We start from the raw sequence: 57,671 nt of genomic DNA, 5'->3' as shown, positions 1-57,671 counted from the left end.
AGCGCCGCCCGCAGCGGCTGCATCCAGAGCCCGTCGTAGATCAGCTCCGCGTAACGCTGATCGGCGAGCGCCTTGAAACGCAACTCGTCGCGCGTCAGCACGAGCCGCTCGAGCGCGCGGTGCGCTGCAATAAGGACGATTGCCGCCGGGCATTCGTAGATCTCGCGCGACTTCAGGCCGACGACCCGGTCTTCGATCAGATCGATCCGGCCGATGCCGTGCGCGCCGGCTACGCGATTGAGCTCGGCGGTCATCGCCGCGCCGCGAGCGCCGGCGATGCTCGGTTCGCCCGAATCGAACGCGACGACGATCTCCTGGGGAACCGGCGGCGCGGCTTCGGGCGAACGCGTCCAAGCATACGCGTCTTCGGGCGGTGCGTTCGCCGGATCCTCGAGCACCCCGGCCTCGATCGACCGCCCCCACAGATTCGCGTCGATCGAATAGGGCTTCTCGACCGTGTGCGCGATCGGTATGCCGTGCTCGGCAGCGTAAGCGATCGCGTCGGGGCGCGAGAGCGGCGATTCCCGCAGCGGCGCACGGCAGACCAGCGTTGGATCGAGCGCGCGCACACCGAGCTCGATGCGCACTTGGTCGTTGCCTTTGCCGGTACAGCCGTGCGCCACCGTCGTCGCGCCGTACTCGTGGGCAGTCTGCACGAGCAGTTCGGCGATCAGCGGGCGAGAAAGCGCCGCAGAGAGCGGATAGACGTCTTGGTAGAGCGCGTTGGCGCGCAGCGCCGCAAACGCATAATCGGAGATGAAGCGCTCGCGCGCGTCGACGAGCACCGCAGCTGACGCGCCAAGGCTCAAGGCTTTGGCGCGCACCGCTTCCAATGCAGCGCGGGCGCCGCTCCCCGCGACCGCGTCGCTCTCTCCGAGGTCGACCGTCATGGCGATGACGTCGCTCCCTTCGAGGATCAGCTTCTTGAGCAGAACCGACGTGTCGAGTCCGCCCGAGTAGGCCAGGACGATACGGCTCATGCCGCCTCCGCTTGGCCGCGAAGGTCGGCGAACCGCTGCCGCACGAACGGCGTCTCTTCCGCAGAACGCACGACGATCAAAATCGTGTCGTCACCGCCGATCGTCCCGAGAACTTCCGGCCACGCGGCTTCGTCGACGGCCGAAGCCAGCATCATCGCGCTCCCCGGCGCGGTGTGGATCACGATCAGATTTCCGCTCGCTTCGATCGTTGTCGTCAGCTCCGCCATCGCGCGGTGCAGCCGGCTGACGTAGTTCGCGGCCGCGCTCGGCACGACGTATTTGAAGGCGCCGCCCTCCTCCGACGTAATTGGCACCTTCGTCAGCCGCAGCTCTTTGATATCGCGCGAGACGGTCGCCTGCGTCACCTCGAAGCCCTGCCGGCGCAGCAGCGCGACGAGCTCTTCTTGCGAGCGGACCGGACGCGTTGCCACGAGGGTGAGGATAGCACGTTGCCGGCGATCTTTCATATCGGAAATCCTTTGCTGTCGGTCAAGAGTGCGAGGAGCAGCGCTTTTTGCGCGTGCATGCGGTTCTCGGCTTGATCGAAGACGGCGCTCTGCGGTCCGTCGATCACCTCCGCGGTGACCTCCTCGCCGCGGTGGGCCGGCAGACAGTGTAAGAAGGCGGCGTGCGGCGCGGCGTAGGCCATTAGTTCGCCGGTAACGCCGTAGGGGCGCAGCATCGCGTCGTTGCGCTCGCGAAACCGCTCCTCGCCCATCGAGGTCCAGACGTCGGTGTAGATCGCATCCGCGCCCCGCACCGCGCGCACCGGATTGGCGAACGCGCGCGCGCAGCCGCCCGAGGCCTTTCCCAAACGCGCCAGCTGCGCGAGAAAGGTTTCTGAGGGGCGATGCGTCGGCGGCGATCCGAAGTGCATCGTCGCGCCCATCATCACGGCCGCGCGTGCCAGCGACGCCGCAACGTTGTTGCGCCCGTCGCCGACGTACGCGATGCGCAATCCGGCGACTTCGCCGAAGCGTTCGCGCAGCGTCTGCAGATCGGCCAAGGCCTGGCACGGATGCGCGTCCGCGGAGAGCGCGTTGATCACCGGTACGCTCGCTGCCGCGGCAAAGCGCTGCAGGCCGGCGTGATCGTGCGTTCGGATGACCACCGCGTCGACGTACCGCGAGAGCACGCGTGCGGCGTCTTCGGGCGTCTCGCGCGAGCCGATCGCGAACTCCGACCTCTGGGCGAAGAGCGGCGTCGCTCCCAGTTGGGTGAGCGCGACCTCGAAGGAGACCCGCGTCCGCAGGCTCGGCTTTTCGAAAAGCAGCGCGACGGTCCGCCCCTTGAGCAGCGCGCTTGCGGCGCGCACCGGCCGTTCCTTCAAGAACCCCGCAAGCCGCAGCAGCGCGCTCAGCTCGCCGTGCGAAAGATCGTCGACTTCCAGAAAATGGCGCCCGGCCAAGCCGGAAAGGGGCGAAGGGGCTGGCGCTACCACATACACGTCGTGTATATTTATGCACATGGCGCATGATTATGCAACCACCCTGGTCGTGAAATACGGCGGCAACGCGATGGCCGGGCCGCCCACAGGGCCCGACCCGCTGCTGGCCGAGGTCGCCGCCCGCTGGCGCGCCGGGCAGGCGGTGGTGCTCGTGCACGGCGGCGGCCCCGAGATCGATACCGCGCTCGCGCAGCGGGGCGTCGAGAGCGAACGCATCGACGGCCAGCGCGTCACCGACGCCGCGACCCTCGACGTAACTGAAGCCGTGCTCTGCGGCCGCTTAAACAAGCGCCTCGTGCGCGCGTGCACGATCCTCGGGCTTCCCACGGCCGGCATCTCGGGTCAGGACGGCGGAACGCTGATCGGCCGCCGCGCGCAGGGAATCAACGGCGAGGATCTCGGCTATGTCGGCGAGATCGCGCGCGTCGAGCCGAAGCTCATCCAAACGCTGCTCGCTGCGGGATTTCTGCCGGTGGTCGCGCCGCTTGCAATCGCGCAAGACGCCAGCCACGCCTACAACGTCAACGCCGATCTCGCCGCCGGCGCGATCGCGGCCGCACTTGCGGCCGACGCGTTCCTGCTGGTCACGAATGTTCCGCGCGTGCTGCGCGACGTCGACGACCCCACCTCGGGCATCGACCGGCTCACCGCCGATCAAGCATCGACCTTCGCGCACACGAGCGCATGCCGCAACAGCATGAAGCCCAAACTCCTCGCGGCTGCGGCTGCCGCCCGCAACGGTGCAACCGCCGCCTACATCTGCGCGATCACCGCCAACCCAATTTCGTCCGCCCTCTCCGGCGACTGCACGATCGTCGCCGCATGACGTTAAGGATGGGAACCATTCTCGGCCGATGATCGTTCCTTAGACGAGCCTTCTCAGGCGACGTGCGCGACGGTATGGGGTAGCAATCGTCGCACGAGCACGGACCTCTGTGCGGGCTTCTTAACGAGAGACTCGGGTCTGACAAAAGTGGGGACCTACTTCCTGAGCCTCTCGTTTTATTCCCGAGATCGCCCCCGAGCAGATTGCGGTACGCGTTCCCCGCATGCGTCAGCGATGCCGTCCGCGCTTGTAGGCCCAGCGCATCGAGGGACTAATGGGCCTTCACTCCGGCTCCACGAAGTGACACCATGTACCCGGAATGGGCCTCGACTCCTCAGGGACGTCGCGAGCGTGCGTTTTACATGGGAGACGGCATGAATAATCTCAACAAGATCGCCGGCGCCGGCCTCTGTGCGGCGCTCTTAGCGGCGTGCGGGGCGGCCGTCAATCCCGTCGTCCCCGCAGCAAAGACGCTGCTCGCGCCGCTCAAAACCACCTCCGCCGAAAGCGTGCTCTACCGGTTTAAGGGGTACACTCACCGGGACGGTCAAGATCCCGCGGCGGGTCTCGTCGCCCTCAACGGCGTGTTTTACGGAACGACGGCCGCCGGCGGCGGCGCGAAAGGCTGCAAATATCCTGACAAATGCGGGACCGTCTATCGCATCACCCCCACGGGCGAAGAACACGTGCTCTACCGGTTCAAGGGCGCTCCCGATGGTTGGTTTCCCTTAGCGAACCTGCTCGCGATGGACGGCTCGCTTTATGGCACGACGGCAGACGGGGGGTCAAAACAACGCGGGGACCGTCTTTGCGTTCGATCCGAGCAGCGGCACGGAAAGCGTTATCTACAGTTTCAAAGGGCAGCCCGCCGGTGATGGTGCTTTTCCCAAAGCCGGTCTCATTGCCGTCAACGGCGTGCTCTACGGTACCACCAGTCAGGGCGGCAGCAAGAAGTGCAACAGCCAAAATACCCACGGGTGTGGGATCGTCTTCAGCGTCACAACGTCGGGTACGGAACGGGTACTTCACCGATTCACAGGCGGCGGCACAAACCAGAAGCGCGACGGCGGCTACCCATATGCCGGCCTGACGGCGATGAACGGATTCCTTTACGGTACCACCAACGGCGGCGGTCGTAACTTGCAGTCGTGTTATTTGGGGTGCGGGACCGTTTTTGCGATCGGACCTTCAGGCAATCAATATAAAGTGCTGTACCGGTTCAAAAGCGGCGAGGACGGTGTGGCTCCAAATGCAAGTCTCGTCACCGTGAACGGTAAGCTTTACGGTACCACCGGCGGCGGCGGTGGGCACGTATGCGTCGCCACTGGCTTTGGCTGCGGGATCGTTTTCGAGGTGAGCGCATCGGGCCGCGAACGTGTTCTACATCGTTTCGCGCACGGATCGGACGGAGCGGGTCCGAACAGTTTGATTGCCGTCGGCGACACACTTTATGGCACGACGGGCGCCGGCGCTAAGGGCGATTGTGAGGGCTACGGGTGTGGAAGCGTCTTTCGGCTCAGCACGTCCGGTCGCGGCTATGCCATCCTACGCGGATTTCTGGGCGGCCATGACGGCGCCGAGCCCACGGGAAACCTGCTAGACGTAAACGGAACGCTCTTCGGCGTCACCGCCTCCGGAGGCCACTGTCACGGCGGATGCTTTCTCGGCGCTCGCGGCTTTGGAACCGTCTTCGAATTGACGCCCTGATCGCGAACGCTCGTTAAGCGTTACTGATCGATCCTTTTGCACAAGATTGGATCGTTGGGCGGGCAGTTCACATGTCCGGGAGCCACTCCCGTACGGTTCGCTGCACCAAATTGGAAGTTGAGCAGCAGAAAGAATATCGCACTTATCGCGACGACGATGCCGGCGCCTTGCCAACGGCCTTTCTTTATGCGAACGGCCTCCAGCTTTCGGTTGTAGAGCAGCACGCTTTCGGTAAGCTCGAGCGTGACCGGTGCCTTGAGTTCCTTCACCTCACACGTCTCTGCCGAGTTGTAAACTTCGACCACAGGCGGACGGCACCGCTGCGGCATCAGCGCGACTGCGCTGACGACGCTCGAAACGAAGAGCAGAAACAGGCCAAATCCGAAAAATCCCGTCGGTTGCGCCGTTGCGTCGGCCTTAAATGCGCACAACGGCAGCAAGACCACGGCAGCAGCCGCCAAACCGACCTGCGCGAGTGCCCTCGCTTCGTACCGCCGAGTTCCCTCAGCGGTCGTCGCCGTCAAGGCGCTTGCTTGACCGAATAAAAATGCGGCGACAATGTCGTCGGTTAGACCGGGATATTCGGATTTTAGGCGCCCGGCTCGCTCGGCGCGCTCTTGGGGTGACGGCAGCTCGCCTACGGGAACCGCTAAGCGGTCGAGGAGATTGCGCCAAAGGCCAAGGAGCTTCTGACCGAGGCTGTTGGGATTGCCCGGCGCGTCGAGAACGAAATAGACGATAATCCCAACAAGTAAAAGACCGAGCCACGCTTGCCAGCCGACGTCGAGCATCAGCGGCAGTACGTTGGCAGCACGGGCGCGTCAACCTTGCACGAGGCACAGGGAACGCCGCTCAGCAGGGGATAGCCAGCTTGGCTGGTAGGGCAATCCAAGCTCGACCGAACAGGTAACGGCGCGGGAGCCCTGGAGATTTTATCGGCCCCCAGGGCTTCCGTCTTCCTCTTTCCCGTTTAGGGCGGCGGCGATGCCAGCGGAATCGATTGGCAGAGCGCCGCGCCCGACATGACCGCCGTGGCCGCCTGGTTCTCCTGAGCCTGCGTTTGGTCGATCGTCCAGTGCAGGGCGTCGACGAGTCGCGTCACCGGGTTATAGCCCAGCGTCAAGCCGGGAACGTTGGCTAGATCGATCGTGTATGGATTGGGCGGCAGGCCCGCGTAGTCGGGGTTCGTCGTCAGCGGATTCGGCGACGGCTGCGTCGGCACGCCCTTGGTCGTGTCCGGCTGATTCATCGACGAGATATAACCTTGGCCCGCATGCTGGAGATCGGCCATCTGCTGCGTGTCGACGAAGCCGCTGATGATGTCGAGCGATGCACTCTGCGTGGCGAGCGCCTTGAGCAGCCTCGCGCGAATCTCTTGCAGCCGTTTGTCGTCCTCGGGCAGGCCGCTTCCGTGCATCAGTTCGGGGCTGTCGAGGGCGGTCTGGATGGCGATGATGTTGTTGGCGATCGGCCGCACCAGGTTCTCGAGGCCGAGCAGCGCCATGTTCTGCGGGCCGTTCGAACCCGGGTCGGCGCCGGGCTCGTTTTGTCCGCCGCCGCCGGCGCTGGGATCGTTTCCGTAGAGCGCCGCCCTGTTGTACGCCTTGAAGAGATCCGGACTCTTTTTGATGTTCGAGTCGTTTTGCATCATCATGCCGATCGCCGGCTTGATCCGCTGGCTTAGTTCGCTGCACAGCGGGCGAGTAATGACGTGGTAAATCTGAGGCGGCGGCGAGGGGCTCGCCGCAGTCGTCACGGCCGCAATTACGAACGCAACCTGCAGCATCTTAGAGCCTCTCTTTACGTGCGGCCCTTACGTCCCCTTCTGCGCGCCCGCGTAGAAAATAACCTTAAAAATCGCTTGGGGAACGGTCGTCAGCGTGTTGGGGTTGCCGTATGCCATGTAGAGCTCGCTACTGCGCAAGCGCAGATGGTACGCAACCGAGACGTTCGAACAGCGTCCCATACAGTTACCGCCGCCGTTGGGAATTGGAGGATCGCCGATTACCTGGCGCAGGCCGATCGCGAGCGAAGAATTGTAGCCGATCTGGTACGCGTAGCTGAGGCTCTCGAACCACTGTATGTTGTTTTGCAGCGGCGCCGGCTGCCACTGCGCGGTGTCGTCGAGCGCTAGGGTCAGCGCGCCGCGGTTGCCGACGCGAATCGTCGTACTGCGAAACCACGTGTCGAGCCGACCTTCGCCGTACCGGCCGGTGTTGTAGCTGAGCGTCGTCGGATTCGATGAGGTGCCGTGATACGGAAACTGTCCCGGATTGTTCGTCTGCAAGCCGCTGTCGTAGGTGAACGAAAAACCGCCGTTCTGCGTGATCGGCGTCAGGATGTCCCCGAAACGCCAATAATTCGACCCCGTAAAGAGCTGCAGATCGAACGCGCGCTTCGTCAAGATATCGACGAGGAACTGATTGTCGCTCTGCGCGCTGCCCATCGTCGGCCCCTGATAGCGATCCACGAATCCCGACGCGCCGATCGAGACCAGCTTGCTGTCGCCGGTGAAGTCGAAGATCTTGGCGGCGTAGAGCGCGTACCCCGCGATGCCCGGGTGCGAGATAAATCCGTCGACGGGATCGTAGTACTGGCCGATCTTGCGCGTCGCCGCGAAGAAACCGAAGGTCTGATTCGACCAGCCGCCGCCGAAGTCGTAATACTGAGCCTGATTACCCTCCAGCACGTTGGTCCCGCTGTCGTCGCCATAGTTGAAGTAACTGCTGATGTGCTTGAGATCCGAGTAATACATGCCGGTCTCGGTTACGTCGTCGTTGAGCCCCGTGAGGTTCGCGGCTACCCGCTCGATGCTCGCGCCCCAACGCGTATCGGGCGACGTATAGTCGACCGCGCTTGCGAGGTCGTTGCGGCCGTCGCCGATCGAGTCGAAGGTCGCAAAGCCGATCGGCCCCGCCTTCCCCTCGACGGCGTACCCTTCTCGCGGCGTTGGTATCGCGGGCGTGTAGAGCGCTTGCACGTTCGGACACGCATCGCAGTTGAACTGATTGTAAAAGTTTGCCGCCTGGGTAAAGAAGGGGCGCACCTCGCTGTAGTAGCGCTGATAGACCGTCGGCGAGATCGACTGCTGATCGAGCTCCACGTTGGAATAGTCCGGATGAAAGGTCGAGTAAAACGAGGCCGTCGGCGTGATCGGAATCGAAAGATCGGCGCCGACGCGCGAGGTGGATCCGCCGATCGTCTTGCTGGCCGCTTCGCCCAGCGCGTACAGCGCGGCGCGCGGCTTTGGACGCGAAAAGGCGATGCCGGTGAGCTTCGGAACCTCGATCGAACCGGCGTGCGCGTAGTCGGCGTTCCCGTAAGAATCCGGCGTCATCTGCACCTTATCGTACGACCACACCTGCTGCTCGCCCGTCGAGCGCACGTACCGCACGAACTGTGCGTGCCAGTCGCCGCCGTGCGCGTTGCGCAGCACCTCAAACGGAATCCGCATCGTCACGGTGTACCCGCGGGCGGTCGTCGTGCCGGCCGATTCCCAGTTCGGCGAATACGCCGTATTCTCCGAGGAGAACTCGTAATGCGTGCCGTTGGGCGTCGCGTAGAACTGGTAGAAATAACCGCTTAGGCCGTTGGGCCACAGGTCGATCCAGACTTCGTCGTCGTTCCCCTGGCCGACGTCGTTGGTGTGCTGCTCCGCGGCGATCGGCTCGTGCTGGATCGCATCGAAGCGAACGTAGAGCGCCTTGCCGTCGGTCGTCACGTACGCCGTCGTCGGCTCGCTGGCGGGCTTCGATTTGACCGGATTCCATGGCAGCGTCAAGCTCGTCGCCTGCGACCACGTGCCGGCGGGCGCCGTGGGGTCGAGCGGCGGATCCGTCGCCTGCGCGACCGTAAGGTGCGGATAGGCAAGCGCGCGAGCCGTTACGGCCGCGGCCAGCGCGAGGCCGAACCCCAGCGCCCGCAAGCCGCGTCTCACTGCAAGATCGCCCCGCTCAGCTCGGAACGCGACCCGGCGCGCAGCGTCGCCGCGTCGACCGGCCGGCAGGTGCGCGACGAATGGCTTTCGCAATAGAGCGCGCCGCGAAAGTCCGCGCCCGCAACGTCGGCTCCGCGTAGGTCGACGCAGTGCACCCGTCCGTTGCGCGGGTCGCTGCCCGATCCGTCGTCATCGCGCGTACAGATTTTTGCGTTGCGAAAATCGGCGCCCCGAAGATCGGCGTTCGCCAGATCGACGCCCTCGAGCTCGGCCCCGGTGAAACGCGCTCGCGCGGCGTGCGCACCGCTCAGATCAGCGCCGACGACCGCGATGCCGGAGAGGTCAAATCCCGCGATGTCGGCGCCCTGCGCGTTGCAGCCGGTGCACTTCTGCAGCAGGCCGCGCGCGTCGGCGCTGCCCAGCCCGGTGAGCACGCCGCGTAGATTGATGCCGGTCAGAACAGCGCCGGTAAAGATCGCGCCGCTCAGCTGCGCGCCGTCCAAATCGACGCCGGTCAGCCGGCTGTCTTGAAGGTTTGCCCCGCGCAGATCGGCGTGCGAGAAGTCGACGCCGACGAGCTTTGCGCCGCGCAGGTTTGCATTGCGCAGATTCGCTCCCGAGAGATCGACGCCGACGTAGGCGACGTTGCGCAGATCGGCGCCGCGCAGATCGCGTCCGCCGAAGTCGCATCCCGTGCAGTTGGCGGGCAGTCCGCCGGCCGCAACGGCAGCTCCGGTGCCGATCGAGAGCAGTGAGAGTATCGCAGCCAACAAGTAGTTCACGATGGTTTGCTCCTTATAAAGCCGGCCGAAAGGCACAGGAAACCAGGCCTCGGCCGCGAGGCAATTTCGTTAGGGAAGGGTTACGAGGTCGCTTAGGTTATCGCGGCGTGTTTTGTTTTGAGAGGTCCATTCCAACGAGCTTGGCTCGTGAGAAGTCGACGTGCGAGAGGTCTACGCCCGAGAGATCGCAAGCATTGAGCGTTGCGCCGTTGAAGTTCGCGCCGTCCAGCCGTGCGCGGCTAAAGTCCGCACCGACCAGTTCGGCGCCGGAGAAATTAGCGTTTCGCAGATCGGCGCGCGAGAAATCGTCGCCGCTCAGCCGGACGCCGCTGAGGTCCGCGCCCGAGAGATTGGCGCGGGTGAAATCGCAGCCTTTGCAGCTGTTGACGATGCTGCGCAACGTTGCCGAGGGAAGCGAGGCGTTCTTGAACTGGCACCCCGTCATCGTTGCGCCCGTAAAGTCCGCGCCCGTGAGATTGGCGTACGCGAAGTCGCAGCCGGAAAGGCGCGCGTGCCGGAAGGAGACACCGCTGAGGTTCGCACGCGAGAAATCGACGCCGCTGAGGTCGCTGTTGGAGAGATCCGCGCCGCGCAGGTTCGCGCTGCTGAAATCGGTGCCGGTGTAGTGCGCACCGCGCAGGTCGCGTCCGGCCCAGTTGACCCCGCGGAAATCGCAGCCGACGCACGACTTTCCGCTGCTGCTCTGCGCGAGGTCGTGCGTCGCACCGGTGCCGCTTAAGCTCTTCGCGATCGCGCTATCGACCGACGCATTGATGCCGTTTGCCATCTTCGTGCTGTCGGCGATGCTCTTACTCGCGATATCCATACCCCTGTCGATCGCTTTGGCGGTGCCGCCGGCGATCGCGCCGTTCGGCAGCGGTTTGCCGGCCGGCGCAAGCGGCGCCGGCGGCACGGATCTGCTCTCGCGCGCTTGGCGCTGCACGTGAGCGGACGCCGCCGGAAGACTCCGCGCGAGGCTCGGGGTCGCCGGTTGGCGCACGATCTCGGTCTTCGCAACGATCTGCGTTTTGCTCGACGCGGCGGCGTTGGCAACGGCCGGGTGTGCGGCGGCCGCCGGCGGTTTAACCGGCTGCACCACCTGGTATGCCGGCGCCGCAACCGACGGCGCGACGAAGGCGATCAGCAGCGCGAGCGCGCCGACTGAGGCGATCGCGGCGGCCGCCGGACCGATCGCGAGATTCGTGGCGATGTCGCGGCCGGTACCGAGGAGCCGTTCGATGCGCAGCGAGATCTGCTTGCGCGTGGTGAAGACGCCCGGCGCCGGCATCGGATGATGCGGCCAGGCCGCTGTCTCAGCCATCTTCGTCAGGCAGAGTGCGTACGGGCGCACGGCGTGTACCGAGGAGAGCACCCAGTCGTCGCAGGCAACTTCGCGTTCGAGCTCCAGCTGTTGCGCGACGAAGAGCGCCGCCGGATTCCAGCCGAGCGCGGCGACGATCAACCGCTGCAGGCAGTTGCTCCAGTCGTCGGCGCGGCGCAGATGAGCGAGTTCGTGCAGGCTGATCTGCTCGACTTCCTGGGGCGAGAGCCGATCGAGCAGCGCCTGCGGAATCAAAATCATGGCGTCGAAGAGGCCGACCGCCACCGGCACGTCGATCGCTTCGCTAACGCACAGGCGTACCGGGCGGCGCCCCTTGTTGGCCTCGATCCACTGCGGCATCGAATCGCGGTACTCGATCGGCAGCGGCAGCGCGTCGCGCTTGAGCTGCTCGAGGCGCAGCAGGCCGATCAGCAGTCCGATCAGCGCGTATGCCGCCAGCAGTACCCACGCCGCGAAGACCGCGATCCCCACGGGCAGCGGCAGTGTGACGTGCAGGCGCGCCGGCAGCGCCGGCAGCACGCGCGTCAAGCTCGGCCCCTGCGGCGCGCGCATCGCCCAGTGCTGGATTGGGCGCCGTGGGGTCACCGCGACGCGTTCGTGCGCGGCGTTGACGCTCGCGGCCTGTCCCTGGGCGCCGGCGGCCGTCGCGACCGGTTGCGCCGGCGTGAAGAACGCGAGCGTCGTCGCGACCGGCACGACGAGTGCCGCCATCAGGGTAGCGCTCCAGACAACGTAACGCGTCGCCGCATTGATGCTCGGCCACGCGCGCAGAAGCAGCCAGACGCAGAGCACGAGCAACGCGTCCTGCCAAAGTGCGTTGAGTACCGTCGCGGCGACGACGATCATGAGCCGTTCTCCTCATACTGTTCGATGAGTGTCTTGAGCCGGCTCAGTTCGTCGTTCGACGGCCGTTCGTTGGCGATGAGCTGTAGCGCGAGCGAACCCGCGCTATTATCGAAGAAGCGTGAAAGCAGGTGTCCGACGGCGTTCGTTGCCGCGTCTTCGCGCGCGACGAGCGGACGGTACATGAAGGCACGGCCGGCCTCGTCGTGATCGACGTAGCCTTTCCGTTCGAGAATGCGCATCGTCGTGAGCACGCTGTTGTAGGCGAGCGGCGGGGGCGGCAATGCGGCCGTCATTTCGGCGACTGTGGCCCGGCCACGCTCCCAAAGGACCTCCATCAGCCGCAACTCGGCCTCCGTCAGGGTGTTCGAACGTCGTCGTGCCATGCGTACTTTCTCTATGGGTGGGGGGTTGGGATTGTTTCTACTAAATCCTTAGTTGAATATTACCGCGCCGCCCGGGACCTGTCAACTAAGAAATTAGTATTAGAAGCAGGGGAGCCTCTCCACCTGGGAGGCGCCCATTGGGGGAAAGCGGATATGCTCTGCCAATAAGGGAGGGCTATGCCAACGGCCCGCGTCCTCTTCACCTTTTTAGCGGTCGGGTTTCTCGCTGCGTGCGGCAAGGGTACCCCCGTCACAAGCGGCACCCCGACCCCGCCGCCGACCCCGCCCCCGACCATCAGCGCCCAGTACCCGATTCCAACGGCCTCGAGCCAGCCGATGGGCATCGCGCTGGGCAGCGACGGCAACATCTGGTTCACCGAATTTTCGAAGGCCAAGGTCGCGCAGCTGGTCTCCGACGGTTCAATCGCCGAAAACGTCACCCCGACGCGCAAGTCCGAACCGTACGGAATGGCCTCGGGCCCCGGCCCGAACGTCAACATCTGGTTCGCCGAGAGCGCGGTGGGCAAGGTCGGTCAGATCACGACCGGCGGCCCACCGTACACCGAGTACGCCTTTCCAGTTCCCAATACGAGGCCGACCAACATCACGCTCGGGGCCGACGGCAACATGTGGGTGACCGATCCCGGCACGAACTCGATCTGGCGCATCGAGCAGCTGAAGAGAAAGCCCTTCGTGAAGTTCACTCAGTTTCAGTTGACGGGCGCCGCAAAACCGATGGCGATCACCAACGGCCCCGATAGCGCGATTTGGTTTACCGAACCGGGAACCAATAAGATCGGCCGCCTCCCGACAAGCGGTTCGCCTTTGACCGAATATCCGATTCCGACAAAATTTTCCGATCCGACCGGCATCTGTGCCGGAAGCGACAACTCGATTTGGTTCGTCGAAATGAAGGGCCACAACATCGCGCGCGTGCAGCTCAACGGCTCGGTTACCGAATATCCGCTGACCGGCTCGAACACGCCGAACCAAGTGCTGCAGGGCGTCGACGGTAACTTCTACTTCACCGACACGGCCGCAAACCGGATCGGCCAATTCTTCACGCGCTCGCATCACCTGGCCTATTTTTCGATTCCAACCAAGCACTCCGAGCCGACGGCGATGACGCTCGGCCTCGACAACCAGATCTATCTCGTCGAGACTGCCGGGAACAAGATCGCCCAGTTTAGGTACTTCGCGGTATAGTTTCCAGCTCGCCGGGCTCCAGCTCGGCGAGCTTGCTCAACCCGCCGCTCCCGAGCAGCAGGTGGCGCTTCCCGACGCGGATCATGTGGATCGCAGCGTTCGGCGCGAGCATCGTGCTCTCGAGCACCACGATGTGGCGTTGCGCCGCGCGCCAAAAGAATGCGTTGCCGCGCAGCAGCCGCGCGAGCGCGTAGATCGCCCCCAGCACCGCCGCGAGAACCGCCAGCTTGATCGTATAGGCTGCCCAGAAGCTCGCCGGCACGCGCTAGCGGCCGTAGATCTTTTGCTTGAACTCCACGACCTTCGCTTCGATCTCGTGCAGCCGCTCGCGGACGACGACGGCATTTCCGGTCGTCAGAGTAATCACGCTCTTTCCGTTCTCCTCGACCGTCTCGATCAGGTCGCAGTTCAGCAGCACCGGCTGCCCATTCTCTCTAGTGAGCGTAATCATCTCATCACGTCATCCCGAGCTTGTCGAAGGGCGTGCAAACGAGAATTCGCTTCGTCGATCTCCATTTCGTCCCGCCTCGCCTGCTCCGCCCGAAACTCTCGCAAGCGCCGCTCGAGAAGCTTTTCGACGACCAAACGCTCGCGATGCGCCGATGTCAACTCCGCCATCGCCGCCGAAGCGTCGCTGCCCCAGCGCTGGACGCGCTCGCCGTGCCCTTCGATCGCCTCAGCGAGAAAGCGCAGCCGCACATCGTAAAATGCAACGCCCGCGCCGGCGAACTCACCCGAGAGCGCGCATGCGTACAACGCCACCCCCGCCTGGCGCAGCGAACCGTTCAACCGCTCCATCTCACGCACGCCTTCGTCGCACGCTCGTTTCGCCCGAGCGAATGCCCGGCGATTGCACTCTTCACGACGCCGCCGCTCTTCGAGCAGCGGCTGTAACGAAAATATAAACTTCGCCGCCATCTGCCCAAAGAGAGTTCCCGCGGCATCCCGCTAGCGAGCCAGCTGCGAGCGTTCCCGCCCGACCGAAACCAGCTCGATCGGAACGGCGAGCACATCGCCCAGCCGCGTGACGTAGGCGCGAGCGGCCTCGGGAAGCTCCGCGATCCGCCGGCACGCGCCGATCGGCTCGCTCCAGCCCGACATCTCCTCGACGTCGACCTGCAGATCGGTCCGATTGGCGGCACCGAATCCAACGCTCTTGCCGCCGGCACGATAGCCGGTGACGATGCCGACGCGATCGAGCCCCGACAGCACGTCGAGTTTCGTGACGATCGCGCCGTCGAGTCCGTTGAGCCCGACGGCATAGCGGGCCGCTACCGCGTCGAACCAGCCGCAGCGCCGCGGCCGGCCGGTCACCGTCCCGAATTCGTTGCCTTGGCGCCGCAAAAGCTCGCCGCGCTCGCCGGTAAGTTCCGACGGCATCGGCCCCGCACCGACGCGCGTGCAGTATGCCTTGAAAACGCCGCTCACGCGCCCAATCTCGCCGGGCCCGATGCCCAAGCCGGTGCAGGCGCCGCCCGCGATCGTGTTCGAGCTCGTGACGTATGGATACGTCCCGTAGGTAACGTCGAGCAGTGAGCCCTGGGCGCCCTCCAGCAGCACGCGCTTGTTCGAACGCAAACGCTCCTGCAGATACTCGACGCCGTCGACGACGTGCTCGCTCAGCCGCCGTGCGGCCTCGATTCCCTCGGCGTCGCCCGCGCCGCGCGCGTGCGCGCCGCGGATGACGTCGGCAAAGCGAATGCCGCTGCGCGCCACCCGATCGACGTACGCCGGCCCGATGCCGCGCCCCGTAGTGCCGATCGCGCCGGTTCCGCGCTCGCGCTCGGCGGCCGCGTCGCGCTCGACGTGCGAGGGTAAGACGACGTGCGCGCGATCCGAAATCTTGATGCGCGACGTATCGACCCCGATCGACGCTAGGCTCTCGAGCTCGCCCAGCAGCGTGGTAGGATTGACGACCGTCCCGCCCCCGATGAACAGCTCGACGTGCTCGTGCAGCACGCCCGACGGCACGATGCGCAGTGCCAGTTCTTGCTCGCCGGCGACGATCGAGTGCCCGGCGTTATCGCCGCCGCCGAATCGCGCGACGACGTCGTAATCGGCCGCGTAAAGGTCGACGATGCGGCCCTTGCCCTCGTCCCCCCACTGACATCCGAGGAGGATGTCGGCTTTGGAGGCCACCCTATTCGGTGCGGAACTCGAGATCCGCGGTATCGCCCATCGGAATCGCGGGCACGCCCTGAAGCTGCGTCATCACGAACTCGGAAAAGAGCGCGTTGGGCCACCCGAAGTTGCGCCGGGTGTACTGCTGCGGGTTGTCGGGATTGAAAGACTCGTGCAGCAGGTGATCGCCGGGATCGCTCGCGAGCAGCTGCGTGAGGACGTCCTGCTTTTCGGTGCCCGAGGTCGTCGTCATCCCCTGAATGATCAGCGCGAGAGGCCAGATCCAGTGGTCCGGCGTGTGGTAGCTGCCGATGCCGCGTGCGACGTGCCCTTGATAGAACGACGGGTTGTCCTGCGAGAGCAGGAAGCGCCGCGTGTTCTCGTAGTAGCGGTCGTTGGCGATCGTATAGCCGAAGTACGGGGCCGCGAGCAGGCTCGGAATGTTCGCGTCGTCCGTAAGGATCGCGTGCCCCAGCCCGTCGACTTCATAGGCGTAGATGTAGCCGTACTTGGGCACGAGCACGAGACCGTAGGTCTGAATCCCGCGCTGCACCTCGTCGCGCAGCGCCTTCGCCTCGTGCGCTTTGACGACGTTGTGGTAAACGTTGAGCTCGATATCGGACATGTCGCCGAGCGCAACGACCGCGAACATCTCCGAGGGGATGAGGAAGTTGTAGTAGCAGGCGTCGTCGGAAGGACGGAAGCCCGTCCAAATCATCCCGGTGTAGCCGGTCGGACGCCCGGCGCCGTCGGCCGGAAGTTCTTTGTGCGTGTAGCGCGAGTTGCGCGGGTGGTTCTGCTCGCGCTGCATCGTCGAGAGCACGTCGTCGAGCATGTTTGAGAAATTGCCGTTGAAGATCGACGCGTCGCCGGTCGTCTTCCAATAGCTCCAGGCGAACGCCGTCGGATAGGCGAGCGAGTCGAGCTCGAACTTCTGCTCCCAGACGCGGTAGTCCAGCGTGTAGGCGTTCGCATAGGGGTCGAGCTGCACGTACTTGACCATCCGCGCGATGATCGCGCGCAGCAAACTGCGAACGTCGCCGTCATCCTTGGCGAAATAGAGATACGGGCGCGCCTGCGCGCTCGCGTCGCGCAGCCATTCCGCCGGAATGTCGCCGGTCTCGATGTAGGCCGTGCCGTCGGGGGCATACTCTGCGAGCCGGCTCGTGTCGAGCAGTGCCGCACGGAACATGTCTTGCAAGTGGCCGTTAGGATTGCGATAATCCGCTGCGGCTTTTTCGATCGAGCGCAGCTCGAGCGCGACCAGCCTGCCTGGAAACAGCAGAGTGGCCGCGGCACAAAGCAGCGCGGCCATAGCGAATCGTTGGAAACCTTTACCCATTTACGCGGGCCACGTTCCGTGTGCATACAATGCGGGTAACTCCCGATAGCGTCCTAGATAATCAAGGCCGTAACCCACGACGAATACGTCGGGGACTTCGAACCCCCTGTACTTAATTTCTATATCGGCAATCCGGCGGTGGGGCCGGTCGAGTAGCGCGCAGACCGCCAAGGAGGCGGGCTCGCGCGCGAGCAGGGTCTTGACGACCGAGTGCAGCGTCATTCCGGTATCGACCGTATCGTCCACCAGGATCACGTGCCGCCCCTCGATGGGGATGGCCAGGTCCTTCTCCAGGACGACCGACTGGCCGTCGCCGTACCGGCTCACCGCGATCACGTCCATCTGGCAGGGGATCGTGACCGCCCGGATCAGGTCGGAGAGAAACGGGGCCGCGGCGGTCAGCAAGCCGACCAAGACCGGCAGCTTGTCAGCGTAGTCTGCCGAGATGGCCGCGCCGATCTGGGCGACCCGCGCGGCGATCGATCGGGAATCAAAGAGCGGCTCGCCCGTCATGAGGCGCGCTTGTGCGAGCGCCAAAAGACGCGTTCGATATCGCGGCGGGTGAACAGTTTGACGTTGATGCGCGGATGATGGGTTCGCAGCAAACGGATCTTGCGGTTCTTGCGCGTGTTGCGGATGGGCTTAGCGTACGTCAGCTCGATGTAAAGATCGTACTCCGGCAGATAAAAATCCGGGGTGAAAAACTCGACTGGGCGTCCGCGTTCGTTCCAAGAGATCGGAAAGGTCTGCGGTTCGTACTGCCACGCAATTCCGTAGAAGTCGAAGATTCTGGCGAGCTCGGCTTCACTCGCATGAGCAAACGAAACCCGTGACATAGCCACGGACCGTTATCTACGACGCGTGCGCCCGGCTATCCCCCAAACGCGCTCGCCGCACACCCTAGTCTGCGGTCGTTATTCATCGCCGGCGGGTGCGGCACGCCTAACGGGCTGGCCGCTCGCAAGATCCCGATTTTTCTGGTAAAGTTAACCGAAGTCTCCTTCTGAGAGGCTGTTGGAGGGCGAAGCGGGTGGCATCTCCTGAGAAGATCCGCCGGGTGCTGGGCACCGGCGCTATGGCAGCATTAATCGTCGGGTGCGGATTGCACCCGCTGCCGAGCACGCCGAACGCGGCGCCCTACTCTGCCCGCGCGAAGAGCAAAGAGTTCCATTTCAAGCGCGTACAGCAAGACTTTCGGGTCCCAGCTGGCGTGACGCAGCTCGTCGTGCTCGTCAGCGGCTCCAGCGGTGCGAATGCGCCCGGCGAATACCGCAGGACCGCTCATGGCGGCCGCGGCGGAACGGTGACGGCCACGATTCCGGTGACGCCGCACGAAACGCTCGCGATCTTCGTTGGGGGCCACGGGGCCCGCGCGCGCAATGGTCCGTCGGGCACAGGCGGCTACAACGGCGGCGGCGACGGTGGGAGGAGTCCGGCCGGGGGCACCGATACCGACGGCAGCGGCGGCGGGGGCGCCTCTGACATTCGCGAGGGCGGAAACAGGCTCGCCGACCGCATCGTCGTCGCAGCCGGGGGCGGCGGCGGAGGCGGTTTTGGGATTTACGGCGCCGGCGACGGAGGCGCCGGCGGCGGAACGGCGGGCGGCAAGGGTCAAGGCCCAACGTACCACGGCAGCTCCGAAGGATTCGGCGGGAAGGGCGGCCGCCAAGACGCCGGCGGCCGGGGCGGCGCCGGCGGAGCGCGCACCGGATTCAGCCGCGGCCTGCGCGGAAAGCACGGCGAGCTCGGCATGGGTGGAAATGGCGGCGGGAGCCGCACGTTCGGCGGGGGCGGCGGCGGGGCAGGCGGCGGCTACTACGGCGGCGGCGGCGGAGGCGGAGGCTCGACGAGCACCAGCGGCGTCGGTGGCGGGGGCGGCGGAGGCGGCGGCTCATCGTTCGTCGAGCCAAGCGCAACGAACGTAAAGGACGTACGAGGCGGTGCCTCCCCAGGCAACGGCTCGGTGATTATCTACTGGTCGTAGCGCGGCTACTTCAGTCGTAGCGCGGCTACTTCAACGGAAGTCGTAAGAGAAACCGCGCGCCGCCGAGCACCGACGAATCGACGCAGACTTCACCCCGGGCCCGTTGCGCGATGGCCTTGACGACCGCGAGCCCGATGCCGCTGCCGGTGCGATCGGTACGCGCACCGCGCGCGCCCAGATCGAAGATCGCGGCGCGATCGCCGGGATCGACGCCGTCGCCGTCGTCTTCGACCGCAACCTCGACGAACGGCACGAGACGCCGGCATCTAACCTCGACGGTTCCGTGCTCACTGCCGTGTTTTATCGCGTTTTCGACGAGGTTCGAGAGCGCGTGGACGCACTCATCGCTATCGATTTGCGCGACCGCGCGCTTCGGCGCCCGCGTGCGAATCGTCACGTCGCGCTTGCGCGCCATCGGCGAAACGATTTCGATGGTTACTCGAATCTGGTCGACCACGTCGCACGCCGGGGCGCGTTGTGCCGGCTGTTGGAGCTCGACCACCGGCAGATCGAGCATGCCGTCGATCAGTCGACTCAAATGGAGTGCTTCGCTGCGTGCCGTTTCGAGAAAACGCCGCGTCGTCTGCGGATCCGCCTCCTCTTCGAGCAGCGTCTCGAGGTAACCGCGAATCGCCGTGAGCGGCCGGCGCAGCTCGTGGCGAACCGCGGGAAGGGCGGCCCGCTCGCCGAGCGCGCCGGCGAGACACTTGAGATCGAGCACGCTGCTCCGTGCGCTATGGCCGCGCGAACTTGTAGCCGAATCCGTGAACGGTACGCAGCAGCGGCGGAATCTTCCAGTGCTCCTCGATCTTGGCACGCAGGCGATGGACGTGCACGTCGACGGTCCGCTCGTCGCCGGCAAAATCGAAACCCCAGACGCGCTGCAGCAGCCAGTCGCGCGAGAGCGCGACACCTGGGTTGCTCGCAAACTCCATCAGCAGGGCAAACTCGCGTGGTTTGAGCTTGACGTCGTTCCCGTCGACGCGTGCTTCGCGCGCGGCCGCGTCGACTTCGAGGCGGCCGAAGCGCAGTGACGGCGTCGCTTTCACGACGGGCTGCCCCACGCGCCGCAGGATCGCCTTAACCCGAACGACCAGCTCCCTCGGCGCGAACGGCTTTGAGAGATAGTCGTCCGCGCCGAGCTCGAAGCCGACCACGCGGTCGACCTCGTCGCCGCGGCCCGTAACCATGACGATCGGAATGTTGCGCCCCTCGCGCCGCAGCGTGCGGGCGACGTCGTAGCCGTCGATGCCCGGCAACCCGACGTCGAGCACGAGCAAGTCGGCTGCGCCGCGCGCGTAGCGCAGCGCCGCGTGCCCGTCGGAGACGCCGAGCGCCGTGAAACCGTCACGCTCGAGGTGATGGGTGAGGAGGTCCCGAGTCGCGCGGTCGTCTTCGGCAACCACGATCGTCTGCAGCGGCATGAAGGAAAAAGTGCCCGCGACCGGCGACGGGTGGGACGGCGGTTCGGGTAGATTTACTCGCCGTCGGCGGCGAGCGGCCCGAACTGCGCGGCGTGCTCGCGCAGCGTTCGATAGATCGTCGCTGCGGGAAATCCGAGGCGCTCCAAGCGCCGTGCCGCGGATGGATAGGCGATCTCCGGCATCTTACCGGCGAGCCTTGCGAAGGCCGCCGCACACCGCGTCGCTTCGTCTTCCTCTAGATCCGCCACCGCCGCAGCGGCCGCGTCGACGTCGATGCCCTTGCGGCTGAGTTCGCCGATTAGCCGTCCATCGCCGACCGCTTTGTGCTTGCGCTCGACGTAAAGCGCCGCATACAGCCGATCGTCGACGAAGCCTCCGCGCTTACAGCGTTCGACGGCATCGCGGATCGCGACGCCGTCGAAACCTTTGCGCTCCAGCCGCTCCCAGAGTTTCGCCTCGGTCAAGCGCTGCCGCGCCAGCATCGCTAACGCGGCCGAGTACGCCCGCAAAGGCTACTCGACGACCGCGGTGGCGGGGGCTTTCCCGTTCGTAGAGGCTACCGTGCTGAGTGCCTCGCGGATCTTGCTTTCGATCTCGAAGGCGACGTCGGAGTGTTCTTCGAGGAAGGCCTTCGCGTTCTCGCGACCTTGGCCGATCCGCTGCTCCCCGTACGTGTACCACGAGCCGCTCTTGCCGACGATGTTCTGATCGAGCGCGACGTCGAGGATCGAGCCCATCTTCGAGATCCCGTGGCCGTAGGTGATGTCGAACTCGGCCTGCCGGAACGGCGGCGCCACCTTGTTCTTGACCACCTTGACGCGCGTGCGCGTGCCGACGACGTCTTGCCCGACCTTGATCGTCTCGAGCTTGCGTACGTCGAGCCGCACGGAAGCGTAAAACTTGAGCGCGCGGCCGCCCGAAGTCGTCTCGGGGTTGCCGAACATCACGCCGACCTTCTCGCGCAGCTGGTTAATGAAGACCATCACGGTCTTGCTGCGAGAGATCGCCGCGGTGAGTTTGCGCAGTGCCTGCGACATCAGACGCGCCTGCAGACCGACGTGCGCGTCGCCCATGTCGCCCTCGAGTTCCGCGCGGGTGACCAGCGCGGCGACCGAGTCCACGACGACCACGTCGACGGCGTTGCTGCGGACGAGCATCTCGGCGATCTCGAGTGCCTGTTCGCCCGTATCGGGCTGCGAGACGAGTAGATTGTCGAGATCGACGCCGAGGGCCGCCGCGTAGTTAGGATCGAGCGCATGCTCGACGTCGATGAAGGCGGCCGTGCCGCCGGTCTTCTGCGCCTCGGCGATCGCGTGCAGGGCGAGCGTCGTCTTGCCGCTCGACTCCGGGCCGTAGATCTCGACGATTCGGCCGCGCGGAAGGCCGCCGACGCCGAGCGCCAAGTCGAGGGCGATCGAGCCGGTCGGAACGACCTCGAACGCCATACGCTCTTGGAAATCGCCCATGCGCATGATCGAGCCTTTGCCGAACTGTCGCTCGATCTGCGTCAGCGCGTTGGCCAGGGCAATTTTTCGTTCGTCTTCTGCAGCCATTCTGGTTCCTTTCTCTAGCGGGTGGAGCGCCCTACGCTATCACGCTCTCATGGCCGAGTGCCAAGTGCCTGGCATAGGTAATTTTTTCGTTTCACGGCGCGGCCGGTTCCGCACTCTCTTCGAAGAGCGCGTCGATGAACTCCGCGGGCGAAAAATCGCGCAAGTCGTCGGGTCCTTCGCCCAAGCCGACGAGCTTGATCGGCACTTCCAGTTCGTCGACGATCGCGACGAGCACGCCGCCCTTCGCGGTCGAGTCGAGCTTGGTGACGACGATGCCCGTGAGCTGGGTCGCTTCGTTGAAGAGCTTCGCCTGCGAGATCGCGTTCTGACCGCTCGTGCCGTCGACGACGAGCAGCGTCTCGGCCGGCGGCTCGCCGGTCTCACGCTCGATGACCCGCCGCATCTTCTTGAGCTCTTCCATCAGATTGGTCTTCGTCTGCAAGCGGCCGGCCGTGTCGACGATGACCACATCGGCATTGCGCGCTTTGGCCGCGCGCAATCCGTCGAAGACTACCGAGGCCGGATCGGCACCTTCGGCGCCGCGAACGACGCTCGCGCGAGCGCGCTCGGCCCACACGGCGAGTTGCTCGGCGGCGGCGGCGCGAAAGGTGTCCGCGGCAACCAGCAGCACGCGTTTACGCTCTTTGTGAAGGCGGATCGCGAGCTTACCGATCGTCGTCGTTTTGCCGCTGCCGTTGACGCCGACGATCAGCAGCACGGCGGGCCGGCAGTCGAGTTGGAGTTCGGCGTGTGGCAGCGTGAGGAAACGCTCGACGTCTTTGCGGAAGCGCGCTACGGCTTGGTCGGTCGTCTTCCACTCTTCCTGCTTCGCAACAGTCTGCAGGCCCGTGACGATCTTCGCGGTCGTCGGCACGCCGAAGTCGGCCATGATCAGCGTCTCTTCCAACTCGTCCCAGAACTCGGGCGATATGGGCCGCTGTGGCGAACCGAGGCGGGCGACAGCCGAGAAAACCTCGCGGGCACGGCCGAGGGAGGTGCGAAGCCGCGAAAGCCAGCTCACCCGAGGCTCCCCCACCTGCTCACGCTACGAACTCTATCATGCGAACGTACGTTCGGTCAATCTGCTGCGCTATACTTGGAGGATGAGCCATCGTCCGGCCCTCTGCTGTTCCCTGATTCTGCTGCTCGCGACAGCCTGTTCTGCTAGTCGAACGATACCAGCTGCGGCGCCCGGCACCGCCTTCAACCCAGCGGTCCGCGGCGCGACGACGCCCGTGATCGATCTCAACGCGCGCTCGAGCGGGCCGGCCGTCTCCGCCGACGTTTACGGCGCATCGATCGGCACGTGGTGGAACTTCCGCCAGTCGTTCGTCAACCCGTCGCTGCGTAAGGCCGCTATGAAGCTCGTGCGCTTTCCCGGCGGTTCCGAATCCGACGCTTACCATTGGGAGAACGGCGGGTCGCTTTGCAACGGCTACGGCTACATCACGCCGGGAGCAACCTTCGACAATCTGATGCACCACGCGGCACGTCCCTTAGACCTCGATGTGGCGATCACCCTTAACTACGGCAGCAATCGCGCCTGCAACGGCGGAGGCGAGCCGAGCGAGGCGGCGGCATGGGTCGCCTATGCGAAGCAGCACTCCGATCGCGTCCCCTACTGGACGGTCGGCAACGAAGTCTACGGTTCGTGGGAATACGACCTGCACGCGAAACCGCACGACCCAGCGACATATTCCGACGCAGTACGTACCGGTTTCTACCCCGCAGTAAAGAAAGCCAATTCAAACGCGAAGCTCGGCATCGTCGTCGATACCCCTGACGACACCGCCTGGAATGACGCGGTGTTGAGCAAGGCGCAGCCGTTCGATTTCGTCGAGCTGCACTACTACCCGGAGTACAATGTCGATAACGACCAACGGCTGCTTGGCCAGGACGTCGACAGCTTCGCCAACGACCTCAACGGCCTGCGCAAGCAGATGGATGACGCGGGAGTCTCGAAAAACGTCCCGATCTATCTCGGAGAGTTCAACAACGATGCCGGCAACGAAGGCAAACAATCTGTCTCGATCGTCAATGGCCTGTTCTTAGGGCAGATGCTCGGCACGCTCGAAGACGCAGGCGTTCCGATGGCGACCTGGTGGCTGGCCTATGGGCAGTGTGACGAGAGCGGCGACTACTCGAAGAAGCTTTACGGCTGGCAGCATTTTGGAACCGAGACGCTCTTCTCCGACGGTCTGCCCAACGCTTACGAATACTGCGGCGATACGCCGAAGATTCCGGGCGGCACACCCTTTCCGACCGCGCGCGTGATGACGTTGTTCGCGAACAAGGTACCCGCCGGTTCGCAAGTACGCACCGTCAGCTTGCCGAAATCGCTCGGCACGAACATCCGCGCGTACGGATTCTCGGTCTCGGGCGGTTACGCGCTCGTTCTCTTCAACAATACGCTCGAACCGATTCGCGTGGAGGCGCGCGTCAGCAACTCCGGCAAGAGCAGCTTCACCGCTACGCTCTCCGTTTACGGCAAAGCGCAATACGATAAGTCGAAAGACGACCAGTGGGTGGCGCCGCTGAGTAAGAACTTGGGGAAAGTCGGCACGACGATCCCGCTCGCGCTGGGGCCCTATAGCGTTTCGGCCCTGACCCTCAAATAGCAGCCCCCCCGCGAAGGGCGCTGGAGTCGCGCTTACGTCGTGACGGCGACGCGCTGACGCTGCGCTTCTCGTTCCTCGCGCTTGCGATCGCGCAAGAACTGGAAGAACTCTTTGCCCTCGCGCAGACGGCGCTTCATCACCTGGCGGTCGCCGATCATCCCGCCGAGCAGCGAGAACATCTTGCGCGGACGGAAATAGAACCGCCGGTAGAACTCGTCGACCGATTCGAACATCATCGTCGAGGTTAGGCCCGGATAGTTGAGCGCCGCGTGCTGCACGCCGTGCGTGTTCACTAGCTCGTCGGTTTGCTCGAGCCAGCCGTTCTCTTGCGCCTGCTTGTAGAGATGGGTTCCGGGATAGGGCGCGGCGAGCGAGACCTGAAGCGTTTCGGGATCCATCTCGCAGGCGAAGTTGATCGTCTCCTGGATCGTCTCGGGGGTCTCGCCCGGCATCCCCAGGATGAACGTCCCGTGCACCTTGATGCCCAGCTCGCGACAGTCTTTGGAGAAGCGCCGGATGATGTCGAGCCGGGTCCCCTTCTTCATGTTGTTGAGCACCTGCTGGTTGCCCGACTCGTAACCGACGAGCAGCAGGCGCAGCCCGTTTTCCTTCATCACTTCGAGCGTTGCGCGCGGCACGTTGGGTTTGGCGTTGCACGACCAGGTCAACCCGAGCGGCCCGAGCTTGCGGGCCACATCTTCGACGCGCGGAATGTTGTCGGTCAGCGTATCGTCGTCGAAGAAGTACTCTTTGACCTCGGGGAAGAGCTCCTTCGCGCGGGCCATCTCCGCCGCGACGCTCTCGACGCTGCGCACCCGGTAGAGGTGCCCGCCGATCGTCTGCGGCCAGAGGCAGAACGTGCACATCGATTTGCAGCCGCGCCCCGTATAAAGCGACAGGTACGGATGCTGCAGGTAGCCGTTGAAATAGTTAGGGATCGTCAGATCGCGGCGATAGACGTCGAGCACCGAAGGAAACGCATCCATGTCGGTGATGATCGGACGCTCCGCCGTGCGCACGATCTCGCCGTTCTTGCGGTAGGCCAAGCCGTCGATCTCGTGCAGCGGTTTACCCGAGGCGACGTCGACGCACGTGTAGTCGAACTCGCCGACTCCGACCCAATCAACCGCCGGCGCGAGCTTGAGCGAGAGTTCGGGCAGCACCCCGACGTGCGCGCCGACCATGCCGACGATCGCGCTAGGGTTCTCTTCCTTGACCCGCGCCGCGAAGCGTGCGTCGTTGTTAAACGAAGGCGTGCTGGTGTGGAGGATGATCCGCTCGTAATCCTTGGCGAGCGGCGCCACCTGATCGACCGTCAGATCGTCGGGCGGTGCGTCGATCAGCCGGCTTCCCGGCACCATCGCGGCCGGCTGCGCCAGCCACGTCGGATACCAGAACGACCGCACTTCGCGGCGACATTGATAGCGCGCCCCAGCGCCGCCGTCGAAGCCTTCGAACGTTGGCGGGTTCACGAACAATGTCTTGAGAAAATCGGGCATGCACTACTCCTCCGGTCTGACGGTTTTCCGGGCGCGACGCAAAGCCTTCCCCTAAGAGCCCGATAGACTCCTACAGCGCGGCAAGCGCGCTTCGAAGGTTCGAAAACCGGCGGAAATCGGTGTAGTCGACCTCTTCGGTCGCCGCCCCCGCGAAGGGGCCGTAGCTACCTTTGTAGTTCTGCGTCTCTTGGATGACGGCCCAGTAGTTGGGCAGCACTTCGGCCCGCCGGTCGGCGATCTCGCCCCAGGTAGCATGCGGCGGCAAGACGTTGGGTTGATACGTATAGGCGAGCACGTTGTAAGTTGCGTCGTACGTAAAGGTTCCGTTACCGTGCCCGGCGTCGTGCAGTGTGGATGCGAAAGCGATCGTGCCCGGCCCTTGCTCCTGGTACGAGTAGTCCTTGGCATTACGCGCATCGAACGGCAGCGCGAACGCTTCGCCGGGCTTCGGGCTTTGATACGCTTGGGCGAGCGCTGCCTGCTGCTGGACGTCCGCCGGCCGCCCGTCGATCGTGTAGTTGATGACGCGCACGCGGGCAACTCTGCCGTTCTGATAGACGCCGGTCAGGACGATATCTTCGTGCCGCCTGGAGAAACCGGCGTGCACGTCGAGCACGCGGTGCAGCCGGAAGCTCACGATCCCGCGGGATGTCTGGGTAAAGCGCTGCGCCACCCGTGCGAGAACGGGTGGCGCAGACGCTACCGCCGTGCTAAGGATGCAAGATCACCCGATTCACGACGAACGTGCCGTTGCTGTAATAGCCGACGAGCGAGACCCGTTCGCCCTGGGCCGGCGTTCCGCCGGTCGGGTAGATGATCGTGCCGTGCTTGAGATCGACCGTCTGCACGATGCCGTTGTGGCGCAGCACGGTCAGCCTGTACGGGGTAAAGCCGGTTACGGTTCCCAACATCACGTGCCGCTTATCGTATTTATAGACGTCCCAGTCGGGCTGCCAGGTGGTGTACGCGGGCACGCCCGCGCCGTAGTCCTGAGCTGCGACCGGCGCAATCGAGGCACCGCCGATGAGCAGTACCGCCGCGACCAGCGAAGTCATTCCTGCGTAGAATTTCATAACGCTCGCTTTTTACCCGTCGCGGCGGTCTTACAACGTTAGAACTCTCCTAAAAGGCGCCGATCCCGTTTGGCGTGCCCAAACCAGTCGGGCCGTCCCAACCTTTCCCGGAGGTGCACATCGGCGCGCCGCAGCTGCCGTCGCTGCCGGTTGCGACGTCGTTGAGACTCGAGGCGTGCCCATAGAGGTACGTATTGTTGTTATTGGCGCCGGTACCGGCCAGCGCGTAGACCGAGGCGATGATCGGCGTCGCGACCGACGTTCCGCCGAAGACCAGCCAGCCGCTCTGTCGATAGGTATCATAGACGGCGACGCCGGTATTCGGATTGGCGACGGCCGAGGTGTCGGCTTGGGCGCGCAGCGAGCAGCCCGTGCTCAGCCCGTTTTGGAAACTCGGCTTCGCATAAACCTTGCTGCAGCCGCTGCCCGCGCCCGACCAAGCAGACTCGGTGCGCGGATTGATCTTCGTCAGACTCGTTCCACCGACCGCAATGACGCTCGGCAGAATCGCGGGCCACTGCGCCGTGGTATTGTGGCCGTTGTCGCCGGTTGCCGCCGCGATCGCGATGCCGCTGACGTTGAAGCTGGCGTCGTACTTCTGCGTACCCTCGTTGCCGCTCCAGCTGTTGCTCACGTAGTTTGCGTGGGCCGTTGCGTACTTCTCTGCGGTTACCAGCGCCGCCAGACTGTTGGTAGCCGCTTCCACCAACAGGATCTTGCAGTTCGGGCAGATCGCCGAGACCATGTCGACGTCGAGCGACTCTTCTTCCGCCCAGCCTGCGTCGGCTTTGGTTCCGAAGGCTTTGGTCGTAAAGCAGCCGTTCGATCCCGCGCAGGCGGATAGTCCATACTGGGCGCGATAGACCGCGAGATCCTTCGCCGCGTTCGGATTGACGTAGGCATCCACGATCGCGACCGTCTGCCCCCGGCCGTTGCTCCCGCTAAACGACGTCAGCCCGTAGGCCGTCTGCAGATCGCTGGGAGCGTAACCGCTCGGCGTGTTCTTACGAACGAGGCCCTTCACATCGGTACGAACCCAGGATTGACAGCGCGCATAGCCGTTTCCGACGGCGGCACAGACGCGCGCCGCGCGTCCGGCGCGCGGCCAGAGGCCGAGCTGCGCCGCGCTGGGATGCGCGATCACCGCTTTGGGTTGAGCTTCTTTGGGTTGGGGTTCGTTGGGTTGCGAGGTGAGCTCCGATTCCGGCGTCTCGACCGAGGTTGGCGCCGGCTCTTGCGTGCTGATCGTGGCCGGAGGTGCGGCATTGCCGACGGAGGGCATCGAACTCATTGCCCCGGTACTGCTGCACGCTGCGAGCGCGATAACTAAACTAAGGGAAGCAAAGGATGAGAATCTCAAGATCGGACTCCTATCTGCGGGTTTGAAGCCTGCGACGCGCCGCTGTGGTCTCCTGCGTGCAACGTCGCAGCCCCTATTCCCTTAACGTGGCGGCCGAGCCAAGCGTTCGCACACTGCGTAAAGGGTGCTTTAATGCGGTTTTCACGATCGTGCAGGCGAGCAAAGGGGGAAGGCGCCCGACTCGCTATTGCAAAAGACAGCCCGTCAGCGCCTTCTGGAGGGGATAAGTGAAGAAACTATACGCGGCCGTCGTCTTTATCTGCGCCGCAGCCTTCGCGGGCTGCAACAGCACGAACAACACGATCGTGCCCGGTCCGAGGCCCACGAGCCAGCCTCAGCACTCGATCCAGCACGTCGTCATCATGATGCAGGAGAACCGCAGCTTCAACAATATTTTCGCCGGCTTCCCCGGCGCGATGAGCACGATGACGGGCGCTTGCGTGATCAAGCCTTGGTGCAAGTCGGGCACGATCAAGCTGAAGTCGGTTACCCTCGAATCGAGCGGCAACCTCGGGCTTGGCATCGACATCGATCACAGTCACGCCGGTTTCCTTACTGAGTGCAACGCAAACGCATCGGGCGTCTGCCAGAACGACGGGTTCGACCTGATCCGATACGGCGAATCCGGCGGAGCCGGCCTCGCGAAGACCTATCCGTACGCGTACATCGAGCGCTCCGAGTCGAAGGCGTACTGGAATTTTGCCAAGCAGTACTCGCTCGCCGACCAGATGTTTTTCACCGAGACGGCGAGCAGCTTCATCGCTCACCAGGAGATTCTCTCCGGTACGGTGCGGCTGAACTCCCACGAGTCGCTGACCGATCAACCGGACGCTCAACCCTGGGGGTGCGACGCGCCGCCCGGCACGCAAACGCCGATTCTACTGAAAAACGGAACAGAAATTATGCCGCCGCATAAGGGCCTGCCGTTCCCCTGCTTCACGGAGTACGGCACGATTGCCGACCTGCTCGATAAGGCAAATGTCTCCTGGCGGTACTACGTCGACGCCTACCAGGGATCGAAGGACGCCGATTTCTCCGGCGGTGTCTGGAACGGGTTCGACGCCATCAAAAAAGTTCGGTATAGCCCCGACTGGAAGAACAACATGAGCATGCCGAACAGCACCGTTTTTACCGATGTGAAGAACGGCAAGTTGCCCGCGCTTTCGTGGGTTATTCCGTCGCTGGCAGATTCCGATCATCCGGCCAGCGGATGCAACGGCGGCCCGCACTGGGTTACCAGCGTGATAAACGCGATCGGCAAGAGCAAATACTGGGATAGCACCGCAATCATTCTGCTCTGGGACGACTGGGGCGGTTGGTACGACCCCGCGCCGCCGCTGCAAACCAACTATACGAGCCTCGGTATGCGCGTTCCGATGATCGTGATCTCGCCGTGGGCGCAGCAGAGCACCGTCGTACACACCGAGTATGAGTTCGGCAGCATCCTGAAGTTCATCGAGGGGAACTTCGGCCTGGGCTCGCTGCACACGACCGACGCGACGTCGACCTCGATGGCCGACATCTTCAACTTTAACCAGAGCGGCATCACATTTAAGCCCGAGCCGCTGCCGCCGAAGGGCAACTGCTCCGGCTCGCCGACCGCAAAGCAGATCATCGAGCACGATGGAGGCGTTCCGGAATAATCAAAGACCGCGCTGAGGCGGGCGCAAAGCTCGCGGAGGCGCTCCAGGAGTACGCCGGCCGGCCCGACGCCGTCGTGCTCGCACTGCCCCGCGGCGGCGTTCCCGTCGGCGCGCAGGTTGCACAGCGCTTGGGGCTTCCGCTCGACGTTTACGTCGTGCGCAAGCTCGGCGTTCCGGGGCACGCCGAACTCGCGATGGGCGCCCTCGCGAGCGACGGCACCTGCGTGCTCGACCGTGAGATCGTTGCCTCGCTGCGAATCGACGAGCGGGACGTGCAGGCCGTCGTCGCGCGGGAGATCGAGGAGGTCGCACGCCGCGAACGCATCTTTCGCGACGAACGCCCGCAAGCAGAGGTCGCGGGCAAGTCGGTGATCCTGGTCGACGATGGCCTCGCAACCGGCGCGACGATGCGGGCCGCCGTGACCGCGCTGCGCAAACGCAGCCCCGCCGAGATCGTCGTCGCCGTCCCGGTCGCCGCGTATCGAACCTGCGAAGCACTTACGGACGTGGCCGATCGCGTCGTCTGCCCCTACACCCCGGAGCCGTTTGTTGCCGTCGGTCTCTTTTATGAAAACTTCGAGCAGACACGTGACGAGGAGGTCCGCCAACTGCTCGATACGGCCGCTGGGCGGACGGGGCAAGGCGGCAGCGTGTAGAATCAAATCGCGATGAAGCGTACCTCTACCGCCGCCACGGTCTTCGCCGCGCTGCTCGCCATTGCCGGCAGCGCCGCATCGGCTCAGCCGATTCTGTACACATTCACCGGCCTTCCCGACACCGCTAACGGCTGCGCTTGGTTCGACGACAACCTTAATAGCAATCGCGACGAAGGCACGATGGCGCGCCAAGTCGATCTGCTCTACAACCGCGTCGCGCTGCCCCCCGACGAGAACGTAACCGTCGGCGGCACGGCAACGACCGCTGCCGGCGGCCAGGTCGTAGATTATAAACTCGGCTCGCGAACGATCTGTTCGACGATCGAAGCGCTCAACGGGCCGACGCCCGAACCCTCGACCTCTGCGACGCCGATGCCCGCACCGACGTAGCTGTGCGCAAGGCGCTGCGCGCTCTCCCGCTCCTCCTGACGCTCGCCTTTGCCGGGTGTAACAGCTCGAGCGTCGTGACGCCGCCGCAGCCGGTCGCGCAGCACTCGATCCAGCACATCATTATCCTCGTGCAGGAGAACCGCAGCTTCAACAACATCTTCGCCGGCTTTCCGGGCGCGACGACGGCGATGTCGGGCCCCTGCAAGCCGAAGGGGCAAGCCGCAAAATGGTGCACGGGGAACCACATCATTCGGCTGCACGCGGTCAGTCTCAAAACCGGCACGCCGGATTTCGGCAAAGACATCGATCATAGCCATAACGGCTTCGGCATCGAGTGCGACGTCAGCGCCTCCAACGTCTGCGCGAGGGATGGCTTCAATCTAATTCGCTACGGCGAGTCGGGTCAGTCCGCGCCGGCCAAGAGCTTTCCCTACGCGTACGTGGATCGTCAGGAAACGGCCCCCTATTGGAAGCTCGCGCAGCAGTACACGCTCGCGGACAAAATGTTCTTGACCGATACCGCCTCGAGTTTTATCGCCCACCAGCTGATCCTCTCGGGAACGGTTCGGATCAACGACCGCGAATCGCTGACCGACCAGCCGCCGACTACACCCTGGGGCTGCGACGCACCCCCGGGCATTTCGACGCCCTTTCTGTTGAGGGACGGCCGGGTAATTCCGGATCCGCCGACAAAGCTCTCCTTTCCGTGCTTCACGCAGTATCGGACTATCGCTGATTTGCTCGATGCAAAAGGCGTCTCTTATCAGTTTTACGTGATGCAAGGGCTGGACGCGAGGAAGCCGTACTATGATTTCTCCGGAACCGCGTGGAACGGCTTCGACGCCATCAAGAAGTTCCGTTACAGCAGCGACTGGAAGAACCACATCAGCGTCCCAAACACCAACATCTTCAAGGATCTCAAGGGCGGGAGCCTGCCCGCGGTATCGTGGGTGATTCCGACGCTCTTTGATTCCGATCACCCCGCGAGCGGCTGCAACGGCGGACCGCGGTGGGTGACCAGCGTCGTCAACGCCGCCGGCACGAGCCGATATTGGAAGAACACCGCGATCGTACTGCTCTGGGATGACTGGGGCGGCTGGTACGATCCCGTTCCTCCTCCGCAGGTCAACTATACGAGCGACGGGATGCGCATTCCGCTGCTCGTTATCTCGCCGTACGCTCTACCCCACAACGTCTCACACACGGAGTACAACTACGGCAGCATCCTGCGTTTTATCGAAGAGACGTTCAAGCTCGGCTCGCTCGGCACGACCGACGCCTCGGCGAACTCCCTGATGGACAGCTTCAACTTCACGCAGACACCAAATACATTCACGGCCGCGCCGTTGCCGCCGAAACCCCACTGCAGGCCGCCGGCGGGTGACGTGGTTCGCCAAATCATCGAGCACGACGGGGGCGTCCCGGGATAGGCCTTAACGCGCGTCCCAGTACTCCGCGCCGACCGGATACATCAGCATGTTCCGCCGGAATCCGCTGACGCGGTCGCGCACGACGTCGACGTTCGATTCGAATGCAACCGGAATCGCCGGAACCTCTTGCCGCACGATCCGCTGCATCGCGACGAAGTCGGCACGCCGGCGCCGCGGATCGCCGGTCGTCGCCTGATCCTCGAAGAGCGCGTCGAAACGCGGATTGCAGTAGTTCATCGAGTTGTTCCCGTTGCCGCCGCGCTGGCTGCAGGCGAAGATCACCGATTGCTCCGGATCTGCCGCCCCGATCCACTGCGCCGCCGCTAGCGTAAAGGCACCGGTCCGCAGCGGCCCGCCCGGCGCGTTGAAGAGCGAAGCCGGATAGGGCTTGAGCGCCGCGTCGATTCCCGCGCGCTGAAGCTGCTCTTGCTCGATGACCTGCATCCACGTTCCCCGCTCGGGCGCAAGCGCGATCGTTACGCTCAGCCGAACGCCGCCCTTACTCCAATGCCCTCCGCTGCGCCGCCAGCCGCCCGACGTAAGCTCGCGCGCCGCCGCCGCTGGGCCGTTCCCGATCGCGCCGCCGTCGTGCCACACAAAGACCGGCGGGAGAAACGAATCGGCCGGCCGCAGCACGCCAAACGCGGCGCGAACGATCTCGCCGCCGTCGATCGCCTCGGCGATCGCGCGCCGCACGTGGACGTCGCGGGTCGGCGGCGCCGTCGTCTGCGCCATTAAAAAATAGACGCCGTTGACCGGCGTGACGACGACGCGCGCGTGCGCAATTTCCCGCGCTCGCGGCACTTGCGCCGAACCGATCTCGGTAACGTCGACCTCGCCGGTACTTAGCGCCAGCAGCGAGCTCTGCGTCGTCGGGATGAGCGACAGCACGATGCGGCGCAGCCGCGGCTGCGGTCCGAAGTAGGGATTGCGTTCGAGGACGATGCGGTTCGCGCGCTGCCACTGCGTCACGCGAAATGGTCCGGTGCCAAACGGCAGCTGATCCCACGCGCCGCGCCGCACGTCCGTCGACGAAAACGCGTGCGCCGGCAAGATCCCGAACGCGAAATCGGCCTGGGCGAAGAGCTCGGCGACGGCCGCATTCCAAGGATTGCGCAAGCGCACGACGACCGTGTAGCGATCCGGCGTCTGCAACGCCGCGATTCGCCGATAGGCGTCGACCGATTCGACAGGATTGCGCGGATCGACGATCGCGCGATAGGTAAACGCGACGTCGGCCGACGTCAGCTCGCTGCCGTCGGCGAAGCGCACCTCGTGCCGAAGATGATAGACGATCGTCTTGCCGTCACGCGAGATGTCGCCGTTGGCGCGCGAGGGCACGCGCGTCACCAGAATCGGAACCAGCCGGTTCTCCGCCGAGAGCCCGACGAGCGTCTGCGTAACGAGCAAGTCGTAGCCGATCGTGTCCTGGTCGTGCGCGAGCAACGGATTGAGGGACGTCGGATCGACGTTGTCGGCGATCGCGAGCACGTGCGCTTGCGGGCCCGGGCGTTGGCAAGCGGACAACGCCGTCGCGACCAGGAGCGCCATCGTCAAAACGGGTAGGATGCTCCATATGGACGAGAATTCGAATCGCCGGGAGGGCGTGGAAGACGCCGACGCCACCGGCATGGTTGCGGGTGAGGAGCTCATCACCCAGGCCGAGACGATGCTGCCGATCCTAAAGCTCCACGACGCCCTGCCCCGAGAGCACGAAGCGCACGCGGCGATCGACCAGCTGGACGGCGAATTGAAAAAGGACGCGCCCGATCGCAGCGTCGTCGAGGGGCACGTGGCGCGGCTGCGGCTGCTGCCGGAGCTCGAAGCGATCGTCGTCAACTGGTGGGACGATCCGCGCACGCAGCGCTTCTTCGCCGATCTCGGCCAGATCGGCGTCTAGGAGCGACAGTTTCCTAGCCCACACTCGGACGGACCCGGAGCGCCGCGCTAATTCGCGGCCCCACCGTGCCTTTTGCCTTCGGCACGCCGTGATCGTAATGCAGCTGCGTCTCGTAGCTCATCACGAGCAGGCTGCCGGCCTCGAGATCGATGTCGAGGGCTCGCCGCGATTTACGCCGGCCCGAATCGAGGGGGCCTTTGCTGCGAATCGTCATCAGCCGCGTCGCTCCCAAAGAAATCAGCGCGATCGGGTGGTTCTCGATGATCTCGTAAAGGTGGTCGTTGTGCGGCGCGACGCTGTCGCGCCCGTCGCGATAGAGGTTCAGCCCCACGCTGTTAAAGCGTGTCGCGGTAACCTCACCCGCCTTGGCCGCGATCTCCGCGAGCGCCGGCGGCAACTCCGGATCGTCGAGCCGGTACCGCGCGACTCGTCGCGGCACGTCGACCTTGCGATCGTACATCCAGCGCCGTTCGCTCTGCCACGGAATCCCGTCGCGCAGCGCCTCGAACCACGCCGCCGCGGTCGCCGAATCCGCGAACCGCGGGATGTAGTAGATCGTGCCGGTTTCGTCGGCGACCAGCGTCCGCCGCCCGTCGCCGAAGATTCCCAGTTGGGTCAGGGATACAGGCCGCGCAGTTTCGTCGCCTCGGCGACGCGCGAAACCGCGACGCAATACGCGCCCTGACGCATCGAAACGCCGTGGCGTTTCGCCTGTTCGTGCGTCTCGCGAAACGCACGGACCATCTTGTGCTTGAGGCGTTCGTTGATCTCGGCCTCTTCCCAGAAGTTCGCCTGCAGATCCTGAACCCACTCGAAGTACGAAACCGTCACGCCCCCGGCGTTGGCCAAAATATCCGGCAGCACCATGATGCCGCGATCGAAGAGGATCGCATCGGCGTCGGGTGTCGTCGGTCCGTTGGCCGCCTCCGCCACGATTCGCGCGCGAATGTGTGACGCGTTCTCGCCGGTGATGACTTTTTCCAGCGCCGCCGGGACGAGCACGTCGCAATCGAACTCGAGCACCGCGCGGTTGTCGATGCGTTCGCCGCCGCGAAAGCCGGTGACCGATCCCGTCTCACCCTTATGCGCCATCAAGCCTTTGACGTCGAGGCCGTCCTCGTTGGCGACGCCGCCGTGCGAGTCGGAGACCGCGACGATCTTATAGCCGATGTCGGACATCAGCTGCGCGGCGTACATGCCGGCGTTGCCGAATCCCTGGATGGCGACGCGCGCACCGGCGATCTCTTTGCCGAGCTCCGCCATCGCTTCGTCGACGACGTAGCCGCAGCCGCGCGCCGTCGCTTTGTCCCGCCCGAGCGAGCCGCCGATCGAAACCGGCTTACCGGTGACGACGCCCGGGATCGAATAGCCGTGCTGCATCGAAAATGAGTCCATGATCCACGCCATGATCTGGGGCGTCGTGTAGACGTCGGGCGCGGGGATGTCTTTCTCTGGCCCGATGATGATCGAGATCTCGTTGGTGAAACGGCGTGTCAGGTTCTCGAGCTCCTGCATCGACATGTGCTTGGGGTCGCAGATCACGCCGCCTTTGGCGCCGCCAAAGGGGATGTTCACGAGCGCGCACTTCCAGGTCATCCACATCGCGAGCGCCTTGACTTCGTCGAGCGTGACGTCGGGGTGGAAACGGATGCCGCCCTTCCCGGGCCCGCGCGACATGTTGTGCTGCACGCGGTACCCGGTGAACATGCGGAACGCTCCGTCGTCCATTCGCACCGGAACGGAGACCTCGAGAACGCGTTTAGGCTGGCGCAGGTATCCATGCAGTGATTCGTTGAGGCCAATGAGCCGGCTCACTTCATCGAGCTGACGCGTGGCCATATCCCAAACGTTGTCTTGCGATTGAACGGCGGAGAGATCTTGAGCCATGACTTCCTCTACTCTGGTTACGCTGGGTGTGGTTCTAGTAGTGCGGGTGGCCGTACATGCTGGCGCGATAGGCCGGCAAGTGCGGATTCTTCCAGTGCGAACCGTCGGCGAAGGCAATCTTCAGCGGTACGCATTTCGCGAAGCTCGTCTGAAGCGGAAAGACGTTGGGGCTCAGCCCGAACTTGTGCTTGATCTCGGCGCCCGGAGAGAAGGTGCCGACGTCTTTTACCTCAGCGACGAGATTGCCCTTGACCAGCAGCCCGAATTCGATCTGTTTCATAACGTGGTGTGTGGCGTTGACGTAGTCGATGCCGAGCGTCGGGTCGTTCTCGACGGGAGACTGGTAGTACGTCGGGCCGTAGACCGACGGCCAGCCCCAGTACCGGCCGTAGAGACCGTACGAGGGATAGAATCCCGGCGTGTATCCGGCGTAGTTATAGCTGACATTGCGCTCAGGGTTGCAGGCGTTGACCTGGATTGGGTGCGGCATCGTCACTTGCGAAGCCTGCGACATTGCGACGTTCGTCGACTGCGCCGCAGTGATCGCAGGAAGGCTGCTTAGCAAGCATAGCGCTCCTACGCCCAGCGAAAAGCGTAACGGGTTCATGAGGCCTCCTTAGCGGATTGAAACACGGTTGTCTTGGCTGTCCGCCTTCTGCAAGCGAAAGGGCGGCGCCTTGGCACCGCCCTGATTGGCTGATTGCGTGTTTGTTTATTGCGGTGGGCGCCCGCCGCCGCCGCGGCCTCCTCCGCCTCCGCCGCCGCCGCCATTGCGACCGCCGCCTCCGCCGCCGCCGGAACTTCGCGGCGCCGAACCGCCGCCGCCTGCGTTACCGCGCGAGTATGATGGATGCGAACCGCCTCCGCTGCTGCCGCGTGAGTACGACGGATACGTACCGCCTCCACCGTTGCCGCGTGAGTACGACGGGTACGAACCGCCTCCACCGTTGCCGCGTGAATACGACGGATACGCACCCCCGCCGCCGTTGCCGCGCGAGTTCGACGGATACGAGCCGCCCCCACCGTTGCCGCGCGAGTACGAGGGCGCGGCGTTACGTGATTCGGAGTACGGACTGCGAGCGCTGCTGGACGATTCGCCGCGCGAGTATGAGGGATAGGAGCTGCTGCCGCGCGAGTATGAAGGCGCGGAGTTGCGCGACGACTGCACCGCGTAAGGATCGCGGGCCGACGTTTGGCGTTCCGAGCCGACGGACGCGTTGCGAGGTGTACTGCCGAAGGATTGGTTTCGGGTCGAAAAGCCGCGGTCGTTCGATCCTGAGATACCGCCGCGATCGATCGATCTCGAGGCTCCGCCGCGCTCTTGCGAAAACCGGTTCCACGAATCCGAGACGCTGCGGTTTTGCGAACCAGATCCCTGGAGCGCGTTCGAACGTGAGCCTTCGGTCATTCCGCGATTCGAGTCGTTACGTTGCGAGCCGGTCATCGCGCTCTGCCCTTGCGCGCCGCCGTGCGCAACTCCGCGATCGCTATTGAAGCGCTGCCACGACGAGGTCGGCGCGTTCGTGCGCGCAGAGTCGAGGTTGCCGCGCGTTTCGTTGCCGCGCGTTTCGTTACCGCGCGTTTCGTTACCGCGCGTTTCGTTACCGCGCGTCATCTCGCTGCTGCGCGATACTGGCGCATTGTTGCGGCCGGAATCGAGGTTGCCGCGCGTTTCGTTACCGCGCGTCATCTCGCTGCTGCGCGATACTGGCGCGTTGTTGCGGCCGGAATCGCCGCGAATCGCCTGCGAGACCGCGCGCTGCTGAGTCTCGAAGGCCGGCCGTGCGGCGAGTGCGCGATTCGACGCGAAGCGTGGAGAGTTGAAGCTCTTCGACATCGTCACCGGAGCGCTGACCGTTCCGCGCGATCCGGAGGCGAAGCGAAGGTTTTCGCGGCCCGGGGTAACCGGCACGGCACCCTGGATCGTGCCCATCTTCGAAATCATCTTCGGATTGACGGCGATCATGTGACCGAAGTTTCCGTGCTGGAAGTTGCCAACGATGGTTCCAGTAGCGCCGTGGTGCCCGAAGTTGCCGTAGTAGTTGTGGATGTTCGTCACGTTGACGATCCGCGTGTTCCAGCCGCGGCCGTAGCCGTAGCCGCCACCGTATCGCGGCCAGCCCCAGCCGTATCCCGTCCAGGCCCAGCCCGCGTACCACGGATAGTACGGAGCGTACGGAGCCAGCGGATACCAGCCGACGTATGGATAGCCGCCGAAGCCGGCGCTAACGCCCCAGCCCGCGCCGCCGACGCTCAGGCCGAATCCAAAGAATCCAACAAGTGCGGGCGACCAAGCCGGCTGTGCGTTATAGTACCCGACGTACGCCGGAGGGAGCCACGCCCAGCCTGAGTTGTTCGCGTAGAACCAGCGGCCGTAGTGATACGGCGCCCAGCCCCACTGGTCAGCCGAGACCCACGTCCAGCCGTAACCGTCTTCCCAGGTCCACGAGCCGTTCTGGTATGGAGCCCAGTCGGAAGACTGATTCGGAACCCACGCCTGGCCGTAACCCGCGACGTCCTGCCACTGGCCGTACTGGCTGAGGTTATCGTAGCCGGCGATATCCGGACTGACGTTCGGGCTGGAGTCGAGCGCGGCGACCATCGTCTGGTCGCGCTTTGCGCTGAAATCGTCGAATGTGTCGAACCCGACCGCCGTCGTATAACTGATCGACGGATCCGAGGCCGCGCCGCGCGCGACGAGCGTCCGCCCGGACTGCAGGTCGTACTTCTGCTGCGGCGTGATGACTTCGGCCTGGCCGCGGCGGACCGTCACCCACGTCGAGCCGTCTTGCGTGATGGAGACTCGGTAGTCGCCCTTCTGCTGCGAGCGCACGCTGATCGACGGCGTGTCGACCTGGAACGCACGAGAGTCGTGAACCAGCCCGACTTCGATCGTCCCGTCGGCAAGCTGCAGCTGGCGGTTGTTCGGGTCGTCGTTGGTGATGCGCGCCTGAACGTTGCCGCCTAAACGCACGGCAGTATAACCGTCAAACTGTAACTCGGCACGAGTCGTCTGCCCGGTAGAGAGATAATCCCCAGGCAGCAGCGGGGCGTTGATGACCGCCTTCACCTGCTCGTTGCTGTCCCCGCGCTGGACGACCGCGGGTCCGTTCAGAACGCTGACCCGGGCAACGCCGGGGCCGTTCTGGCTCGGTGCCGCTTGGTCGGCCGAAACCGGCGTCACGCTGCCGAGGCTGACCCCGACGAGCGCGGCGCCGCAAAGGACGCTTGTAAACCACTTGCTAGTCATATCTGTGTTCGTTTCCCCTCACCCTCATTGAAGCCGAATCCAGGTATTGACGTCATCGATTCGCGATTAGTGTAGCATTAAGCTCGAGTGAGAGGGGACGGCGTGCCTGCCGCTAAGTGGTACGGCGGAGGTGGATTCTGAAAATGCAAGACTCGGAACGCGAACTTTCGCGACGTAACTTCCTTTCGGGCGTAATCGTTCTACCGGCCCTCGCCGGACTGTTCCTCACTCAAACGAGTCCTGCGCAAGCCAAAGGCTCGCAGGCGCAGTTCAAGTATCAGAAGACGCCCAAGAATGGGCAAAAGTGTTCGGGGTGCAGCCAGTTCGTTCCAGGCAAGTCGGCCACGGCAGACGGCACGTGTAAAGTCGTGGACGGCACGATCAGCCCCAACGGCTGGTGCATCGCCTGGAGCAAGAAGACCTAACCCTCAAGCGATCTCGAAGAGCGCCGCGGCGCCCATGCCGCCCCCGATGCACATCGTGATGACGGCATACTTTTCGCCGCGGCGTTTGCCTTCGATCAACGCGTGCATCGTCATCCGTGCGCCGCTCATCCCGTAGGGGTGGCCGATCGAGATCGCGCCGCCGTCGACGTTGAAGCGGTCGTTGGGCAAGCCCAGCGTGTCGCGACAGTAGACCGTCTGCACCGCGAAGGCCTCGTTCAGTTCCCACAGCCCGATATCGCCGACCGAAAGTCCATGCTGCTTGAGCAGCATCGGAACGGCGAAAACCGGCGCGATTCCCATCTCGCCCGGATCGCAGCCGGCCACGACGTAGCCGCGGTAAAACCCTAACGGCGCCAACCCGCGCTCTTTCGCAAGTTCCGCGTCCATAACAACGACCGCCGCGGCGCCGTCGGAAAACTGCGACGAATTGCCGGCCGTAATCGTCGTGTCCGTGACGCCCGGTACCGCGCCGCGCAGCGAGGCGAGCCCTTCAAGCGTCGTATCAGGCCGATTCCCTTCATCTTTGCGCAGCTCGACGCGCTCCTCACGAACGGCGCCGCTCTCCTTATCTTGTTCGTACTTCCACGACGGCAACGGGACGATCTCCGCGTCGAAACGCCCCGCGGCTTGCGCGGCGGCCGTACGCTCTTGGCTCTGCAGTGCGTATTCGTCTTGGCCCGTGCGCGAAATGCCGTATTTCTTCGCGACATTGTCGGCCGTGTAGAGCATCGGCATGTAGATATCCGGAACGTGGCGCAGCAGCCAATCCTCGGCGAAGAAATGCAGGTTGAGCTCGTTCTGCACCATGCTGATCGACTCGACGCCGCCTGCGACGACGATCCCGGCGCCATCGGCGATCACGCGTTTGGCCGCGCCCGCGATCGCATCGAGCCCCGAGGCGCAGTAGCGGCTGACCGTCTGGCCGGGAACCGTTACCGGACAGCCGGCGCGCAGCGCCGCCGTGCGGCCGATGTTGTTGCCGGTTGCGCCTTCCGGGAGGCCGCAGCCCATGATGACGTCCTGCACTTCGTGCGGCGCCACCGCCGCGCGCTCCAGCGCGTGCTTGACGGCGTGCCCCGCCATCGTCGCGCCCGGCGTTTGATTGAAGGCGCCCCGAAAGGCGCGGCCGATCGGCGTGCGCGCCGCCGAAACGATCGCCGCTTCACGCATGAACGGCCTCCGCTTGCGCGCCTTGCGCTTGGGCGAACGTGCCGCCGCTCATCGCCACGCGCGCGAGCAGCGCCGACGGCTTCCACTGCGGCCCAAAGGCCGCTTCGAACTCTTTGATACGCTCGTAGACCCGCGCGACGCCTACCTCGCCGGCGTGCCACATCGGTCCCCCGTGATGCGGCGGAAAGCCGTAGCCGTAGATGTAGACGATATCGATGTCGCCCGGCCGCAGCGCGATGCCCTCTTCGAGCAGATACGCACCGCGATTGACCAGCGCATAGACCAAACGATCGCGAATCTCGGCGTCGCCTGCCTCCCGCGGCTCGATGCCGGCTTCGCGCGCCGCCTCCGCGAACAGTGCTTCAACTTCCGGATCGCGAATCGGCTCGCGGCCCTTGCCGACCGCTTTATCGTATTTGTAGAAGCCGGCCATCGCTTTCTGCCCGAGCCGCTGGCGTTCGACGAGCCGTTCGAGCACGTTCGTGCGCCCCTGCGCGGCCGCACCTTGCAGCTTCTGCACGTTCAGGCCGATATCGAGCCCGGAGAGATCGCTCATCGCAAACGGCCCCATCGGAAAACCAAACGCCTTCATCACGGCATCGATCCGGGAGGGGGTGTTGCCCGCTTCGGCGAGCGCGTAGGCCTCGCGCACGTAGTCGAAGACCATCCGGTTGCTGATGAAGCCGAAGGCATTGCCGGAGAGCACGGCCTTCTTGCGAAGCCTCTTGCCGATCGCGAACCCGGTCGCCAAGCTCTGCGCCGACGACTCCTTGCCGCGCACGATCTCGAGCAGCGGCATGATGTTCGCGGGCACGAAGAAGTGCAGTCCGAAGACCTGCTCCGGACGCTTTGTCGCGGCAGCCAGCGCATCGATGTCGAGCGTCGAGGTATTGCTCGCGAGCAATCCTTCGGGCTTGACGATGCCGTCGAGCCTGGCGAAGACCTCGCGTTTGACCTCGAGATTCTCGAAGACCGCTTCAACGACGAGATCGCAGTCGGCGAGCGCGCTCCAGTCTTCGGTGAAGGTAATTGCCTGCGCGCGCTCCCACGCTTCCTCTTGCGTCAGCCGCCCCTTCTGCACCTGATACATGAACATGCCCATGACGGTCTGGCGCGCCTTGTCGACGGCTTCGTCGTTGTTGTCGACCACCACGACCGGAAAGCCGGCCTGCGCGAAAGCGATCGCGATGCCGCTGCCCATCGTCCCGGCACCAACGACGCCAACTTTCTCCACCTCCGGCGCTGTCCCGACCTTGTCGTCTGTCATCCTGAGCTTGTCGAAGGGGGGAATCTTGTCGAGCTCCCGCTCCGCGAAAAAGACGTGGCGCAGCGCCGCCGACGGCGCGGAACGTACGAGCTCGTCGAAGAGCCGCGCCTCACGCGCAAGCCCGAACGCAAACGGCAGCTCGACCGCCGCCTGCACCGCGTCGATGAGTTTGTGTGCGGCGTAGCCGCCGTCGTTTTCCGGCGGCACCATCTTGTGTGCCTGCGCGACGACAAACGGCCCCGCTTGCGCCGGCACGTCGGGCGCAATCGTCGGCGTCAGCGCCGAGGCGCGCCGCTTGACGGCGCGGCTCTTCGCGAGCGCTTCGGCGCGGGCGACGGCGTCGCTCTCAACGACCTCGTCTAAAACGCCGAGCTCGAGCGCGCGTTGCGCCGTCGCCGAGGAGCCCTTGAGCATGAACTCGAGCGCCGCTCGTGCGCCGATGAGGCGGGTGAGCCGCTGCGTCGCACCGGCGCCGGGCAATAGGCCGAGCTTGATCTCCGGCAGACCGAGCTTCGAACGCTCCGTCGCCACGCGATAGTCGCAGGTGAGCGCGAGCTCGAGGCCGCCCCCCAAGCACGTCCCATCGATTGCGGCGACGAAGATTTTGTCGCTGAGCTCGATATCGGCAATGACGTCGCGAATCGTCACCGCGTCCGGCGGGATCTCCCGGTTGAAATCGTTGACGTCGGCGCCCCCGCTAAAGAGGCCGTTCGCGCCGGTCACGATCACCACGCCGACGGCCTCGTCGCGCTGCGCGGCGGCGATCTCCTCGCGCAGCTTCGCGCAGTACGCGAAGGAAAGCGCGTTGACCGGCGGGTTGTCGAGGGTGATGACGCGGACGGCTTGCCCCCAGCCGGTCGAAGGATCTTGCGGAATCATCAGACGCCGACGGTCGCCTTACGGTCGTGCTCGAACTGCGTTTCGTCCAGCGCCATCACGTCGCCCGATCCATCGACGATCTGCCGCTGATACCAAGCGCACTGCGAGAGCACGTGCGAAGCGTAAAACGATGCGGTCGCGAGCTTCGCGCGGTAGAACTCGGCCTCCGGATCGCCGGCCGCGATCTTCGCCGCCGCGATCTGCGCGGCGCGCGCCATCTGCCATCCGCCCGCGACGGTTCCCCATAGACGCAGGTACGGAACCGAGCACGCGAAGGCTTTATGCAAGTCGCCCATCGCGTTCATGCCGATCCATTGCGAGGTTTCGTTGAGTACCTTCAGGCCCGCGCCGAGCGACTCACCGATCCGCTTCACGCTCTTGTCGGAGTGGCCGGCGCACTCTTTGGCGACCGCCTCCATCCGCTTGCCGACGGTTCGCGCCGTCGCGCCCATATCGCGCAAGAGCTTACGCCCGATGAGGTCGAGCGACTGGATGCCGGTCGTTCCTTCGTAGATCGTGATGATGCGGACGTCGCGATATTGCTGGGCGATGCCGGTCTCCTCGATGTAGCCCATACCGCCGAAGACCTGCAGCGCGACCGAGCAGAGGTCGACGGCGTTTTCGGTACACCAGCCTTTGACGACCGGGATCATCAGCTCGACGAACGCTTTGTGCTCTTTGCGCACCTTTTCATCGGGATGGCGCAGCGCGTAGTCGAGCGACGCGGCGGTCACATACGCGAGGCCGCGCATCGCTTCGATCGTTGCCTTCTGCAGCATCAGCATGCGCCGCACGTCGGGGTGTTTGAAGATCACTTCCGGAGCGCGCGAGCCGGGTTTGAGGTCGCGCCCCTGTACGCGCTCGAGCGCGTAGGCGAGGGAACTTTGGTACGCCCGGTCCGCGAGCGCGATGCCCTGCACGCCGACGGAGAAGCGCGCCGCGTTCATCATGATGAACATGTACTCGAGGCCGCGGTTCGGCTCGCCGACCAAATAACCGACGGCGCCTTTTCCTTTTTCGCCGTAGTTGAGCGTGCACGTCGGATTACCGTTGATGCCGAGCTTGTGCTCGATGCTCGCGCAGACGACATCGTTGCGCGCGCCGAGCGTGCCGTCGTCGTTCACGAGGAACTTGGGCACGATGAAGAGCGAGATGCCTTTGGTTCCTTCGGGCGCATCGGGAAGCCGCGCGAGGACGAGATGAATGATGTTATCGGCCATGTCGTGCTCGCCAAAGGTTATGAAGATCTTCGTACCAGAGAGCAGATAGTGGTCGCCCTCAGGCACCGCACGGGTGCGCACCTGCGCGAGGTCGGAGCCGGCCTGCGGCTCGGTCAGGCACATCGTCCCCGTCCACTTGCCCGAGACGAGGTTGGGGATGTAACCCTTCTTCTGCTCGTCGGAGCCGACCAGCTCGATTGCCTCGATCGCGCCCTGATTGAGCAGCGGGCCGTTGGCAAAACCGATGTTTGCCGCGTTCCACATCTCGAGCGTCGGGCCGAGCAGAATCTGCGGCAGCCCCTGCCCCCCGTACTCAGGCGGGACCGGCAGCCCGATCCAGCCCGCGTCGGCGAACTGGCGGTAGGCCTCCTTGAAACCGGAAGGGGTCGTGACCTCGCCGTCTTTCCAGGTGCAGCCCTCCTTATCGCCCGTCCGGTTCAGCGGGTCCAGCACGCCCGAAGCAAAAGCGGCGGCTTCCTCGAGCACGGAATCGAGGACGTCGAGGCTCTCCTCGCAGCCCGGCAGGGCGGCTACCTCCTGGATGCCGGCCAACTCGCGGAGGGCGAACTGCATATCGCGCAGGGGAGCTCGGTAGGTGCTCATCGTGGTCCCTTCTTCGGCTATATATTAAAAATAATACATACGGGAGGCGGCGAGTTGCGCCCTCTTGGGGCCTCAACGGGGCATTAGAAATTGTGAAAAAGACTCCGCCTGCTTGCGACTAGCAGTAACAACTTTGGATATGCTAGCCGTACTACGTTACAACATCATACCTCACCGTCGTCTCCGAGGAGATCATAAAAACCGATGTTCCTTACGTCCATTCTGCTATCCGTGGTGACCCTTAATCCGGCGATGGCGCCGCGCGCTCAAATGTCGCCCGCCGAAGGCACGATCACCGCACGAGCCATCTCACCCGACTCAACGTGTAAGCCGGGCGACATCTGCGCATCAAAAACGGTGCACCAGAACGGGTGCTTCTACTCCAATTTCTGGAATAAGACCAACGGCGGAACGCCGCTCACGATCGACGTCACGCAAACGGGACCCAGCGGCAGCAACACGTACATCTACTGGGTCAACAGCACGAACAAAACGATCAGCATCTCCGGCAGCGCGATGGCGAAATTCGTCTGCCCGTAAAATAGCCTTGTCATCCTGAGCCTGCCGGTGTCATCCTGAGCCCGTCGAAGGATCGGGGTGGCACCGCTTCACTCGAGCCCTAGTTCGACGGCTTCACCTCGAGCTTCGTGCTCGCGCTTCGCCCGAATTGCTCGGGCGCATTCTGTAAGTAGGCGCGCGCGCCGGGCCATGCGAAGGTGCCCGGGGTTACCGAACGCACCAGGTAGTGCACGTCGTAGACGCCGGGATCGAGGTGCTGCGCGTAGGCGACGACACGGTCGCTGTAGATCTGCGTCGCATCCATCTGCCAGCTGTCGCTTTGCGGAACGATCGCTTGAAGCGTCGTGCGGAACGACGTATCGACGGCTTCAAAGGCCGCCGGCAGCGGATCGTCGATGACGAGCCGGTCGATGGGATGATCGACGATCGTCCGCACGCCGATATCGAAGACGCGGCCGGCCGCGACGTCGAGCGGCTGCGCCGGTGCGGCGAGATCGATCGTCGCCAGCGGTGCAGCGGTCGAAGCCGCGCCGGCAGCCGTCGGATCGTTGATCGTGCGGATCACGCGGAAGGCGGCCAGCTCGCCGGGCGCGTCGGGTGCGATCGGATAGGTGTAGAGCAGCGTGTAGTGCACGCGCCCGTTAAGCGACGAGGTCACCACGATCGCCGACGCGGCCTGCAGCGACGACGCGTCCACGGTGAAGTTCTGCGAGGACGCCGTCGTGCCGAACTGCGCGTGCGCGATCTGATGGCCGTTGACCGTCGCGGTCGCCGTGCCCGGCGTTAGCTTCTCGGTCGCCGCGTACGCCGAGAGTGCGGTTAGCGCCGACGCCGTATCGTCGGCCGTCGGCCAGCCGCAACGGCACTGCTGCGCGACCAATGCGCGCACTGCGCCGGCGGTCTGTTCGGCCGGCGCGCGCCGCTCGATCAGCAGCTGCAGCATCTGCGACTGGGCGTCGACGAGCGAGCCGAGCCAGCTCCAGCGATTCGAGAGATTCGCGGTCACGTAGCGCCCCGTCATGTAGAGCGTCTGCGTCAAGCGATCGGCCATCGCCGCGCCTTTGCTCTGCCAGCCCGGCGCGCGCAGCAGGTAGCGCGCAACGCGGATCTGCGTGGCGCTGTCGAAGCCGTTCGACTGTGCGACGATATCGGAAAGGAAATCGGTTCGCGGTTTGCCGTTCTGCGCGAGCGTCCAGAGCGCTTCGAAGCGCAGCTGCGCCTTGCAGAGCGCGTCGCCGCACCACTTGAAACGCCCGGGATTGGCGAGCGCCTGCGACATGAAGTTCGACGCTTGCGCGATCGCGCCGCCGTCGACCTTCACGCCGTGCGCGCGGGCGAAGAGCAGCGCGCCAAGCGCGGCGGACGTGATGAACGGGTCGCTCTCCTTTGCCTCCGCAACCTCACCGAATCCCCCGTCGCCGCGCTGGTACGAGAGGAGCGCGCGGAGGTTCTCCGTCGCCGCTTGCGCGGGATCGAAGTTCAGCTTGAGCGCGTACGGTCCGCGCAGCCGTGCAAGCGCGCTCGCAACGACGAGGCGTGAGGCCGATTCGTCGGCCAGCGGCAGCGCGTCGCCCTCGAGCTCGCGCGCCGACGGGACGGCGAACTGCGGCACGATCGAATTCGCCAGCGTCAGCTCGATCGAACCGCCGGCGCGCAGGTCGACCGGAATCGAGGTGCTCCCGGTGCTGACGCCGCTCTCGATCACCGAATCGGTGACCGCGCGTTGGCTTGCGGTAAACGGAACCTTGAACGCGTCGCTGTGGCTGCCGAGCGTACCCGAAGCCTGCACCAAGGTCGGCGCCGGCGTCCCGACGGCGACCGGGAAGCGAAACGCCTGCATCCCCGTCTGCGCGCTCTCCGACGCTTTGCGCGTATGCGGATCGCCCTGCGCGAACGCCAGTGCGCCGCTCAGCCGCAGCAATAGATCGAGCGCGCCGTCCGCCCCGGTTTGATTAGCAACCGAAACGCCGAGGTCGAAGCGATCGCCCGGACGCGCAAACTGCGGCAGCAAGGGATTCGCGATCAGCGGCTGCGAGGATACGAACGTCTTGTCGCCGGTTGCGAAGTGCGAGGCATCGCTGTCTAGCGCGACCGCCATGACCCGCCAGGTTGTGAGGTCGTCGGGCATCGTGAAGTTCGCCTGCGCGCGGCCGGTCGCGTCGAGCGTGAGGACGCCGTAGTACGGCATCGGCTGGAAGTTCGCGCGGACGCGCGTACCTGCCGCGCCGGCCAGGAAGCCGCCGCCGTAGCCGAATCCCTTCTCGACCGCAGGCGTCTGCGTCTTGAGCATGACGTTCTCGCGATTATCGGAGAAGATCGTCGAGATCGGCTGCTGCGCGAAGACCGTCTGCACGAGGTCGGGCAGACGATACCCCGAGAGCTGCAGGATCGCGTCGTTGACGACCATCGCAACGATCTCGCCGTGCGCCGGCGATCCGTTTGCATTCCGCAGCGTGAAGTCGACGCTCTGGGCGCTTCCCGGCTGCACGGTTGCGTTGCGCGGAGCGATCGCAAGCTTCACGTACTGCCCCGAGAGGTCGACGTTGAAGGCGGTCATTCCGGTCAGCGAGAGCGTCGGCTGCTTCGGCGACGCGCCGACCGGCCCGCCGCGCCGCACGACCACTGCCTGCAGCGCCGCGTTGGGCATCATCGCCCGCGTCACCTTGAACGGGAAACGTACCGTGCCGCTCACGCCGTGTAGGGTCGTCCGGTAGATCGCGTCGTTGCGCACGACCGCAACGTAAACGTCGGCGCGATCGTACGGCGAGGCGATCAAGGCGTTGGCGGTATCGCCGATCGCGTACTGCTTCTTATCGAGCTTAATCGCCACGGCGTTGGCATCTTGCAATCCCCAATCGGCCTCACCGGCGCCGAATGCAAAGACCTGGATCTGCGTCGCGCTCGCGGCGCGCTGTTTATCGTTGCGCGCCTGTGCGAAGGTCGCGTTGACGCGGTACGGCCCGACGTCATTCGGCGTGAGCGGCGCGGTTACGGCCTTGTCGGCGGAGGTGACGTCGGCCGTCGAAACGGTCGTGTATTTGATCGACTGATCCGCGTTCTCGCCGCCTTCTTCTTCTTGCGTCGCCGAGGTGTACGTCATCTTCTGCAGCTCGAGATGGACGGCGCGTCCCGCGATCGCCTTGCCGTCGGCGCTGGTTACGAGCACGCGAATCGGCATCGCGGTTCCGGCTTTGCCGACCGAATCGGAGGCCAAGCCGATCACCGCATCCGCCGGCAGCGCGAGAAAACTCTGCGAATCGCTCACCGAGAGGTTCGAGACGTCGGTCGTCTCCATATCGACGTGATACGTCATCGGAAACGGGAGGTCGCCGGGCACCGCGACGTCGAGCGAGGCATCGCCCTTCTCGTCGAGCGGCAGATCGCGCTGCAGCACGTCGGTCGTAAATTCGGGAGTCTGTTCGGGATAGAACCATTGCGGCCCGAACGAGAAATCGTCCCAGCCCTTGGGCTGCACGGCTGCAACCTCACGCGTGACGTACGCGTGCGCCTTACCGCCCTGCAGCGGCGCGCCGAAGAGGTAGTTGGCCGAGACGTCGGCCTGCAGGCTCGAACCCGCCGTCGCCGACGTTCCCGCGAGCTTCACCGTAACGCTGAAGTTCGGGGGCTTGAACTGCGCGACGCGCAGCGAGCCGTCGATCTCGTTGCCGCTCGTCCCCTTGGCCGCGATCGTGTAGTACCCGAGCGCTTGCTGATTCGAGAACGGAACCGTCATCGAGAAGACGCCGAGCGAATCGGTGCGCCGCCTGCCGAGCTTCGTCGCGGCGTTGCTCGGATCGCTAAGCGTCACGTTATAGTCGGCATTCGCGTCCGGTACGACGCGATCGCCCTTGACATAGTAGGCGATCCCCGTGATCTGCGCGCGCTCGCCCGGCTGATACATCTGCCGGTCGGTAAAGATCGTTCCGCGCGAGAGCGGCGCCCCGCTCGTCCACGATCCGTAGATATCGAAGCGCGCGAAACCGCTGTAGTTCCAGGTCGTCACCGTCGCGACGTCGGTCCCTTCGCTAACGACGACCCCGAGATTTGGCCCCTGACTCGACGAGGCCAGCGCCGAGCAGCGCTCGACGTCGACGCCGCCAAAGTCGGCCTCGCCGGCGGCGTTGGTCGTACCGGTCGCGCACTGCGCCGGCGGGACCTTCGCCGAGTCGGCGAGACGGTAGACGGTGACGTTCGCGCCGCGCGCCGGTGCGCCGTCGCTGAGATGCGCGACGAGCACGATGCCGTGCGCCGGGAACCACTGCGAGAAGACGCCGAGGTTGGTCAGCTGCGCGATGCCGGTGAGCGAAGGCGAAGAATCGCTGCTGTCGAGGCCGGTGCGAAAGCCGTACGCGAGCGCGCCGTACCGGCCGATCCGCGATTGCAGCGGCACGCGCACGATGCTCTGCGCGTTGCGGCTCGCGCCTTTGAGCGTCACGCTTGGCCAGCTCTTCCACGAAGGAAGGATCGAGAGGGCATCCGTGTTGCCCAAAAGCTGCGTGGGCTTCACGCGCGCGTACTGCATGGAGTACTTGCCGCCGGGGAGATTGGTGGCATAGAAGTTCAACGCGACCGGCGCGCCGGCGGGAATGACGTTGGTTCCGGTCGGCGCCCAGGCCCCCGCCGCGAAGTCGGAGGTGTGAATCGTCACCCTCTGCTCCGCGCCGAGCGTCTGCCCGAAAACGTCTTTAACGGTCGGGGCAATCGTGGCGACGTACGTTTTGTCCGGATCGAGCGCGTAGGGATCGATCGCGATCGTATTCGACTGATCGGCGACGCTGTAAAGGTTCTGCACCGAAGCCGGCGCAGGCGAGATCGTCACCGCATTGGCGATCGAGCCGGCATCCAGCGGATTACTGAAGGCAATCGCCGGGTCGCCGGCGGCGAAGCGGCCGCCGCTGTTGGGGCTTGGCACCGGCGTCGGCACGATGGCGAGCGTGTCGTAGGTTTGCACCGCGCCGCTGAAAGCCTTGATCGACGGGACGTTGCCGTATGCCGGCTCGACGCCGGGCGCGATGTTCAGGGTGTACTTCGTTCCCTTGCGCAACTCGTGGGCCGGCTTCAGCTCGTAGGTCCAAGAACTCAGCGAAGGATCGAAGAGCTCTTGCGCGCCGCTACCGGGATACGGCGTCGGCGTTGCCTTGAGCGTCGCCGAAAGGGGCACGCTGTCGCCGCCGTTGGAAAGCGTCGCGTGCGAGGCCAGCGAGCTCGGGTCGACGGCCGCATTGGCGGTGACGTCGAGCGTTGGCCGCACGTCGACCGGTGGTGCCGTCGACTCGTCGTCCCCGCCGGAAATCTGCGGCAGGGCGCGAAAAGCGAGCGATTCGGTTTCGAAGCTCCAGGCCAGATCGCTTGGCAGCGAGTCGCCGTCGAGATCGCGCAGCCCCGCCCGCAGCGTGATGCGGACCCGCGCGCCGATCGGCAGCGCGCGGTCGGCGACGAAGCCGATCATGCGCGGCGTGAGCAGCGTAAAGTGTCCCGCGAGCGGCGGCTCGACGGCGACGCGATCGAGGACGCTGCGCGCACCGTCGCCCGAGAGGGCCGCTACTGCAGCGACCGGCTTCGCGAAGATCACGCGCACTTGCGCCAGCGTCTGCGCCGTCCGGGTTGGGGAGATCGAGGCGATCCAGGGCGGCAGCGAGGGCGTGGGCGCCGCGGCGACCGGCGCGAGCTTCGCCGGGCCGCCCTGGCCGTTGCAGGATGCCACCGCGACGATGGCCGCGACGACGAGCATCGAATACAGCAGACGCACGCATGCCTCTTTTCATCTCCAGCCGATGAAACTCTTTGCTCCCCTGCTCGCGCTTGCGGCCCTCCCTGCGATTGTGGCGCTCGCGCGCTCCGGCATCGACGTAGCGAAGATCCACCTGACGCGCGGATCGGTTACCTACACCGACCGCAGCGGCATCCCGCTCGGAACGATTCTGGGCGGCGACTCGACGCACACGGTCGGCGTGCCGCTCGACGCCGTCTCGCCGCAGTTCCAGGAAGCGATCGTCGCTGCCGAAGACGCGCGTTTCCGGCAGCACGGCGGCGTCGATCTCTTCGCGCTGCTGCGCGCCGCGCGCGAGTACGCGATCTTCGGCGAGGCGCGCAGCGGCGGCTCGACCATCGAGATGCAGCTCGCGCGCCTGCTCTATCCCTCGACGCCTCGCGGCGGCGCGCTCGCCCAGATGAAGGATAAGCTGGCGCAGATCGCTACCGCGGAACGCATCGAGATCGGCTCGAGCAAAGCGGCGGTGCTCGAGGCCTACGTCAACCGCGCGCCGATGGGCGGAAATCTCTATGGCGTCGAGGCGGCCGCCCGCACCTACTTCGGCGAGCCCGCTTCGGATCTCGATCTCGCGCAAGCCTCGCTGCTCGCGGCGATTCCCAACGATCCCTCTCGTCTCGCACCCGATTCGAACTGGCACGCGCTGCGCAGGCGCCAGCGATACGTGCTCGACCGGATGGTCGCGCTCGGAAGCATCGATCGCACGACGGCCGATCGGGCCTTCGCCGAGACGCTCGACGTTCGCCGGCACGATTCGGGAATCGCCGACGCGCCGCACGCACTCTTCGATCTCTACCGCAGCGGCTCGGGGGCCGGCGGCCGCGAGCGCACGACGCTCGATCGCTCGCTGCAGCGCTTCGTCCAGGCACAAACCCAAGACGTCATCGCCGCGCTGGCTCGCTATCACGTCAGCGACGCCGCTGCGCTGGTCGCCGATAATCGAACGGGCGATGTGCTCGCCTACGTCGGCTCGCCGGATTATTTTTCTGATGCGGCGCTGGGACGCAACGACGGCGTGCAGGCGCTGCGTCAGGCGGGCTCCTCGCTCAAGCCCTTCACCTACGAGCTCGCACTCGAACGCGAAACGATTCGCTCGACGACGATCCTTCCCGACATTCCCGCGGCCTACGCGATTCCCGGCGGCAGACTCTATCAGCCGGCCGACTACAGCGGCCGCTTCAGCGGCCCCGTGCGCGTTCGCTACGCGCTGGCGAACTCGCTGAACGTGCCGGCCGTGCGCGTCCTCTCCGATCTCGGCGTCGCCAATCTGCTCGACCGCCTCCACGAGCTGGGTTTCGTCCACCTCGATCGCCCCGCGTCGTACTATGGTCTGGGGCTGACGCTGGGGAGCGGTGAGGTTAGCCTCTGGGAACTCGTACAGGCCTACGTAACGATGGCGCGCGAAGGCGACTTCCTAGCGTTGCATCTCGCGGACGACAGCGGCCTCGATCGTCAGGTGGGTGAGGCGCCGAAGTGGGAGCTGGTGACCGACATTCTCGCCGACCCGCACGCGCGCTCGCACTCGTTCGGCCTGCACTCGGTGCTCGAGATGCCGTTCCCGGCCGCGGTAAAGACCGGCACCTCGTCGGATTTCCACGATACGTGGACCGTCGGCTTCACCCGCGATTACACGGTCGGCGTCTGGGTCGGCAACTTCGACGGCAGCGCGATGCGCGGCGTCTCGGGCGTCACCGGCGCCGGGCCGCTCTGGAATCGCATCATGCTGCATCTCTACGAGCGCAGCGCCGAGCCGCCGCCCTTTACAACGCCGCGCGGATACGTACGCATCCCGATCTGCGCGACGACCGGCCGAACTCCCTCGCGCCGGCAACCGTGCCCCGCGACCGTTCAAGAGTGGGTCAAACCGCAGGACATCGCCTCACTGCGTCCGCGCAGCGAACCGATCGCGCTGCGCATTGCGTTCCCCAGCGACGGCGACACCTTCGTACTCAACGCCGCAAGTAACGCGCTCCAACAGCGTTCCCAGCAGATCGCGCTGCACGCAATCGGTTCGCTGGGAAAAGTGCGTTGGACCGTGGACGGCAAACCGCTGGCGCTCGACGCCAACGGCGATGCTTTTTGGCCGCTGCGCCTGGGCGCCTGGCGAATCGAAGCCCACGATGGCAAACGCAACACCAGCGTCACAATCCGCGTCATCCCCCCAACGCCCCCGCGCCCCGGCTTCACCCGCTAAACTCCCGCCGCTATCTTCCAACCAAGCTCTCCGGATTCAAAAACAAAACTCCGTCCGGGCCCAATCCCAAACGAGGACCGTCTGACCGAGCGCCGGAGCAGGATGCGGAAGGCGCGAGGCAGTCGATAGGAGGGCCACACGGATGTGGCCCGACGAATGTGTCCGAGTTGGGATTGGGTCCGGACGGAGTTTTGGTTTTCCCTACTCCGTGTCGACCGGCTCGTTCGAAGGCGGCTCGTGCAAGAAGTGCGCCAAGGGATACTTCGCCTTAATCTTTGCGAAGGGGCGCGGCTTTTGCGTAAAGTCGAAGGCGTTGTCGAGGCCCGTCGCGCGAGCGTCGGTGTAAAGCTCAGAGGCCGGCCCGATCGTCGGGAGCTGGTAGACCTCCTCGATAAACCGCAGGATGCTGCCGAACTCGTATTGAGTGTCGTCGACGTAGCCGTGTTTTGCGTACGGCGAAATGATCAAGCACGGAATACGAAAGCCGAGCCCACGATAATCGAGCTGCGGCGGGCTAGCGTTGTCGAACCAGCCGCCCCAGTCGTCCCAAACGACGATGATCGCGCTCGTGTTCCAATAGGAACTCTGCCCGACCGCATTCACAACGGAGGAGACCCAGGAGGGCCCAAGGTCGCTATGGTCGCCCGGGTGGTCGGAGTCTTTCTTGCTCGGGGTCACCCAGTCTACCGAGGCTAGATTTCCCTTCGCGGCATCGCTGAGAACCCTCGTCTGCGGAGCGATGACGTCCGTGCGCCAGTCCGGACCGTAGCGCGTGTATTTGAATCCTTCGAACGGCTCCCACATTCCGGCGCCGACGAGCTTGCTCGCATAGATCTTCCACGGGATCCGCGCGGTATCGAGGACGTTAGCCATCGAGTTGAATTGATCGAAGCACGGAAACGGCCCCTGATAAAAGTGTTCCTGCTCGTCCGCGGTGACGTAGGAGCTTCGCGTTCCGACCGGCGAGTCGCAGTCGTCGTGCAGGCCGTTGGGAAAATCGACTTCGGATTGGGTGGGTTGTCCCTTGATTCGGTCGTTGCCCGCTACCAGGGTCAGGTGACCGGTGAAGCTCCCGCCCCATTCGGTGGGGAACATCGCATCGGCGAGCACGTACTGATTGGCCATCGTCCAGTACGGCTTTACCAGCGATCTCTCGACGTACTCGTAGGCCTCGTACTCGCCGGGCTTGCCGTACTTTGAAAAACCGTCCAACTTGCCCTTATCGTATTCTTCCTTCGAGGAGCGCCAGTTGTGCTGGAGAACCGGCCCGTCGAAGCTAATCGGCTTCAGCGTAATGCTCATGTCGCCCGGGGGGCACCGCGAGTCGCTGCCCGCGCGCCGTACCCGCCCGGAGACCGATGGGCGCAGCGAACCCACGGGGAGGCCGCATCCGCTCATCGGCGCGTTCGCGCCAGGATAGCCGGCGAAGAAATTCTCGAAGCTGCGGTTCTCCTGAACGATCACGATGACGTGCGAAAGATACTGGCTTGCGGAACGGCTTGCATGCCGAACGCGCGGCACTGCGCCCGCGGGTGCAGTAAACGTCGAACCGCTGCTGACCGAGGAGCACGCCGTTGTGAAAAGGAGTCCTAACGACGCCAGAAGCAGACCGAGCCTAGCCATAACAAGCGCCACTTTCCAACGCGGCCGCTCGGACTCCTATGGCGCTGCTATCGTGGCGCGAGCGTGCGCCCGCTCACGGACTAACGCTCACCGGGATCATCAAGTGCGCATACGGTGAATCGGGCCACATCACATACGGCTTGGTCGGATCGGGATCGAGACCCATGGGATAACCCATGCCTTTCACCGAGGGGCCGAGGAGCATCACGTGCGGTCCGGTCTTCACCCAGTGATTGTCGGCGGTCTGCGCTCGCGCGTATGGATCGGAGTTGCTCGCGCCTTCGTCGCCGGCGAGCATGTACACGAAACCGGTCGTCGCGGGCGGCGTCCCGTGCGTCAAGATCGCTTTCATCCAGGCCATCGCGTTGTTATCGGCGCACATCGGCTCTTGCGGGCCCAGGAGCATGCACGTGAAGCCGTTGCTCCCAGTTTGAAGCGTCCGCATCGCGCCGTTGTCGCCCATTTTGACGATCGTTGCGCCCTTCACCACCGCAGCCGGCGCGGCCGGTGCTATTTGAGCGATATAATCCGAATCCGAGATCGGAGCGCCGGCAGCGTTGGCCGCCGCGAAGCCTGCGAGAAGCGCCGCCGCGAGAGCGGTCGCCGTAAGCGTGTAGCGCAACATGGTCATTCCTCCCAGATTGCAAGTGAGGGATGGGCCGTTCGCTTTTCCTTAATAAAAGAACTGCTGCAGCTGGTCAAAACTAGGGCCAAAGGCCCAGCCCATGCGCTGGGAGGGGTTGATGACCGGCGCGGGCTCGCCGATCGCAAACTTAAACCCCGTTATCGTTTCGACCAGGGTCCCGCTTTCGTCGTAGACGACGATCGCGCTGCCTTGACTGCCGTCGCAGTAGGTCGGATCGGTGACCAGAAAGAGGCCGTTGGCGGAGTCGCTCGCAATACCGGCGCCGCTATTGGTCTGCGACGTGTCGCCCGTGCACGGCAGCTGCGCGTAGACGCCATTGCGCTTGGCGAGGTTGTAGAACTCGACTTGGGCGTTGAGTTCCGTCGTCGTCGCCGCGATGCCCGTCGCCGAATCGACGGCTAAGCCATTGACGTAGCCCGCGCCGTAGTAGCCGTTGTTGAAGCCGTCGAACTGAGTCTGTTTGCCGGTCTTGAGACTGACGAGCACGTTGATCGGCGGCGCACCGCCGACTCGGCCGCCGTCGGGCGAGACCGCGATCACCGCGTGGTTCGTCGCTGTGTCCTGCGCGACTTGCGGCACGTTTCCAACTCCAAAGGTATTCGGATCGAGGTGGATGACTTTACCGAACGTGTTCTTGGCGACGTTCGATGAGAAGAGATCCGGCACGTCTTGGTTCTTGAGCTCGATCCCGAAGATCGCGGTGTTCGTGTTCGCCGCGCTCTGATTCGGCCCCGCCGTTTCTACCTGGAAGTCCCTGACCGGCGGCGTCCATTTACCCGTGAACTTGCCCGACGTTACCGGATCCATTACGTTGTAAAAGCGTTTCGCGTAGATCTTTCCCTTGGGGACGACCTGGCGATTGATCAAGCCGACGTCGCCGGCGGAGATGTTGATGGCGACGTACGACGTTCCGGGCGGATTCTTCTTCGGAAAGACCTTGTCGATCGTTCCGCTGCTCTGATCGAAGGTCTCGACGTTGAGTGCCGTGGCCAGCACCCCGTCGCTGCCGTTCTGGTTGATGTCGAAGCCGTAGATTTGCCCCCCGCGTGAGGTCAAGACGGCGCCCAATCCGAGCGAGTGCTTTGCGGCGGTTCGCGCCTGCGGCGAAAGCGCCGCAGACTCCGAAACGCCGCCGTCGCAGCCAGAGAGAAGAACTGCGACGGCGACGAGTTGTAGCAACGGAAAGCGTCTACGACGTTGATTCATTGCGCTCCCATTCGTTGGCGAATCTTCGAGTTGTTTTTGCTCCGGCCCCCAACCTAGGGGGCGAATATGAAGAAATTCTGAAAACCTTCCGGCAACCGCGACGCAACGCTCGCGCGCAACGATGGCCGGGTGCAGAAGGATCCCGTCGTTACCGCGCGCCGGCTCTTTGAAAACGTCCGTCGCCGCCCCGCGGAGCCGGTCGTGGTGGCGACGCTCCTGCTCTTCGGGCAGGGTGCGCTTGCTTATGCCGCCCGGCGAGGTATTCGTATTCTGCTGCTGCGGCCGGGTGAGATCTATCGCGAAGCCTCGGCCGCGCTCGGGCGTTTGGGGATCGACGTCGATGCCTGGCCGGCTCCTCCCGCCGGCCTCTTTGTCGTCGAGGAACGCGCCCTATACTTACGTTCGCGCAGTCCGATGACGGTCGCGCACGAGTTCGGGCACGCACTCGACTGCGCGCTCGGCGGCGGGGTATATCGCAGCGGCATCGATCCGCAGGTCCGCGCCCTCTTCGCCAACGCGCACGCTTTCGTCACTCCCTACGC

General features: G+C 64.6%; 52 protein-coding genes (1 of these 52 running past the window's edge). 15 read left to right on the top strand and 37 right to left on the bottom strand.

Annotation, left to right across the window (positions count from 1 at the left end):
* The 3 genes in view from VGG51_03060 to argF are tightly spaced (each overlapping or abutting the next) and all read right to left on the bottom strand, a layout consistent with a single transcriptional unit that may run on beyond the window.
* On the bottom strand, window positions 1-980 hold the 5' portion of the coding sequence (locus VGG51_03060) for an argininosuccinate synthase (protein ID HEY1882006.1). The gene continues 241 nt to the left of window position 1, outside the view; 980 of the gene's 1,221 nt are visible here — the first part of the coding sequence; the start codon lies at window positions 978-980; its stop codon lies beyond the left edge, outside the window.
* Window positions 977-1,447 carry an arginine repressor gene (gene argR, locus VGG51_03055; GenBank protein HEY1882005.1) on the bottom strand — a complete coding sequence of 157 codons (471 nt, stop codon included), beginning with the start codon at window positions 1,445-1,447 and terminating at the stop codon, window positions 977-979. Before argR ends, VGG51_03060 begins: the two co-directional genes overlap by 4 nt.
* Complete coding sequence (gene argF, locus VGG51_03050; protein HEY1882004.1) at window positions 1,444-2,421, bottom strand: ornithine carbamoyltransferase; 978 nt, start codon at window positions 2,419-2,421, stop codon at window positions 1,444-1,446. Before argF ends, argR begins: the two co-directional genes overlap by 4 nt.
* 25 nt (window positions 2,422-2,446) lie before the next feature.
* On the opposite strand from argF, the gene argB reads away from it, so the two are divergent.
* From argB to VGG51_03035, 3 genes are all read left to right on the top strand, one after another.
* Entirely contained in the window at window positions 2,447-3,253 is an 807-nt protein-coding gene (argB, locus tag VGG51_03045) for an acetylglutamate kinase (protein ID HEY1882003.1), read from the top strand.
* Window positions 3,254-3,561: 308 nt separating this feature from the next.
* Window positions 3,562-4,128 (top strand): choice-of-anchor tandem repeat GloVer-containing protein, encoded by a 567-nt coding sequence (locus VGG51_03040; protein ID HEY1882002.1) that lies wholly within the window; start codon window positions 3,562-3,564, stop codon window positions 4,126-4,128.
* Entirely contained in the window at window positions 4,016-4,960 is a 945-nt protein-coding gene (locus tag VGG51_03035; protein HEY1882001.1) for a choice-of-anchor tandem repeat GloVer-containing protein, read from the top strand. The genes VGG51_03040 and VGG51_03035 overlap by 113 nt, the downstream gene beginning before the upstream one ends.
* A gap of 20 nt (window positions 4,961-4,980) precedes the next feature.
* Here VGG51_03035 and VGG51_03030 read toward each other — a convergent pair whose 3' ends face one another.
* The 6 genes from VGG51_03030 to VGG51_03005 all read right to left on the bottom strand — a co-directional run bounded on the left by VGG51_03030 (window position 4,981) and on the right by VGG51_03005 (window position 12,250).
* A complete protein-coding gene (locus tag VGG51_03030; protein ID HEY1882000.1) occupies window positions 4,981-5,751 on the bottom strand; it encodes a hypothetical protein in 771 nt (256 codons plus the stop codon).
* 179 nt (window positions 5,752-5,930) lie between these two features.
* A complete protein-coding gene (locus tag VGG51_03025) occupies window positions 5,931-6,746 on the bottom strand; it encodes a hypothetical protein (GenBank protein ID HEY1881999.1) in 816 nt (271 codons plus the stop codon).
* Between the two features lie 27 nt (window positions 6,747-6,773).
* On the bottom strand, window positions 6,774-8,897 hold the full coding sequence (locus tag VGG51_03020; GenBank protein HEY1881998.1) for a hypothetical protein: 2,124 nt from the start codon (window positions 8,895-8,897) through the stop codon (window positions 6,774-6,776).
* On the bottom strand, window positions 8,894-9,679 hold the full coding sequence (locus VGG51_03015) for a pentapeptide repeat-containing protein (protein HEY1881997.1): 786 nt from the start codon (window positions 9,677-9,679) through the stop codon (window positions 8,894-8,896). The genes VGG51_03020 and VGG51_03015 overlap by 4 nt, the downstream gene beginning before the upstream one ends.
* Window positions 9,680-9,776: 97 nt before the next feature.
* Complete coding sequence (locus tag VGG51_03010) at window positions 9,777-11,867, bottom strand: pentapeptide repeat-containing protein (protein HEY1881996.1); 2,091 nt, start codon at window positions 11,865-11,867, stop codon at window positions 9,777-9,779.
* A complete protein-coding gene (locus VGG51_03005) occupies window positions 11,864-12,250 on the bottom strand; it encodes a BlaI/MecI/CopY family transcriptional regulator (GenBank protein HEY1881995.1) in 387 nt (128 codons plus the stop codon). Before VGG51_03005 ends, VGG51_03010 begins: the two co-directional genes overlap by 4 nt.
* A gap of 177 nt (window positions 12,251-12,427) precedes the next feature.
* Here VGG51_03005 and VGG51_03000 point away from each other — a divergent pair, with 177 nt between their 5' ends.
* Window positions 12,428-13,456: a hypothetical protein gene (locus tag VGG51_03000; GenBank protein HEY1881994.1), complete on the top strand. Its 1,029-nt coding sequence runs from the start codon at window positions 12,428-12,430 to the stop codon at window positions 13,454-13,456.
* Here the strand turns inward: VGG51_03000 and VGG51_02995 are convergent.
* Genes VGG51_02995 through VGG51_02965 form a run of 7 tightly spaced genes read right to left on the bottom strand, consistent with a single transcriptional unit; the run spans window position 13,437 to window position 17,761 of the window.
* Window positions 13,437-13,718: a flagellar biosynthetic protein FliO gene (locus VGG51_02995; protein ID HEY1881993.1), complete on the bottom strand. Its 282-nt coding sequence runs from the start codon at window positions 13,716-13,718 to the stop codon at window positions 13,437-13,439. The genes VGG51_03000 and VGG51_02995 overlap by 20 nt on opposite strands.
* Before the next feature lie 3 nt (window positions 13,719-13,721).
* Entirely contained in the window at window positions 13,722-13,907 is a 186-nt protein-coding gene (locus tag VGG51_02990) for a flagellar FlbD family protein (GenBank protein HEY1881992.1), read from the bottom strand.
* Window positions 13,904-14,374, bottom strand: coding sequence for a flagellar export protein FliJ (fliJ, locus tag VGG51_02985; protein HEY1881991.1), 471 nt, complete (start codon window positions 14,372-14,374; stop codon window positions 13,904-13,906). The genes VGG51_02990 and fliJ overlap by 4 nt, the downstream gene beginning before the upstream one ends.
* A 30-nt stretch (window positions 14,375-14,404) precedes the next feature.
* The gene (locus VGG51_02980) at window positions 14,405-15,595 is read right to left on the bottom strand and encodes an adenylosuccinate synthetase (GenBank protein HEY1881990.1); all 1,191 of its coding nucleotides are present in this window, start codon (window positions 15,593-15,595) and stop codon (window positions 14,405-14,407) included.
* Between the two features lies 1 nt (window position 15,596).
* Window positions 15,597-16,892, bottom strand: coding sequence for a glycoside hydrolase family 125 protein (locus VGG51_02975; GenBank protein HEY1881989.1), 1,296 nt, complete (start codon window positions 16,890-16,892; stop codon window positions 15,597-15,599).
* Window positions 16,893-16,919: 27 nt separating this feature from the next.
* Window positions 16,920-17,432, bottom strand: a complete 513-nt coding sequence (gene hpt, locus VGG51_02970) for a hypoxanthine phosphoribosyltransferase (protein ID HEY1881988.1) — start codon at window positions 17,430-17,432, stop codon at window positions 16,920-16,922.
* Complete coding sequence (locus VGG51_02965) at window positions 17,429-17,761, bottom strand: hypothetical protein (GenBank protein HEY1881987.1); 333 nt, start codon at window positions 17,759-17,761, stop codon at window positions 17,429-17,431. The genes hpt and VGG51_02965 overlap by 4 nt, the downstream gene beginning before the upstream one ends.
* Window positions 17,762-17,994: 233 nt before the next feature.
* Between VGG51_02965 and VGG51_02960 the strand changes: the two genes are divergently transcribed.
* Window positions 17,995-18,903 (top strand): glycine-rich protein, encoded by a 909-nt coding sequence (locus VGG51_02960; GenBank protein HEY1881986.1) that lies wholly within the window; start codon window positions 17,995-17,997, stop codon window positions 18,901-18,903.
* A 25-nt stretch (window positions 18,904-18,928) separates the two neighbouring features.
* On the opposite strand, the gene VGG51_02955 is transcribed toward VGG51_02960, so the two are convergent.
* From VGG51_02955 to ftsY, 5 genes are all read right to left on the bottom strand, one after another.
* Window positions 18,929-19,624: a HAMP domain-containing sensor histidine kinase gene (locus VGG51_02955; protein ID HEY1881985.1), complete on the bottom strand. Its 696-nt coding sequence runs from the start codon at window positions 19,622-19,624 to the stop codon at window positions 18,929-18,931.
* A gap of 13 nt (window positions 19,625-19,637) precedes the next feature.
* A complete protein-coding gene (locus VGG51_02950; GenBank protein ID HEY1881984.1) occupies window positions 19,638-20,327 on the bottom strand; it encodes a response regulator transcription factor in 690 nt (229 codons plus the stop codon).
* 53 nt (window positions 20,328-20,380) lie between these two features.
* The gene (locus tag VGG51_02945) at window positions 20,381-20,791 is read right to left on the bottom strand and encodes a RecX family transcriptional regulator (GenBank protein HEY1881983.1); all 411 of its coding nucleotides are present in this window, start codon (window positions 20,789-20,791) and stop codon (window positions 20,381-20,383) included.
* 48 nt (window positions 20,792-20,839) lie between these two features.
* Window positions 20,840-21,880, bottom strand: a complete 1,041-nt coding sequence (gene recA, locus VGG51_02940) for a recombinase RecA (GenBank protein HEY1881982.1) — start codon at window positions 21,878-21,880, stop codon at window positions 20,840-20,842.
* 91 nt (window positions 21,881-21,971) lie between these two features.
* Window positions 21,972-22,901 carry a signal recognition particle-docking protein FtsY gene (gene ftsY, locus VGG51_02935; protein HEY1881981.1) on the bottom strand — a complete coding sequence of 310 codons (930 nt, stop codon included), beginning with the start codon at window positions 22,899-22,901 and terminating at the stop codon, window positions 21,972-21,974.
* Between the two features lie 82 nt (window positions 22,902-22,983).
* Here ftsY and VGG51_02930 point away from each other — a divergent pair, with 82 nt between their 5' ends.
* Complete coding sequence (locus VGG51_02930; protein HEY1881980.1) at window positions 22,984-24,498, top strand: hypothetical protein; 1,515 nt, start codon at window positions 22,984-22,986, stop codon at window positions 24,496-24,498.
* Window positions 24,499-24,530: 32 nt separating this feature from the next.
* Here the strand turns inward: VGG51_02930 and hpnJ are convergent, their stop codons facing one another.
* The 4 genes from hpnJ to VGG51_02910 all read right to left on the bottom strand — a co-directional run bounded on the left by hpnJ (window position 24,531) and on the right by VGG51_02910 (window position 28,361).
* A complete protein-coding gene (gene hpnJ / locus VGG51_02925) occupies window positions 24,531-25,997 on the bottom strand; it encodes a hopanoid biosynthesis associated radical SAM protein HpnJ (GenBank protein ID HEY1881979.1) in 1,467 nt (488 codons plus the stop codon).
* A 70-nt stretch (window positions 25,998-26,067) separates the two neighbouring features.
* Complete coding sequence (locus VGG51_02920; GenBank protein ID HEY1881978.1) at window positions 26,068-26,634, bottom strand: hypothetical protein; 567 nt, start codon at window positions 26,632-26,634, stop codon at window positions 26,068-26,070.
* Between the two features lie 73 nt (window positions 26,635-26,707).
* The gene (locus VGG51_02915) at window positions 26,708-27,070 is read right to left on the bottom strand and encodes a hypothetical protein (GenBank protein ID HEY1881977.1); all 363 of its coding nucleotides are present in this window, start codon (window positions 27,068-27,070) and stop codon (window positions 26,708-26,710) included.
* 49 nt (window positions 27,071-27,119) lie between these two features.
* Window positions 27,120-28,361: a S53 family peptidase gene (locus tag VGG51_02910; GenBank protein HEY1881976.1), complete on the bottom strand. Its 1,242-nt coding sequence runs from the start codon at window positions 28,359-28,361 to the stop codon at window positions 27,120-27,122.
* Window positions 28,362-28,657: 296 nt separating this feature from the next.
* Here VGG51_02910 and VGG51_02905 point away from each other — a divergent pair, with 296 nt between their 5' ends.
* Genes VGG51_02905 through VGG51_02890 form a run of 4 tightly spaced genes read left to right on the top strand, consistent with a single transcriptional unit; the run spans window position 28,658 to window position 32,549 of the window.
* Entirely contained in the window at window positions 28,658-30,073 is a 1,416-nt protein-coding gene (locus VGG51_02905) for an alkaline phosphatase family protein (protein HEY1881975.1), read from the top strand.
* Window positions 30,013-30,729 carry a phosphoribosyltransferase gene (locus tag VGG51_02900; protein HEY1881974.1) on the top strand — a complete coding sequence of 239 codons (717 nt, stop codon included), beginning with the start codon at window positions 30,013-30,015 and terminating at the stop codon, window positions 30,727-30,729. The genes VGG51_02905 and VGG51_02900 overlap by 61 nt, the downstream gene beginning before the upstream one ends.
* A 12-nt stretch (window positions 30,730-30,741) precedes the next feature.
* Complete coding sequence (locus tag VGG51_02895; GenBank protein ID HEY1881973.1) at window positions 30,742-31,119, top strand: hypothetical protein; 378 nt, start codon at window positions 30,742-30,744, stop codon at window positions 31,117-31,119.
* A 2-nt stretch (window positions 31,120-31,121) separates the two neighbouring features.
* On the top strand, window positions 31,122-32,549 hold the full coding sequence (locus tag VGG51_02890; GenBank protein ID HEY1881972.1) for an alkaline phosphatase family protein: 1,428 nt from the start codon (window positions 31,122-31,124) through the stop codon (window positions 32,547-32,549).
* Between the two features lie 3 nt (window positions 32,550-32,552).
* On the opposite strand, the gene VGG51_02885 is transcribed toward VGG51_02890, so the two are convergent.
* Window positions 32,553-34,100 (bottom strand): peptide ABC transporter substrate-binding protein, encoded by a 1,548-nt coding sequence (locus VGG51_02885; protein ID HEY1881971.1) that lies wholly within the window; start codon window positions 34,098-34,100, stop codon window positions 32,553-32,555.
* Between the two features lie 25 nt (window positions 34,101-34,125).
* Between VGG51_02885 and VGG51_02880 the strand changes: the two genes are divergently transcribed.
* Complete coding sequence (locus VGG51_02880; protein ID HEY1881970.1) at window positions 34,126-34,449, top strand: hypothetical protein; 324 nt, start codon at window positions 34,126-34,128, stop codon at window positions 34,447-34,449.
* A 13-nt stretch (window positions 34,450-34,462) separates the two neighbouring features.
* Here the strand turns inward: VGG51_02880 and VGG51_02875 are convergent, their stop codons facing one another.
* From VGG51_02875 to VGG51_02860, 4 genes are all read right to left on the bottom strand, one after another.
* Window positions 34,463-35,122: an alpha-ketoglutarate-dependent dioxygenase AlkB gene (locus VGG51_02875; GenBank protein ID HEY1881969.1), complete on the bottom strand. Its 660-nt coding sequence runs from the start codon at window positions 35,120-35,122 to the stop codon at window positions 34,463-34,465.
* A complete protein-coding gene (locus VGG51_02870; protein ID HEY1881968.1) occupies window positions 35,065-36,336 on the bottom strand; it encodes a Glu/Leu/Phe/Val dehydrogenase in 1,272 nt (423 codons plus the stop codon). The genes VGG51_02875 and VGG51_02870 overlap by 58 nt, the downstream gene beginning before the upstream one ends.
* Before the next feature lie 34 nt (window positions 36,337-36,370).
* Complete coding sequence (locus VGG51_02865; GenBank protein HEY1881967.1) at window positions 36,371-36,943, bottom strand: hypothetical protein; 573 nt, start codon at window positions 36,941-36,943, stop codon at window positions 36,371-36,373.
* 105 nt (window positions 36,944-37,048) lie between these two features.
* On the bottom strand, window positions 37,049-39,586 hold the full coding sequence (locus VGG51_02860; GenBank protein HEY1881966.1) for a DUF6600 domain-containing protein: 2,538 nt from the start codon (window positions 39,584-39,586) through the stop codon (window positions 37,049-37,051).
* Between the two features lie 143 nt (window positions 39,587-39,729).
* On the opposite strand from VGG51_02860, the gene VGG51_02855 reads away from it, so the two are divergent.
* A complete protein-coding gene (locus tag VGG51_02855; protein HEY1881965.1) occupies window positions 39,730-40,011 on the top strand; it encodes a high-potential iron-sulfur protein in 282 nt (93 codons plus the stop codon).
* 3 nt (window positions 40,012-40,014) lie between these two features.
* Here VGG51_02855 and VGG51_02850 read toward each other — a convergent pair whose 3' ends face one another.
* From VGG51_02850 to VGG51_02840, 3 genes are read right to left on the bottom strand one after another with little or no spacing between them, the layout of a single operon-like run.
* Window positions 40,015-41,202, bottom strand: a complete 1,188-nt coding sequence (locus VGG51_02850; protein HEY1881964.1) for an acetyl-CoA C-acyltransferase — start codon at window positions 41,200-41,202, stop codon at window positions 40,015-40,017.
* Window positions 41,195-43,348: a 3-hydroxyacyl-CoA dehydrogenase NAD-binding domain-containing protein gene (locus tag VGG51_02845; GenBank protein HEY1881963.1), complete on the bottom strand. Its 2,154-nt coding sequence runs from the start codon at window positions 43,346-43,348 to the stop codon at window positions 41,195-41,197. Before VGG51_02845 ends, VGG51_02850 begins: the two co-directional genes overlap by 8 nt.
* Window positions 43,348-45,171 (bottom strand): acyl-CoA dehydrogenase, encoded by a 1,824-nt coding sequence (locus VGG51_02840; GenBank protein ID HEY1881962.1) that lies wholly within the window; start codon window positions 45,169-45,171, stop codon window positions 43,348-43,350. Before VGG51_02840 ends, VGG51_02845 begins: the two co-directional genes overlap by 1 nt.
* Before the next feature lie 231 nt (window positions 45,172-45,402).
* Here VGG51_02840 and VGG51_02835 point away from each other — a divergent pair, with 231 nt between their 5' ends.
* A complete protein-coding gene (locus tag VGG51_02835; GenBank protein ID HEY1881961.1) occupies window positions 45,403-45,711 on the top strand; it encodes a hypothetical protein in 309 nt (102 codons plus the stop codon).
* 79 nt (window positions 45,712-45,790) lie between these two features.
* Here VGG51_02835 and VGG51_02830 read toward each other — a convergent pair whose 3' ends face one another.
* Entirely contained in the window at window positions 45,791-51,439 is a 5,649-nt protein-coding gene (locus tag VGG51_02830) for an Ig-like domain-containing protein (protein ID HEY1881960.1), read from the bottom strand.
* Between the two features lie 25 nt (window positions 51,440-51,464).
* Between VGG51_02830 and pbpC the strand changes: the two genes are divergently transcribed.
* Window positions 51,465-53,654, top strand: coding sequence for a penicillin-binding protein 1C (gene pbpC / locus VGG51_02825; GenBank protein ID HEY1881959.1), 2,190 nt, complete (start codon window positions 51,465-51,467; stop codon window positions 53,652-53,654).
* Window positions 53,655-53,855: 201 nt separating this feature from the next.
* Here the strand turns inward: pbpC and VGG51_02820 are convergent, their stop codons facing one another.
* The 3 genes from VGG51_02820 to VGG51_02810 all read right to left on the bottom strand — a co-directional run bounded on the left by VGG51_02820 (window position 53,856) and on the right by VGG51_02810 (window position 57,102).
* Window positions 53,856-55,277 (bottom strand): alkaline phosphatase family protein, encoded by a 1,422-nt coding sequence (locus VGG51_02820; protein HEY1881958.1) that lies wholly within the window; start codon window positions 55,275-55,277, stop codon window positions 53,856-53,858.
* 73 nt (window positions 55,278-55,350) lie between these two features.
* Window positions 55,351-55,908, bottom strand: a complete 558-nt coding sequence (locus VGG51_02815; protein HEY1881957.1) for a hypothetical protein — start codon at window positions 55,906-55,908, stop codon at window positions 55,351-55,353.
* A gap of 42 nt (window positions 55,909-55,950) precedes the next feature.
* Window positions 55,951-57,102 (bottom strand): hypothetical protein, encoded by a 1,152-nt coding sequence (locus VGG51_02810; protein ID HEY1881956.1) that lies wholly within the window; start codon window positions 57,100-57,102, stop codon window positions 55,951-55,953.
* Window positions 57,103-57,258: 156 nt separating this feature from the next.
* On the opposite strand from VGG51_02810, the gene VGG51_02805 reads away from it, so the two are divergent.
* Window positions 57,259-57,671, top strand: a 413-nt coding sequence (locus tag VGG51_02805) for a hypothetical protein (protein HEY1881955.1), incomplete at its 3' end; no start/stop codon positions are given.

This window comes from Candidatus Cybelea sp., from assembly GCA_036489315.1.
GTDB lineage: Bacteria > Vulcanimicrobiota > Vulcanimicrobiia > Vulcanimicrobiales > Vulcanimicrobiaceae > Cybelea.
This window is presented reverse-complemented; position numbering and strand designations above follow the sequence as displayed.

Excerpts from the sequence above, each read along its gene's own strand:
- VGG51_02870 (HEY1881968.1), bottom strand. The coding sequence starts at position 36,336 with ATGGCTCAAGATCTCTCCGCCGTTCAATCGCAAGACAACGTTTGGGAT.
- VGG51_02845 (HEY1881963.1), bottom strand. The coding sequence starts at position 43,348 with ATGATTCCGCAAGATCCTTCGACCGGCTGGGGGCAAGCCGTCCGCGTC.
- VGG51_02815 (HEY1881957.1), bottom strand. The coding sequence starts at position 55,908 with ATGACCATGTTGCGCTACACGCTTACGGCGACCGCTCTCGCGGCGGCG.
- VGG51_02975 (HEY1881989.1), bottom strand. The coding sequence starts at position 16,892 with ATGGCCGCGCTGCTTTGTGCCGCGGCCACTCTGCTGTTTCCAGGCAGG.
- VGG51_02840 (HEY1881962.1), bottom strand. The coding sequence starts at position 45,171 with ATGAGCACCTACCGAGCTCCCCTGCGCGATATGCAGTTCGCCCTCCGC.
- VGG51_02860 (HEY1881966.1), bottom strand. The coding sequence starts at position 39,586 with ATGACTAGCAAGTGGTTTACAAGCGTCCTTTGCGGCGCCGCGCTCGTC.
- VGG51_03035 (HEY1882001.1), top strand. The coding sequence starts at position 4,016 with ATGGCACGACGGCAGACGGGGGGTCAAAACAACGCGGGGACCGTCTTT.
- hpt (HEY1881988.1), bottom strand. The coding sequence starts at position 17,432 with ATGACGGGCGAGCCGCTCTTTGATTCCCGATCGATCGCCGCGCGGGTC.
- VGG51_02895 (HEY1881973.1), top strand. The coding sequence starts at position 30,742 with ATGAAGCGTACCTCTACCGCCGCCACGGTCTTCGCCGCGCTGCTCGCC.
- VGG51_02850 (HEY1881964.1), bottom strand. The coding sequence starts at position 41,202 with ATGCGTGAAGCGGCGATCGTTTCGGCGGCGCGCACGCCGATCGGCCGC.
- hpnJ (HEY1881979.1), bottom strand. The coding sequence starts at position 25,997 with ATGCCCGATTTTCTCAAGACATTGTTCGTGAACCCGCCAACGTTCGAA.
- VGG51_02960 (HEY1881986.1), top strand. The coding sequence starts at position 17,995 with ATGGCAGCATTAATCGTCGGGTGCGGATTGCACCCGCTGCCGAGCACG.
- VGG51_03025 (HEY1881999.1), bottom strand. The coding sequence starts at position 6,746 with ATGCTGCAGGTTGCGTTCGTAATTGCGGCCGTGACGACTGCGGCGAGC.
- VGG51_03010 (HEY1881996.1), bottom strand. The coding sequence starts at position 11,867 with ATGATCGTCGTCGCCGCGACGGTACTCAACGCACTTTGGCAGGACGCG.
- argR (HEY1882005.1), bottom strand. The coding sequence starts at position 1,447 with ATGAAAGATCGCCGGCAACGTGCTATCCTCACCCTCGTGGCAACGCGT.
- VGG51_02950 (HEY1881984.1), bottom strand. The coding sequence starts at position 20,327 with ATGCCGCTGCAGACGATCGTGGTTGCCGAAGACGACCGCGCGACTCGG.
- VGG51_03000 (HEY1881994.1), top strand. The coding sequence starts at position 12,428 with ATGCCAACGGCCCGCGTCCTCTTCACCTTTTTAGCGGTCGGGTTTCTC.
- VGG51_02855 (HEY1881965.1), top strand. The coding sequence starts at position 39,730 with ATGCAAGACTCGGAACGCGAACTTTCGCGACGTAACTTCCTTTCGGGC.
- VGG51_02915 (HEY1881977.1), bottom strand. The coding sequence starts at position 27,070 with ATGAAATTCTACGCAGGAATGACTTCGCTGGTCGCGGCGGTACTGCTC.
- pbpC (HEY1881959.1), top strand. The coding sequence starts at position 51,465 with ATGAAACTCTTTGCTCCCCTGCTCGCGCTTGCGGCCCTCCCTGCGATT.
- VGG51_02930 (HEY1881980.1), top strand. The coding sequence starts at position 22,984 with ATGAGCCATCGTCCGGCCCTCTGCTGTTCCCTGATTCTGCTGCTCGCG.
- VGG51_03040 (HEY1882002.1), top strand. The coding sequence starts at position 3,562 with ATGTACCCGGAATGGGCCTCGACTCCTCAGGGACGTCGCGAGCGTGCG.
- fliJ (HEY1881991.1), bottom strand. The coding sequence starts at position 14,374 with ATGGCGGCGAAGTTTATATTTTCGTTACAGCCGCTGCTCGAAGAGCGG.
- VGG51_02885 (HEY1881971.1), bottom strand. The coding sequence starts at position 34,100 with ATGGCGCTCCTGGTCGCGACGGCGTTGTCCGCTTGCCAACGCCCGGGC.
- argB (HEY1882003.1), top strand. The coding sequence starts at position 2,447 with ATGGCGCATGATTATGCAACCACCCTGGTCGTGAAATACGGCGGCAAC.
- VGG51_02820 (HEY1881958.1), bottom strand. The coding sequence starts at position 55,277 with ATGGCTAGGCTCGGTCTGCTTCTGGCGTCGTTAGGACTCCTTTTCACA.
- VGG51_02990 (HEY1881992.1), bottom strand. The coding sequence starts at position 13,907 with ATGATTACGCTCACTAGAGAGAATGGGCAGCCGGTGCTGCTGAACTGC.
- VGG51_02910 (HEY1881976.1), bottom strand. The coding sequence starts at position 28,361 with ATGAGTTCGATGCCCTCCGTCGGCAATGCCGCACCTCCGGCCACGATC.
- VGG51_03005 (HEY1881995.1), bottom strand. The coding sequence starts at position 12,250 with ATGGCACGACGACGTTCGAACACCCTGACGGAGGCCGAGTTGCGGCTG.
- VGG51_03030 (HEY1882000.1), bottom strand. The coding sequence starts at position 5,751 with ATGCTCGACGTCGGCTGGCAAGCGTGGCTCGGTCTTTTACTTGTTGGG.
- VGG51_02880 (HEY1881970.1), top strand. The coding sequence starts at position 34,126 with ATGGACGAGAATTCGAATCGCCGGGAGGGCGTGGAAGACGCCGACGCC.
- VGG51_02865 (HEY1881967.1), bottom strand. The coding sequence starts at position 36,943 with ATGAACCCGTTACGCTTTTCGCTGGGCGTAGGAGCGCTATGCTTGCTA.
- recA (HEY1881982.1), bottom strand. The coding sequence starts at position 21,880 with ATGGCTGCAGAAGACGAACGAAAAATTGCCCTGGCCAACGCGCTGACG.